This is a genomic window from Enterococcus sp. AZ141 (assembly GCF_051714385.1).
Classification (GTDB): domain Bacteria; phylum Bacillota; class Bacilli; order Lactobacillales; family Enterococcaceae; genus Enterococcus_D; species Enterococcus_D entomosocium.
The window spans coordinates 1-57,671 of sequence record NZ_JBIORT010000002.1; the positions used below are offsets into that span (position 1 = coordinate 1).

General features: G+C 36.6%; 53 protein-coding genes and 2 pseudogenes (1 of these 55 running past the window's edge). 47 read left to right on the forward strand and 8 right to left on the reverse strand.

All coding sequences use genetic code 11. From position 1 onward, the window contains the following. The 11 genes from IGI89_RS16215 to IGI89_RS16265 form a co-directional block, all read left to right on the forward strand. Positions 1-1,212 (forward strand): WxL domain-containing protein (locus IGI89_RS16215; protein WP_438735858.1); only part of this gene is annotated, 1,212 nt, incomplete at its 5' end. 60 nt (positions 1,213-1,272) lie between these two features. Continuing rightward, the gene (locus IGI89_RS16220; protein WP_429972582.1) at positions 1,273-2,538 is read left to right on the forward strand and encodes a helix-turn-helix domain-containing protein; all 1,266 of its coding nucleotides are present in this window, start codon (positions 1,273-1,275) and stop codon (positions 2,536-2,538) included. A gap of 51 nt (positions 2,539-2,589) precedes the next feature. Next, positions 2,590-4,068, forward strand: a complete 1,479-nt coding sequence (locus tag IGI89_RS16225; RefSeq protein ID WP_438735859.1) for a helix-turn-helix domain-containing protein — start codon at positions 2,590-2,592, stop codon at positions 4,066-4,068. 21 nt (positions 4,069-4,089) lie between these two features. Further along, positions 4,090-4,440 carry a DUF7006 family protein gene (locus tag IGI89_RS16230; RefSeq protein ID WP_271772431.1) on the forward strand — a complete coding sequence of 117 codons (351 nt, stop codon included), beginning with the start codon at positions 4,090-4,092 and terminating at the stop codon, positions 4,438-4,440. A 983-nt stretch (positions 4,441-5,423) separates the two neighbouring features. After that, entirely contained in the window at positions 5,424-5,738 is a 315-nt protein-coding gene (locus IGI89_RS16235; protein ID WP_438735860.1) for an LPXTG cell wall anchor domain-containing protein, read from the forward strand. Between the two features lie 19 nt (positions 5,739-5,757). After that, positions 5,758-6,573, forward strand: a complete 816-nt coding sequence (locus IGI89_RS16240; protein ID WP_438735861.1) for a WxL domain-containing protein — start codon at positions 5,758-5,760, stop codon at positions 6,571-6,573. 85 nt (positions 6,574-6,658) lie between these two features. Continuing rightward, the gene (locus tag IGI89_RS16245; RefSeq protein ID WP_438735862.1) at positions 6,659-7,699 is read left to right on the forward strand and encodes a DUF916 and DUF3324 domain-containing protein; all 1,041 of its coding nucleotides are present in this window, start codon (positions 6,659-6,661) and stop codon (positions 7,697-7,699) included. A gap of 15 nt (positions 7,700-7,714) precedes the next feature. After that, on the forward strand, positions 7,715-12,181 hold the full coding sequence (locus IGI89_RS16250) for a WxL domain-containing protein (protein WP_438735863.1): 4,467 nt from the start codon (positions 7,715-7,717) through the stop codon (positions 12,179-12,181). A 60-nt stretch (positions 12,182-12,241) separates the two neighbouring features. Beyond that, on the forward strand, positions 12,242-13,507 hold the full coding sequence (locus IGI89_RS16255) for a helix-turn-helix domain-containing protein (RefSeq protein WP_438735864.1): 1,266 nt from the start codon (positions 12,242-12,244) through the stop codon (positions 13,505-13,507). Positions 13,508-13,558: 51 nt separating this feature from the next. After that, complete coding sequence (locus IGI89_RS16260; RefSeq protein WP_438735865.1) at positions 13,559-15,037, forward strand: helix-turn-helix domain-containing protein; 1,479 nt, start codon at positions 13,559-13,561, stop codon at positions 15,035-15,037. Positions 15,038-15,058: 21 nt separating this feature from the next. Then, positions 15,059-15,409 carry a DUF7006 family protein gene (locus IGI89_RS16265; protein WP_271772431.1) on the forward strand — a complete coding sequence of 117 codons (351 nt, stop codon included), beginning with the start codon at positions 15,059-15,061 and terminating at the stop codon, positions 15,407-15,409. A gap of 163 nt (positions 15,410-15,572) precedes the next feature. On the opposite strand, the pseudogene tnpA reads toward IGI89_RS16265, so the two are convergent. After that, positions 15,573-16,013, reverse strand: a pseudogene (gene tnpA / locus IGI89_RS16270) (IS200/IS605 family transposase); the annotation flags it as partial. A 700-nt stretch (positions 16,014-16,713) separates the two neighbouring features. On the opposite strand from tnpA, the gene IGI89_RS16275 reads away from it, so the two are divergent. From IGI89_RS16275 to IGI89_RS16345, 15 genes and pseudogenes are all read left to right on the forward strand, one after another. Next, positions 16,714-16,998, forward strand: coding sequence for a hypothetical protein (locus IGI89_RS16275; protein ID WP_081119564.1), 285 nt, complete (start codon positions 16,714-16,716; stop codon positions 16,996-16,998). 69 nt (positions 16,999-17,067) lie between these two features. Then, positions 17,068-17,229 (forward strand): hypothetical protein, encoded by a 162-nt coding sequence (locus IGI89_RS16280; RefSeq protein WP_164888641.1) that lies wholly within the window; start codon positions 17,068-17,070, stop codon positions 17,227-17,229. A 75-nt stretch (positions 17,230-17,304) separates the two neighbouring features. Further along, positions 17,305-18,585, forward strand: a complete 1,281-nt coding sequence (locus tag IGI89_RS16285) for a hypothetical protein (protein WP_438735866.1) — start codon at positions 17,305-17,307, stop codon at positions 18,583-18,585. A gap of 80 nt (positions 18,586-18,665) precedes the next feature. Then, a complete protein-coding gene (locus IGI89_RS16290) occupies positions 18,666-20,819 on the forward strand; it encodes a peptide cleavage/export ABC transporter (protein WP_438735867.1) in 2,154 nt (717 codons plus the stop codon). 10 nt (positions 20,820-20,829) lie between these two features. Beyond that, a complete protein-coding gene (locus tag IGI89_RS16295) occupies positions 20,830-22,200 on the forward strand; it encodes a bacteriocin secretion accessory protein (RefSeq protein WP_438735868.1) in 1,371 nt (456 codons plus the stop codon). A gap of 332 nt (positions 22,201-22,532) precedes the next feature. Further along, a complete protein-coding gene (locus IGI89_RS16300) occupies positions 22,533-23,105 on the forward strand; it encodes a TetR/AcrR family transcriptional regulator (protein ID WP_438735869.1) in 573 nt (190 codons plus the stop codon). A 13-nt stretch (positions 23,106-23,118) separates the two neighbouring features. Continuing rightward, positions 23,119-23,865 carry an SDR family NAD(P)-dependent oxidoreductase gene (locus IGI89_RS16305; protein ID WP_438735870.1) on the forward strand — a complete coding sequence of 249 codons (747 nt, stop codon included), beginning with the start codon at positions 23,119-23,121 and terminating at the stop codon, positions 23,863-23,865. Positions 23,866-23,879: 14 nt separating this feature from the next. Next, positions 23,880-24,908, forward strand: a complete 1,029-nt coding sequence (locus IGI89_RS16310) for an alkene reductase (protein ID WP_438735872.1) — start codon at positions 23,880-23,882, stop codon at positions 24,906-24,908. Positions 24,909-25,006: 98 nt separating this feature from the next. Further along, positions 25,007-26,011: an NADP-dependent oxidoreductase gene (locus tag IGI89_RS16315; protein WP_438735873.1), complete on the forward strand. Its 1,005-nt coding sequence runs from the start codon at positions 25,007-25,009 to the stop codon at positions 26,009-26,011. A gap of 16 nt (positions 26,012-26,027) precedes the next feature. Then, positions 26,028-26,873 (forward strand): alpha/beta fold hydrolase, encoded by an 846-nt coding sequence (locus IGI89_RS16320; RefSeq protein WP_438735874.1) that lies wholly within the window; start codon positions 26,028-26,030, stop codon positions 26,871-26,873. Positions 26,874-27,510: 637 nt separating this feature from the next. Beyond that, the gene (locus tag IGI89_RS16325) at positions 27,511-28,110 is read left to right on the forward strand and encodes a tyrosine-type recombinase/integrase (RefSeq protein ID WP_008382128.1); all 600 of its coding nucleotides are present in this window, start codon (positions 27,511-27,513) and stop codon (positions 28,108-28,110) included. 48 nt (positions 28,111-28,158) lie between these two features. Next, positions 28,159-28,859: pseudogene (locus IGI89_RS16330) on the forward strand (hypothetical protein). Positions 28,860-29,157: 298 nt separating this feature from the next. Beyond that, the gene (locus tag IGI89_RS16335; protein ID WP_438735875.1) at positions 29,158-29,754 is read left to right on the forward strand and encodes a PBECR4 domain-containing protein; all 597 of its coding nucleotides are present in this window, start codon (positions 29,158-29,160) and stop codon (positions 29,752-29,754) included. 297 nt (positions 29,755-30,051) lie between these two features. After that, on the forward strand, positions 30,052-30,252 hold the full coding sequence (locus IGI89_RS16340) for a cold-shock protein (RefSeq protein WP_042890051.1): 201 nt from the start codon (positions 30,052-30,054) through the stop codon (positions 30,250-30,252). Between the two features lie 66 nt (positions 30,253-30,318). Then, entirely contained in the window at positions 30,319-30,534 is a 216-nt protein-coding gene (locus tag IGI89_RS16345) for a hypothetical protein (protein WP_301390011.1), read from the forward strand. Positions 30,535-31,038: 504 nt separating this feature from the next. On the opposite strand, the gene IGI89_RS16350 is transcribed toward IGI89_RS16345, so the two are convergent. Continuing rightward, positions 31,039-31,455, reverse strand: a complete 417-nt coding sequence (locus IGI89_RS16350; RefSeq protein WP_311956200.1) for a toll/interleukin-1 receptor domain-containing protein — start codon at positions 31,453-31,455, stop codon at positions 31,039-31,041. Between the two features lie 534 nt (positions 31,456-31,989). Further along, positions 31,990-32,604, reverse strand: coding sequence for a recombinase family protein (locus IGI89_RS16355; RefSeq protein WP_438735876.1), 615 nt, complete (start codon positions 32,602-32,604; stop codon positions 31,990-31,992). 364 nt (positions 32,605-32,968) lie between these two features. Here IGI89_RS16355 and IGI89_RS16360 point away from each other — a divergent pair, with 364 nt between their 5' ends. After that, a complete protein-coding gene (locus IGI89_RS16360) occupies positions 32,969-33,625 on the forward strand; it encodes a hypothetical protein (protein WP_160806150.1) in 657 nt (218 codons plus the stop codon). 1,212 nt (positions 33,626-34,837) lie between these two features. Here IGI89_RS16360 and IGI89_RS16365 read toward each other — a convergent pair. The 3 genes from IGI89_RS16365 to IGI89_RS16375 form a co-directional block, all read right to left on the reverse strand. After that, a complete protein-coding gene (locus IGI89_RS16365) occupies positions 34,838-35,425 on the reverse strand; it encodes an SOS response-associated peptidase (protein WP_438735913.1) in 588 nt (195 codons plus the stop codon). Positions 35,426-35,516: 91 nt separating this feature from the next. Then, positions 35,517-36,023 carry a hypothetical protein gene (locus tag IGI89_RS16370; protein ID WP_438735877.1) on the reverse strand — a complete coding sequence of 169 codons (507 nt, stop codon included), beginning with the start codon at positions 36,021-36,023 and terminating at the stop codon, positions 35,517-35,519. Beyond that, the gene (locus IGI89_RS16375; protein WP_438735878.1) at positions 36,007-37,386 is read right to left on the reverse strand and encodes a Y-family DNA polymerase; all 1,380 of its coding nucleotides are present in this window, start codon (positions 37,384-37,386) and stop codon (positions 36,007-36,009) included. The genes IGI89_RS16370 and IGI89_RS16375 overlap by 17 nt, the downstream gene beginning before the upstream one ends. Before the next feature lie 596 nt (positions 37,387-37,982). Between IGI89_RS16375 and IGI89_RS16380 the strand changes: the two genes are divergently transcribed. The 6 genes from IGI89_RS16380 (at position 37,983) to IGI89_RS16405 (ending at position 43,271) form a co-directional block, all read left to right on the forward strand. Continuing rightward, positions 37,983-38,795 carry a ParA family protein gene (locus tag IGI89_RS16380; protein ID WP_317721335.1) on the forward strand — a complete coding sequence of 271 codons (813 nt, stop codon included), beginning with the start codon at positions 37,983-37,985 and terminating at the stop codon, positions 38,793-38,795. Between the two features lie 16 nt (positions 38,796-38,811). Further along, positions 38,812-39,237 carry a hypothetical protein gene (locus IGI89_RS16385; RefSeq protein WP_002337540.1) on the forward strand — a complete coding sequence of 142 codons (426 nt, stop codon included), beginning with the start codon at positions 38,812-38,814 and terminating at the stop codon, positions 39,235-39,237. 592 nt (positions 39,238-39,829) lie between these two features. Then, positions 39,830-41,329, forward strand: a complete 1,500-nt coding sequence (locus IGI89_RS16390; protein ID WP_438735879.1) for a primase C-terminal domain-containing protein — start codon at positions 39,830-39,832, stop codon at positions 41,327-41,329. Between the two features lie 137 nt (positions 41,330-41,466). Continuing rightward, positions 41,467-41,754 carry a type III secretion system protein PrgN gene (locus IGI89_RS16395; RefSeq protein ID WP_086373500.1) on the forward strand — a complete coding sequence of 96 codons (288 nt, stop codon included), beginning with the start codon at positions 41,467-41,469 and terminating at the stop codon, positions 41,752-41,754. Between the two features lie 299 nt (positions 41,755-42,053). Next, complete coding sequence (locus IGI89_RS16400) at positions 42,054-42,506, forward strand: hypothetical protein (protein ID WP_438735880.1); 453 nt, start codon at positions 42,054-42,056, stop codon at positions 42,504-42,506. Positions 42,507-42,518: 12 nt separating this feature from the next. After that, positions 42,519-43,271, forward strand: coding sequence for a DUF6973 domain-containing protein (locus tag IGI89_RS16405; RefSeq protein ID WP_438735881.1), 753 nt, complete (start codon positions 42,519-42,521; stop codon positions 43,269-43,271). Between the two features lie 117 nt (positions 43,272-43,388). Here IGI89_RS16405 and IGI89_RS16410 read toward each other — a convergent pair whose 3' ends face one another. Both IGI89_RS16410 and IGI89_RS16415 read right to left on the reverse strand, forming a co-directional pair. Further along, positions 43,389-44,333 carry a helix-turn-helix domain-containing protein gene (locus tag IGI89_RS16410; protein ID WP_438735882.1) on the reverse strand — a complete coding sequence of 315 codons (945 nt, stop codon included), beginning with the start codon at positions 44,331-44,333 and terminating at the stop codon, positions 43,389-43,391. A 354-nt stretch (positions 44,334-44,687) separates the two neighbouring features. Continuing rightward, positions 44,688-44,957, reverse strand: a complete 270-nt coding sequence (locus tag IGI89_RS16415) for a helix-turn-helix domain-containing protein (protein WP_034872731.1) — start codon at positions 44,955-44,957, stop codon at positions 44,688-44,690. A gap of 669 nt (positions 44,958-45,626) precedes the next feature. Here IGI89_RS16415 and IGI89_RS16420 point away from each other — a divergent pair. From IGI89_RS16420 to IGI89_RS16485, 14 genes are all read left to right on the forward strand, one after another. Then, positions 45,627-46,028: a hypothetical protein gene (locus IGI89_RS16420; protein WP_054115557.1), complete on the forward strand. Its 402-nt coding sequence runs from the start codon at positions 45,627-45,629 to the stop codon at positions 46,026-46,028. Between the two features lie 1,041 nt (positions 46,029-47,069). Beyond that, entirely contained in the window at positions 47,070-47,456 is a 387-nt protein-coding gene (locus IGI89_RS16425) for a hypothetical protein (RefSeq protein ID WP_438735883.1), read from the forward strand. Between the two features lie 34 nt (positions 47,457-47,490). Then, complete coding sequence (locus IGI89_RS16430; RefSeq protein WP_010749170.1) at positions 47,491-47,781, forward strand: hypothetical protein; 291 nt, start codon at positions 47,491-47,493, stop codon at positions 47,779-47,781. Between the two features lie 235 nt (positions 47,782-48,016). Further along, positions 48,017-48,367: a hypothetical protein gene (locus tag IGI89_RS16435; RefSeq protein WP_438735884.1), complete on the forward strand. Its 351-nt coding sequence runs from the start codon at positions 48,017-48,019 to the stop codon at positions 48,365-48,367. Between the two features lie 107 nt (positions 48,368-48,474). Further along, positions 48,475-48,849, forward strand: coding sequence for a hypothetical protein (locus IGI89_RS16440; protein WP_438735885.1), 375 nt, complete (start codon positions 48,475-48,477; stop codon positions 48,847-48,849). Between the two features lie 259 nt (positions 48,850-49,108). Continuing rightward, a complete protein-coding gene (locus tag IGI89_RS16445) occupies positions 49,109-49,537 on the forward strand; it encodes a hypothetical protein (RefSeq protein ID WP_010749173.1) in 429 nt (142 codons plus the stop codon). 92 nt (positions 49,538-49,629) lie between these two features. Continuing rightward, entirely contained in the window at positions 49,630-53,256 is a 3,627-nt protein-coding gene (locus IGI89_RS16450) for an MSCRAMM family protein (RefSeq protein ID WP_438735886.1), read from the forward strand. A gap of 13 nt (positions 53,257-53,269) precedes the next feature. After that, positions 53,270-53,590, forward strand: coding sequence for a hypothetical protein (locus tag IGI89_RS16455; RefSeq protein ID WP_005230796.1), 321 nt, complete (start codon positions 53,270-53,272; stop codon positions 53,588-53,590). 51 nt (positions 53,591-53,641) lie between these two features. Continuing rightward, complete coding sequence (locus IGI89_RS16460) at positions 53,642-53,806, forward strand: hypothetical protein (RefSeq protein WP_228095318.1); 165 nt, start codon at positions 53,642-53,644, stop codon at positions 53,804-53,806. A gap of 62 nt (positions 53,807-53,868) precedes the next feature. Continuing rightward, complete coding sequence (locus IGI89_RS16465) at positions 53,869-54,255, forward strand: hypothetical protein (protein ID WP_005230799.1); 387 nt, start codon at positions 53,869-53,871, stop codon at positions 54,253-54,255. A 1-nt stretch (position 54,256) separates the two neighbouring features. Beyond that, positions 54,257-55,714 (forward strand): ATPase, T2SS/T4P/T4SS family, encoded by a 1,458-nt coding sequence (locus tag IGI89_RS16470; RefSeq protein ID WP_438735887.1) that lies wholly within the window; start codon positions 54,257-54,259, stop codon positions 55,712-55,714. A gap of 28 nt (positions 55,715-55,742) precedes the next feature. Beyond that, positions 55,743-56,561, forward strand: a complete 819-nt coding sequence (locus IGI89_RS16475; protein WP_438735888.1) for a hypothetical protein — start codon at positions 55,743-55,745, stop codon at positions 56,559-56,561. Continuing rightward, positions 56,558-57,322, forward strand: coding sequence for a hypothetical protein (locus IGI89_RS16480; protein WP_438735889.1), 765 nt, complete (start codon positions 56,558-56,560; stop codon positions 57,320-57,322). Before IGI89_RS16475 ends, IGI89_RS16480 begins: the two co-directional genes overlap by 4 nt. 12 nt (positions 57,323-57,334) lie before the next feature. Continuing rightward, positions 57,335-57,671 carry the 5' portion of a hypothetical protein gene (locus IGI89_RS16485; protein ID WP_005230805.1) on the forward strand. The gene runs 32 nt beyond the window's last position, so the window shows 337 of its 369 coding nt (coding positions 1-337); it begins with the start codon at positions 57,335-57,337; the stop codon falls past the right edge of the window.

Below are 57,671 nucleotides of genomic sequence, written 5' to 3' on the forward strand. Positions count from 1 at the left end.
ACTCTCACTGGGGTGAATGGCTCACAAGTACTAACTAGTGAATCGGATCCAAATGACTTTGAAGAACGTTACACCCAACTGTTCAGAGAATCATGGTATAGCACACTTATATTTAATGGATCTGGGATTTCTTGGGTCGCTCCCCCGCGCCCTTCCTATGTACTTTCCTTAGAAGCGAGTCCTACTGTTGGGGGAATGCCTATGGCAGAAACAACAACGATTATTCAAGGGGAGACAACCATGATTCATGCGAATCCAGCGGAGAGATTTGACTTTCTTCGTTGGGAAATAGTATCCGGAACCGGAAGCCGTATTTTAAACCCCACAAATGCAACGACTACTTTTACAATGGGGACTACTGATACAGTTGTACAAGCAGTCTATCAAAAGAAACAAGGGGGAGACATAACGGTTGAATATGTCGATAATGCTCTAAAGGAACTGGCAGAACCAGAAATTATCAGCGGGCTGATTGATGAAGAATATGAGACGAAGGCCAAGGAAATTGAAGGATATTCTTTAACGGAAATACCCAAAAATGCATCAGGACAATTTACCGAAAAGGCCCAGACGGTTACTTATGTATATACTAAAGATACTCTAGATCCTGTGTTACCAGTCGATCCATTGGCACCTGACCAAGAAGTGGATCCGGAAAATCCCCCAGAACTTCCTGAAGACCAAGGAGCACTCAGTATTGATTTTGCGTCACATTTTTCGTTTGGAACCCAAGGCATTTCTGCACAGACCAAGTGCTATTATGCCCAACCGCAACGCTTGTTGAATCTGGACGGCACCGTCAATGACGCCGAAGAACGACCAAATTATATCCAAGTCAGTGATCGTCGCCCAGAAGAAGAGCGCCACGGCTGGCAATTAGCAGTTACACAAAATAGTCAGTTTATGGATTCTCAAAACAATCAACTTAGAGGCGCACGTTTGTTGCTTAATAACCAACAATTTGCGTCTGTCCAAGAATCCAGCGAACCGATGCTACAAAATCAAGACGGCGTGGTCTTGATCCCAGAAGAAAAGACGCCCCTTGTGCGCGCACAAGACGGCCAAGGCTCAGGCACGTGGGTCTATCGTTTTGGTGATCGAGAAAGTGCAGGAGAAAGTGTTGCCCTTGAGGTGCCGCCAACGGCGGATCCAAGAACAACCACCTATCAAACGACCCTCACCTGGGAATTAAGTGCTGTCCCCGACAATTAGCCGAAAAAGAAAAGGGCCGCGGCTCTTTTCTTTTTCTTCACAGAAAGGAAAGAAAAAACGATGCAGACGTTATTTCATCAGTTGGTCTTTACGGCCAAAACCAAGCGTTGGTTGACTTTGTTGGAGGTATTGGAAGAAAAAGAACACGTCCTAGCCCAGACTCTGATCGATCAGACCGGCTTCGGGCGGCGAACGATCATGGAAGACATGCGCGCAGTCAAAACTTATTTTGGCAAGACGATCCAATTGGTCGGCAATGAAAAAGGCTATCACTTCGCTTTTTTTGACCCAAAGAGGTATTATGAAAAGAAACAAGAGCTGTTGGAGGAAGAGAAGCTGTTTTTGTTTGTCGATCAGCTAGCTGCAGGAAAATGTTTGGACAACCAACAATGGACGACGTTTCTCGGGGTTTCGAGTTCGGGCTTTCAACGGATGAAACGACAACTCCAAACCCTTTTAAAGCAACAGTATGGACTACAGCTAGTCGCTAAAACAAATCTGCTTCGTGGCCAAGAAGCCAGTATTCGGCAGTTTTTTTATGATTTTTATTTCACGCTGCCTTTATATCCAACCGAGCTTCAAGAACACATTCGACACCTCCATCAGGAAAAAGCGATGGTGCAAGTAGGCCAGTGGCAGCTGGATCCAACAGTCGTCAATCAATGGCTGAAACTAATCAACGTGCGTGTCGAGCAAGGCTATTGCTTGCCGGATCAAGGCAAACACAAAGACTTGCAAGCGACCCTCGTGCAGGCACTGGACCAACAAGTGAACGTGGCACTGCCGGCACCAGAAAAAGCAGCGTTGTTTTTGCTTGCTTTAGACGAACGTCAGTTTTTGAACCCGTTGACACAAAAAGCATTTATTCAAGCCTTCTCACCGACAAAAGAACCACACCTTCTCGTCCGTGAGACCGAAGGTCTGACCTATCGTCTGTTTGAGACGCTGCTTTTTTTGATGGAGACGTTTTTCCAATTGCCGCTGCTTGAAGAAGAAGTGCCCGAAAGTCGCAAGAAGGACGTACTGCTAGCGGCGCTCATGGCCCAGTTTTCGGCGCAGAAAAAGCGATACAGTGAGACCATCGTCCTTTCTTATGATTTGGTTGGTCCTTCCGCCTTGAAGCGTTGGATCAAAACAGAGGTGGAAACTGCGGGGAAAGAAAGAGGCTTTCACTTCGTCGATGCCTCTTTGGTGAATCGACCAGGTGTTCTTCGCCATATCAAGGTAACGAATCAAAACCAACAAATGAGAGCGACTGGGAACATTGAATTGCCACAATTTCCTACAAAAGAAGCGATTCGGTGTATTCTATCCGAGTACTTTTAACGAGTAGACGTGTAGAAGAACAGGAACCAAATGAAAAAGTGAGGGATAGGGATGCGCGAATTGCAAATTTCTTTTATTACGAGTGCCGAGATCCGACGCTGGATGCGGATCTTGACCATTATTGAACGAGAACACGACTTTACGATCGTCGCATTGAGTGAACGATTGACGATCTCCCAGCGAACGATGGTCAAAGATATCCAAGCGATCAAAAGCCATTTTGGTGAGACCATCGAATTGCGTTCACTTCATAGCGGCTTTCATTTTGATGAACGTGATCGAGTAAGGTACCAAGAAAAAAAAGAAGCGCTATTAGAAAACGAAGTTCTGTTTGAGATCATTGGTACGATTTTTTACGGTGAACCCGTGGCACTGGCCGAGTTAGCCCACCAACACAGCTATGCCGAAAGTACCCTGCGGCGGTTTTTGGTAAGAGTCGTACCGATCGTAGCCGAGTATGGGTTGACATTGACCTTAAACCCTGTCAATTTGGTAGGAGACGAAGCCAACATCCGAAAGTTCTTTTTTGACTTTTACTATAGCAGTGAACAGACCCCCTTTACGATTCGTCCGCCCGAAGGGCTGCATGCATTGATTCTAAACGAATTGTCCGGCAAATTAGGAACCTATGAATTGGGGACAGGGACGACCGTGTCTGCCTTTTATTACCATCTGTATATCACGATGGTTCGCGTCAATCAAAACCAGTTTGTTTCCTTGCCGGAGTGGTTGAAGACCATCGATTATCAAGAAAAGGATTTTCAGCTGCTGTATTCTCTACAAGCAAGGATCCATCAGGAATACGAAATCTATTTACCCAAAGAAGAGTTTTCATGGGTTCATTTATCGGTCATTGTCAAACGAACGATCCATCGGGTAGATCATGAACGTGTATTTAGCCAGCACTTCAACTGCTGGGAAGGGCTTGAGCAAGTCACGTCAGATTATTTAGCCGATCCGTTTTTTGCACAATGGGATACCGACACCTTAAGCTATTTTATGACATCGTTTTTTGTCTCACGTCTGATCAATGAAGCGTTGAGTCCGGTATTGAATAAAGAGTTAGAAGAAGTTCGTGTCATGGTCAAGCAAACCTATGGACAGATCCATGAGATCAATTCCTACTTCTTACAAAAGCATGCACAGACACTTCGCTTTTCAGCAGTGACCTTTGAAGATGTGGCCGTCAGTTTTACGTTATACATGGATATGTTGTTTCATTATTATCAACCAGTCAAACAAGTTTTGTTTTTACTGGAAGGAGATTATTTGGTGGTGCAATCGATTCGCCTGCAAGCCCAAGAACTTTTGAGTGACCACTACAATTTACTCTTTCTTCCACTGCAGGAATTGACGCAAGAACGCCTGAATGATGCACAGATTGATCTGATCGTCACCAATTACCGGCCATACCTTTTGGATTACGCAATGGAAACCGAGTATATTTTAATGAATAGTATTCCGACGGCGCAAGACTGGACACGGGTCAAACACCAGTTGAATCCATTGATCGACCGGATCGTTTTTTAAAAGAAAGAAGGAAAAAGAACTATGGCGGTATTTACTACCCAAGAAGCCTATCTTCAAGGGTTTCAAATGACCTTGGAAGAAGCAAAAGAACAAGAAAGCCCAGTCCTGAAGGACTATATCCAGTGCCAAACGAACCGATTAGAGTCGTTAGTCGCACAAATCTCCAAAGAAAATTTCTGGCAAGTCTTACCCGAAATCTTAGGGATCGATGCAAGGCTGGGGATTGTCTCAGAATTGATTGTTTTTGATGATTTTTCAAATGAGGATATTGTTCGAATGGTAGAAACAGATTATCCTACCTATTTCAAAGAATTATGTGGGTATGATCTCAGTATGGAACCAAAACATTCTATAATTTTCAATGTTTTATGATTTATCCGCTCACGGCTAATCCTAATCGCTAGTAAGAAAAATAAGCAGAGTGATCAGAAAAAATTATTATTTCTGATCACTCTTTTTAATAAATAATATTCAACACCCGAATTAATTCTCAGCGTTCACTACTCACACGAAACAACAATGTCGTTGAATATATAATTTGGAGTCTTCTAATGAGATCTTTTTTGGGTCAGAAACTTAAAAGTTTTTGATCCCTTTTTTATTCCTCATTTCATAGCTCTTTCGGTGGCTCAATTAATTAGGTCAGAAAGTTACTCTCTTTCGGGGACAACAGAGTATACATTGTTGGCCCATTTTTTTTAATCAAATTTATAAATAGTTGATAGCGGCCATTTAGATTGTGCAAAAAGATTTTTCGAATTATAAAACATTCATGATGAATTATTTTGAGAAAGAGTGTTCAGAAAATGACGATTTTCTGGACGCTCTTTTTAGATACCATACTTAATAAGTATTGCTCTGTTTTTGTGTTCATAAACTCGTAACTAAATCATTGTTCAATTAAAATTTAGATTTATGAGTATTAGGCCAAATATTGTATGTGGACAGAAACTTAAAAGTTTTTGATCCTTCTTTTTTTGCAATTTGCATGATTTATTGGATCGTTGTAGTAGTCTGGAAACATTCCTTTTTTCTAGTGGAGCTCGCTTTACTTCTTCTCTATTTTATGTCCGTTTTTCTAAATTTGCATGTCGAAGTGAAAATTTCGATTATTCATTTAATAAAGAATCTTGTAATCTAGGAGATGCAAGAAAGGTGTTCCATTGAACCTTAATTGTTTATTCTCGTTTACTAAAAACCTTCGTTTTTGGTTTTGCAGAAAAAAAGGCATTCGAACAGGTCGAATGCCAAAATAAATGTTGTTAAATTAGGGTTTCTTAGATTTGACAGACATACGCAATGATCAATCTAAAAAACGAAGATTTTTGAGACGACTATTTAAAGGAGGAGGGAAGATGCATAAAACGGTTGGACGTTTGATTGGGATGCTCGCAGTGCTTTTGGCACTTCAATTTCCATTGTCCGTCTATGGTACACAGGTCCAATCCGTCGAGTCAGAAGGATCTGTTGGATTTACCGGGGCGTACAAACCGATCGGCCCGCCCGATCCACCCCCAAGCACTAGTCCGCCAAAACCAGGCGGCTCGTTACCACAAACGAATATGACCGAAGGGTCATTTGCCGGTTGGGTCGGCAGCTTCTTAGTGACCGGTGTTTTAGTGGTCGTAGAGGGCAAAAGAAGAAAAGTAACACAAAAAACTATCAATTGAGAGAAAGCTGGAATAAAGAATGAAATTTATCCGTTTAGCAACTGTAGCTGCATTATCAACAACGATCTTTGCCGGAGGCCTACAAGCCTTCGCCGAAGAAGCTGATCAAGAGAAGGAAACACAAGAAGTTCGCAAAACAACCACTGAGGGTCAAATCACCTTCACGCCAGGAAATGATGACACAGTCGTTGATCCTGGACCGGATGGCCCTGAGGTAACTATTCCGCCAGTCACTGGTCCTGATGGGCAAAACAAAGGACCTTTAACAATCGCAACTGTGCCAACAATGAACTTCGGTTCACAAATTATCTCAACTACAGATGAACATTACAATATGGTCGCTGAAAGACAACAAAAAACAGGAACAACCGGTGAAGAAAATAAGGTTCCTTATGTAAGTTTGGCACAAGTCCAAGACACCCGCGGTACCAATGAAGGATGGGAATTAAGTGTAAGTTTAACAGAATTCCAAGCACCTACGGATACATTAAACAAGGTATTAAAAGGCGCAAAAATCACGTTATTCGATCCGGCCCTACGCTACAGTATCGATGATGCAGCTCAAGCACCGAGCATTCACGCAAGTGGATTGGAATTGATTCCCAATAATGATGCCGTACCGATTATGACGGCAGCTAACCAAAAAGGTGCTGGTACCTCGACGGCTGTTTGGGGAGATCATGATGCGATTGCAAAACAAGTAGAAGATGGCGCAGCTGTTGTAGAGAATGAAGCGATTCAATTATTCGTTCCTGGTTCGACTGCTAAAGATGCGGTAACGTATACATCTACCTTGACATGGGAATTAGAACTAACACCTGAAAATGCCCTTTAAGAAGTAACAATTTCCATGTTCCATTAGTCACTAGCAGCGTTACAGATCTCTGTGGCGCTGCTTTTTTTAGAAAGGATAAAAAAAAATGAGACACAAACAAATTACGCAAAGCGGGCTGTGGCTCCTAGCGATACTTTTCCTTTTCTTGCCCATTTCAGCCCAAGCTGAAGAGACGGCCTTAAATACACATGTCACCCCGCTTTTCCCCGAAAGTCAAGTCGATGAAAGCAACGGGTATTATGAGCTATTACTCGCTCCTGGTCAAAAAGAGACCTTGCAGCTGAAAGTCGGTAATTCCAGTTCAGAACCAATCAATGTCCAGGTTACACCGCATACGGCGTATACCAATACTTTGGGAAATGTCGAGTATGGCAAAGATGCCGAAGAAGCAGATCCAACCTTGGTTCACTCCTTGGATGAGCTGATGACTCCTTCGGAGGTCATTACACTCGCAGGAAAAGAAACAAAGGTCATAGACATTCCTTTACAGATGCCTAAAGACGCCTTTGAAGGGTATTTAGCTGGTGGTTTACGAATCACCGAAGTGAAAGAAGAGGAAGAAAGTGAAGCCCCAGAAGGAGAAGGGGTCGCGATCAAGAATGAATTTGCCCATGTGGTAGGTGTGGTCGTCAGTAATACCCTAGACTCGGTGCAACCGGAGTTGGAACTATTAGATGTGTTTGCGGATCAATTGAACTATCGCAATGTGATCAGTGCCACGCTACAAAACTTTACACCAGCTTTTGTGAATCGCTTGGAAGTGGAGGCGACGGTCAAACGTGCAGGAGAAAACGATGTTTTATATGAGGCCAGTAAAGAAATGATGCAGATGGCGCCCAATTCGAATTTCAACTTTCCGATTCCGTTAGAAGGAGATCGTTTTCGTAGCGGGAACTACGTGTTAGAACTAACAGCAAAGTCAGGAGACAATGAATGGTCTTGGACACGTGAATTTACGATTGAGGCAGACGATGCCCGCAAGTTGAACCGGGAAGATGTGATGATCGATAATCGTCCGAATTGGTGGGTTATTGGTTCAATCGTCTTGATTATTGTTTTACTTGGCACCATTTTATATCTACTGATTCAAAAAAAGAAAGCAAAAGAAAAAGAGCAAGAGCAGTAAGAAGGAGGAGATGAAATGGCCACGAGATTCAGACGACCGATTCTTGTATTAGGGACGACCATTTTGGTCATGCAAGCCGTATTCATGCCTGTCGGCATGGTCTACGCAGAGACAACGATGGACACTGAGGAACAAGAACTAATGGAACTACCACCAATGAAAAACTATCTGGAGGAAGAACAGGTTAGTGATCCGCGCTTTTTCTTTACTCGTTCTCGGATGCAAGGAACGGTAGAAGAACCCCTTCAAGTGACATTCTTTTCTGATCAAGAAGTATCCGAAGCACGAGTATTCTTACCAGAAGAAGCAACGCTTCTGAAAGATCAATTACCAAAAGGGATTTCAGTTGAGGAAGGAGAGCGGCCTCTTGAATGGATTGTTCAGTCAAAACGTGCGCAAAATACATTTGTCCTTCCTTTAGTAGTTGAAAAAGCGGGAAGCTATGAACTGTTGGTGGAAGAAACGACGGCTCAGCTAGAAATTAGTGAGCAAGAAGAGACTAGTGAGGAAGTCCCAGTCGAAGAGACGGAATCGCTCAAGGATGATACAGCTGGACAAGAGGAAATAGAAGAAGATCAAAAGAATGAACAATCGGTAGACGAAGCACGTGAACCTGTATCCAAAGATCCGCAGGAACAACAAATAGATAAGGAAGAGACCGATGAGAGGTCACAAGTGGTCGAACCGACCGTTTTTGATGGAGAGCCAGCAGAAGTCACTACGATGGCAGAATTCAGAAAAGCAGTTGCCAATCCTGATATTGGGATCATTTCTATTCAAGCCAATTTGACAGAGGCTACCGCAAACGTACTAACTGTGGATCGTCCGTTGCTTATCCAAGGAAACGGGTATACATTGACTTTTGGTATCAATGGATTTTACTTTCAACTAGAAGAAGTAACCCAAGCAAGTACCGTTCGAATTGAAAATGTGACACTGACAAAAATTGGTGTTACACCATTAATCAACGCAACGGTAGAAAGCAGTAAAAATTGGACTGTTGAATTAGAAGACATTACCGAAGTGAATGCGAATAGCATGCGATTAGCCTCTCTTCCTGAAGGAAGTATTCATTTTACAGGTGGTGTATCAAACTTTACACGTACAACTTCTGGACAAACTTTCATCGAAGCAAAAGAAGTTGTAGCAACAAACCAAGCAGAAGTCACTATTAGTCGAGGGAATGCGACCGTCTTCTTTTCTTCTACTACAGTGGCGAATCCAAAGCTCGCAGTAGAACAGGGGGCAAAAGTTACAATCGCAACTACCGCTGGAGTATCCAATACGATTGATCTAAGAGGAGATAATCCCGAAATAGCTCTTCAAAACGGAGACGTATTAGTAAATACAATAGGATCAGGATCAGCTTCTGCAACAACCCCAACAAACACAAGCAACAACGCGGTCGTCCTTTCTGGCAAATCCCCCAACATTACTGTTCATCAAGGCAGTTTATTTACAGTTAGAACCACGTTGACAAAAAGAGGAATTCATTTAGTTGGAGACAATGCGCAGCTAGAGGTTAATAACGCTACTCTATCTGTTGTCTCTGCGACACGAGCAGCGTTAAATATTGCTGGAGAATCACCGAAACTAATTCTTGAATCATCAAGGGTAAATATTACAAGTACTTCTGGTCAACGAATCAACTTGATTGGTTCAAAGCCAGTTTTAAAAATAGAAAATAGCCAACTAGATATGAAAGCGACAACCGGACGAGGGATTTATTTGCAAGGGGAGACGCCACAAGTGCTCATGGAAAATAGTCAGATACTTATGACTGATACTGATGCTTCGCAAGGGATGATCTTACAAGGAACAGATGCATTGCTTTCATTGAGTAATAAGAGTGAATTGGCAATTACAGGTGCAGGAACTGGAACGTTAGAAAATATCCAAATTGGGAATAACAATGCACGCCCGGAACTTTCAGTCACCGGAGAATCTAAGCTTTCTGTCACAACAACCAGTGGAACAGGTGCTGCGACAGATACGACAAATAACGCCATTCATTTACGAGGGACTACACCTAAGCTCAATATTCAGGATGCTACTTTAGATGTCAATATAGTTTCTGGAGCAAAAAGAGGTCTTTTTGTAAATGGTTTGTCTGCTGATATTTTATTTGTTGATAGTTCGATTATTTCAAGCAGTGCTATTAATGCATATGCAGTACAGAGTAGGGCGTCGAATACTGGTTCTGCATTAATTAAAAACACTAAAGTTACTATTCCCAGTGGGAATTTTGCTGTTATGACTGGTGAAACTTTAGAAATAAACAATTCTGAAATCAATTCAGCTAGATTTTTTCATCATGCTTTGAATGTAGTAATAAAGAATAATTCTTATGTAAAACTTCACCATGATGGCAGCAAATCTAATTTAACTACAACCGGTAGTCCTTTAGAGGGAGTCTTGGGAGCTGACAGAAATGGGCAAACATTTACTATCTCATCAGGGGCTATAGTAGATATAAAGCGAACGGATGGATCTGCTAGAAATGGATTTAGAATGGGATTAGGCAATTCAACAGTTTCTGTAGAACAGGGTGGAAAGCTCTATATAGATAATTTAGGAAACGGTACACCTAACAATAGTCAGGATGGTGCTCCAAATGCAGGAGTATCATTTAGAAATGGAGACAACAATAAATTTATTGTAAAGGACCCGGGATCTGAAGTATCAATTATTGCAAAAAATGGTGCTGCTATAACAAATTCTTGGTCTAGTACAAAATTTTCTATGGATTTAGAAGTACGCAATGGAGGTTATTTCTCAGCTATTAGCAACACTGCCACAACAGATTCGGGTACATTTAATGTTTCTACTCTGACTGTAAATTTCGATAATCCATTATTCTTAGACTTTAGGAATTTACAATCAAATGGTGGAGTTGTCTTTTCGACTAATAGTTCTTCCACATTAGCTGCTTCAAACAGTGATTTAGGTTTATGGCAAAGATTAAGTGATTTAGATTCCGACCCCACTTTTAATTTTCGGAATTTAGATTATTCATTTTCAGGTACAAATCTTTCTACATTGGTTAGCACAAGTAGCCCGGAAGAACTGAACACATCAGTTATTGGAACAAGCGGTCTTTCTCAGTTCAGTAGACTGTCTTCAAATAATGGTCGATGGGCAATCGCAGATGAATTGAGAGTCCCAACCAACGCGGATAAGAAAATTCACGGGCGAGTTAGTCTTCCAGTAGGTCTAGATGATAGTCGTCCTGCTTGGGGTGATGAAGCAATTGTTACCGTAGAAGTAGAATCACCATTGGGAGAAACGACACAAGAATATACGGCCAAAACGGTTGGTGATACAAATGAATCGCCAGGGATCAGTATTTATGGTGAAGAGCCGCGTGGAGGACTCTTTGAAATCGCATTAGATGAACCGCTAGAAGCCGGATCGAAAGTTCGAATCAGTAAAGTTGAACTAACCAGTGGCGAGCTTACGGATGGTTTCGAACACCAGATTTTAACAGAAACAGTTGAGGTTTTTCCAATCATCCCACCAACACCGCCACAATTTTCTTCGTCAATCATTGGTGAAAATGCCAAGATTATCCAAGGAACTTCAGAAAATAAAGAAGTTGAAGTGATCGCAACACATAATGGACAACTTTTTGATACATCGGAAGTTACAGTCAACGATGACGGGAAATTTTCACTTGATTTAAGTAAACTTTCACTAAAAGAAGAGGATGAAATTCAAATCTTTTTACGGGATAATGCAGGATCTGCCAAAGCCGCAGAGGTCGTTGCTCCACCTGAAACAAATAATGACCGCGGAAATATCAATCCGGCAACCGAATTGATATTCCATGATGTGACATTTGAATCGGCGACTATTTTAACAGTTGGGGATATTGGTTTTGTTTCTCCAGTCGATCCGATGAATCCTGAAATAGAAGTCACACCCGAGAATCCCCCAGAACTTCCAGAAGATCAAGGGACACTGAGTATTGATTTTGCGTCACGGTTTTCATTTGGAAACCAAGGCATTTCTGCGCAGACCAAGCGCTATTATGCACAACCGCAACGCTTGTTGAATCTGGACGGAACTGTCAATGACGCCGAAGAACGACCAAATTATATCCAAGTCAGTGATCGTCGACCGGAAGAAGAGCGCCACGGTTGGCAATTAGCAGTTACGCAAAACAGTCAATTTATGGATTCTCAAAACAATCAACTTAGAGGCGCACGTTTGTTGCTTAATAACCAACAATTTGCATCTGTCCAAGAATCTAACGAACCGATGCTACAAAACCAAGACGGCGTGGTGTTGATCCCAGAAGAAAAGACGACCCTTGTGCGCGCACGAGACGGCCAAGGTACAGGAACGTGGGTCTATCGTTTTGGTGATCGAGAAAGTGCAGGAGAAAGTGTTGCCCTTGAAGTGCCGCCAACGGCGGATCCAAGAACAACCACCTATCAAACGACCCTCATCTGGGAATTAAGTGCTGTCCCCGACAATTAGCCAAAAAAGAAAAGGGCCACGGCTCTTTTCTTTTTCTTCACAGAAAGGAAAGAAAAAACGATGCAGACGTTATTTCATCAGTTGGTCTTTACGGCCAAAACCAAGCGTTGGTTGACTTTGTTGGAGGTATTGGAAGAAAAAGAACACGTCATAGCCCAGACTCTGATCGATCAGACCGGCTTCGGGCGGCGAACGATCATGGAAGACATGCGCGCAGTCAAAGCTTATTTTGGCAAGACGATCCAATTGGTCGGCAATGAAAAAGGCTATCACTTCGCTTTTTTTGACCCGAAAGGGTATTATGAAAAGAAACAAGCGCTGTTGGAGGAAGAGAAGCTGTTTTTGTTTGTCGATCAGCTAGCTGCAGGGAAACGCTTGGACAACCAACAATGGACGGCGTTTCTCGGGGTTTCGAGTTCGGGCTTTCAACGGATGAAGCGACAACTCCAAACCCTTTTAAAGCAACAGTATGGACTACAGCTGGTCGCTAAAACCAATCTACTTCGTGGCCAAGAAGCCAGTATTCGGCAGTTTTTTTATGATTTTTATTTCACGCTGCCTTTATATCCAACCGTGCTTCAAGAAAACATTCGACACCTCCATCAGGGAAAAACGATGGTTCAAGAAGGCCCGTGGCAGCTGGATCCGACAGTAGTCAATCAATGGTTGAAACTGATCAACGTACGTGTCGAGCAAGGCTATTGCTTGCTGGATCAAGGCACACACAAGGACATACAAGGATCCCTTGTTCAGGCACTGGACCAACAAGTGAACGTGGCACTGCCGGCACCAGAAAAAGCAGCGTTGTTTTTGCTTGCTTTAGACGAACGTCAGTTTTTGAACCCGTTGACGCAAAAAGCATTTATTCAAGCCTTCTCACCGACAAAAGAACCGTACCTTCTCGTGCGTGAGACCGAAGGTCTGACCTATCGCTTGTTTGAGACGCTGCTTTTTTTGATGGAGACGTTTTTCCAATTGCCGCGGCTTGAAGAAGAAGTGCCAGAAAGCCGCAAGAAGGACGTCCTGCTAGCTTCGCTCATGACCCAGTTTTCGGCGCAGAAAAAGCGATACAGTGAGACCATCGTCCTTTCTTATGACTTGGTTGGTCCTTCCGCCTTGAAGCGTTGGATCAAAACAGAGGTGGAAGCTGCGGGGAAAGAAAGAGGCCTTCACTTCGTCGATGCTTCTTTGGTGAATCGATCAGGTGTTCTTCGCCATATCAAGGTAACGAATCAAAACCAACAAATGAGAGTGAATGGGGATATTGAATTGCCACAATTTCCTACTAAAGAAGCGATTCGGTGTATTCTATCCGAGTACTTTTAACGAGTAGACGTGTAGAAGAACAGGAACCAAATGAAAAAGTGAGGAATAGGGATGCGCGAATTGCAAATTTCTTTTATTACGAATGCCGAGATCCGACGCTGGATGCGGATCTTGACCATTATTGAACGAGAACACGACTTTACGATCGTCGCATTGAGTGAACGATTGACGATCTCCCAGCGAACGATGGTCAAAGATATCCAAGCGATCAAAAGCCATTTTGGTGAGACCATCGAATTGCGTTCACTTCATAGCGGCTTTCATTTTGATGAACGTGATCGAGTGAGGTACCAAGAAAAAAAAGAAGCGTTATTAGAAAACGAAGTTCTGTTTGAGATCATTGGTACGATTTTTTACGGTGAACCCGTGGCACTGGCCGAGTTAGCCCACCAATACAGCTATGCCGAAAGTACCCTGCGGCGGTTTTTAGTAAGAGTCGAGCCGATCGTAGCCGAGTATGGGTTGACATTGACTTTAAACCCCGTCAATTTGGTAGGAGACGAAGCCAACATCCGAAAGTTCTTTTTTGACTTTTACTATAGCAGTGAACAGACCCCCTTTACGATTCGTCCGCCCGAAGGGCTGCATGCATTGATTCTAAACGAATTGTCCGGCAAATTAGGAACCTATGAATTGGGGACAGGGACGACCGTGTCTGCCTTTTATTACCATCTGTATATCACGATGGTTCGCGTCAATCAAAACCAGTTTGTTTCCTTGCCGGAGTGGTTGAAGACCATCGATTATCAAGAAAAGGATTTTCAGCTGCTGTATTCTCTACAAGCAAGGATCCATCAGGAATACGAAATCTATTTACCCAAAGAAGAGTTTTCATGGGTTCATTTATCGGTCATTGTCAAACGAACGATCCATCGGGTAGATCATGAACGTGTATTTAGCCAGCACTTCAACTGCTGGGAAGGGCTTGAGCAAGTCACGTCAGATTATTTAGCCGATCCGTTTTTTGCACAATGGGATACCGACACCTTAAGCTATTTTATGACATCGTTTTTTGTCTCACGTCTGATCAATGAAGCGTTGAGTCCGGTATTGAATAAAGAGTTAGAAGAAGTTCGTGTCATGGTCAAGCAAACCTATGGACAGATCCATGAGATCAATTCCTACTTCTTACAAAAGCATGCACAGACACTTCGCTTTTCAGCAGTGACCTTTGAAGATGTGGCCGTCAGTTTTACGTTATACATGGATATGTTGTTTCATTATTATCAACCAGTCAAACAAGTTTTGTTTTTACTGGAAGGAGATTATTTGGTGGTGCAATCGATTCGCCTGCAAGCCCAAGAACTTTTGAGTGACCACTACAATTTACTCTTTCTTCCACTGCAGGAATTGACGCAAGAACGCCTGAATGATGCACAGATTGATCTGATCGTCACCAATTACCGGCCATACCTTTTGGATTACGCAATGGAAACCGAGTATATTTTAATGAATAGTATTCCGACGGCGCAAGACTGGACACGGGTCAAACACCAGTTGAATCCATTGATCGACCGGATCGTTTTTTAAAAGAAAGAAGGAAAAAGAACTATGGCGGTATTTACTACCCAAGAAGCCTATCTTCAAGGGTTTCAAATGACCTTGGAAGAAGCAAAAGAACAAGAAAGCCCAGTCCTGAAGGACTATATCCAGTGCCAAACGAACCGATTAGAGTCGTTAGTCGCACAAATCTCCAAAGAAAATTTCTGGCAAGTCTTACCCGAAATCTTAGGGATCGATGCAAGGCTGGGGATTGTCTCAGAATTGATTGTTTTTGATGATTTTTCAAATGAGGATATTGTTCGAATGGTAGAAACAGATTATCCTACCTATTTCAAAGAATTATGTGGGTATGATCTCAGTATGGAACCAAAACATTCTATAATTTTCAATGTTTTATGATTTATCCGCTCACGGCTAATCCTAATCGCTAGTAAGAAAAGTAAATATCCACCCGTGAAACGGGTGGCTTTTTAACAGCCCTAGAAGGGCTCACCACTCGCTAGCCCCTTAAAAGGGGCTTTTTAAATGACCACCAACCGCTCACAGCCCTATCTCTCTTTAACTATTTAAATGGATCTACATACTCTTGTTTACTTATACTATCTCTTATTCGATCATCTGCTTCTTGTTCTCGAATATATTTTTCGATTGTTTTTTGATTTAACCCAACCGTACTCACGTAGTATCCTTTGGACCAAAAGCTTTTATTCCCATACTTATATTTCAAATTCGCATGTTTTTCATGGATTAAGGTTGCACTTCGTCCTTTTAAGTAGCCCATAAAACTAGAAATACTAATCTTTGGTGGTATTCTTATTAACATATGAATACGGTCAGGCATGGCATGAGCTTCAATGATTTCAACATCCTTCATCTCACACAATTTTCTTAATATCTGACCAATACTTACTCTTAACTTTCCATAAATCACTTTTCGTCGATACTTCGGGGTGAAGACTATGTGATACTTACAATTCCATCTGGTATGTGCTAAACTTTTATCGCTAAAGCTATTTCGTCCACGCGTAGAAACGCGCGGTTTTTTTGTTTCGTACGCTACGCGAACGAAACTGACTAAAGTCATTAATAAGCAGAGTGATCAGAAAAAATTATTATTTCTGATCACTCTTTTTAATAAATAATATTCAACACCCGAATTAATTCTCAGCGTTCACTACTCACACGAAACAACAATGTCGTTGAATATATAATTTGGAGTCTTCTAATGAGATCTTTTTTGGGTCAGAAACTTAAAAGTTTCTGACCTTTTTTCTATAAATGTGATTCGCTACTCAATACCTAATTAAAGAAAAGTATAATACGATGGAGAATAGAATACCGCACGTTTTGCTTTTTAAGAGTCAAGATTACTTGAACATTTCTGTATTTATCCATAAAAATTACGGTCGATGAAATAGAATGCAATAAAAGATGATGTGAAGAAAATTTCTCCACATAGACAAATTTCATGACAAGTTTTTTAACGTAATTTTAAAACTTTTAATATGATAATAAACTGAATTCGAGCGGTGGGTCTATTTAATAAGGCATATAATTAAAGTAGGATAACGCGTTCGAATGGAAAAAAACAATTAATTAATTTTTTACTGGATATTGTTTTAACATTGGTGTAAAATAGATTTTATAAAAATTGTTTCACTATATTTTTACTTTAAAAAAACATTAGTAAAAGGAGGTATTTGATGAAGTTGAATGATGTTTTGTATAGACGACAGTATAAAATAGTATTATCTTCTGATATTTCAAGCTTAGATTTGTCTTCTTTAAACAGTCTAGGAATCTGGAGTAATCCGAAAGATAAACATTATGTTTTGACATTGAAAAATAATGATGACCCTTACAAAGATCCTGCAGTATTTGAAGAGAAGTTTAAAGAAATTACAGGATTAGGTTCGAAAGATTTTAACTTAGAAACAAAAAATGGACCACTTACTTTACAAGGTGCTGTCGATTCTAGTTGGTTTTGAAAGCGTATAATTTTTAAGTGAATAGAATATAGGGTTTCAATTAAATTTATAATATCGGAGGGATTTTTTATGAAAGATATGAAAAAAATGGAAGAAATATTTCAATCAATGGACAAGAAAGACTTAATGAGTACTACGGGTGGAGCTAAAAGAAAAATTCCTGGATGGGTAAAACTTGCAGATGCTATTGGCGGCGCATTTAACGATGTTACCCGCAATATGGGATACTAAAAGATCTATAAAGAATATGACTATATCATCTGATATAGTCTTTTTTAATTTTTAAAATTCTATTGGAGGAAAAAGATGGAAAAAGTAGATATGTTTAGTAATGAGAATATAGAGTGCTTACTTGATAATATCAAGTTATCAGAAATAGGAATCGACCGTAAAAAAATAAAATCTGAACTTTTGAACCCGCAAGTTCAAAGTGAGATTCTAAAAGAGACTACGAATATTAAAATTAACGGTGCCATTCTAGTTAAAAATCAAGAGTCTAGGATTAATAAGGCAATTGAAAGTATTATCGATTTTTGCGATGAAGTTTATGTTTTTGATACAGGTTCGACTGATAAGACGATTGATACTGTTCGTAATGCTAATTATGATTCTGTAATTTTAAATGAAGTAGCATGGGAGGAAAATTATGCTTATATGAGAAATTATGTAGACGAAAATACACCGGAGGGATGGTTATTCATTATTGATTCTGATGAAGAACTCTTATCTTCCAGTATAAAGTCTCCTGAATTTTTAATTTTTGAATTGGCGGTATTGTCTACTCTTATAAAAACAGATGATATAGCCATAAGGTTTAGACAAGTATTTAATGAAGATAATGAGGTTAACTGGCCCACAAGATTGTACAAAAAAAGTGATACTGCTAGTTTTTTTGGATTTGTCCACGAAGAATTACGTTCCAAGAAGGACATAACGTATATCCCAACAACTATAACTGTCATAAATCACGGAACACTTCCTGACGAGTTAGTAAAATTTGATAAGGAAAAACGTTATTATAATCTTCTCAGGAAGAATATTCTTATTGAGGAAAATAATATGCAATGGTATGCTTTGTTGCCTTTTGATCGTGTAATCAAAGAGGAAAAAAATTGGTACGCTCAAAAATTAGAGTACTATGCACATGAGATTTTAAATCGAAAAATAGAATCGGCCTTCAATGAGCGCTTATTAATAAGTTACATAAAATATTTGATGAGTGAATACCGATTAAATGAAGCTATTGAATTAGCTGATAAAGCTATTACTATGTATCCCGAAAATCCTGACTTTATCTATTTAAAGTACGTAAATAGGCTTAACATCATAGAAAAAGATCTCTTATATATGATTGAAGATTTTAGAGATGAAACAGATAAACTAAAGGATGTTAGGAATGGCAAAGAAGAATGGCTTGCATACAATGCATTAGAGCTATTGCCAGACGTAATGATAAAAATACTTACTAAAGCAGAATATTATGACTATGCTATGGAACTACTAAAGGATGTAAACGTTAAAGTAGGAAAACATAATTTGATTCAACCAGAAATTGACTTTTATAATAAGTACTTAAAAGAGAAATAAAAGCATTAATATTTATTGTTTGTGCTGTGTAATTCTTAAATATTCTAAGTTGATATAGTCAAAATGTTAGGAAGAGGAACGTGAAATTTAAATTAATAAAACAACAAGATGAAAAAGACTGTGGAGTGGCTTGCATTTCCATGGTTTTAAACTATTATAAGACAGAAGTGCCTACAGATGTATTAAGAACTTACTCAGGGACAGATAACGAAGGAACGTCAGTTTATGGTTTGAAAAAATGTATTGAAAAATTTAATTTTGATTGTCAAGCTATCAGAACAAATTCTAGAGTATGGGACGAAAAAGAACTAGTGCTGCCCTTGATTGCTCACGTTTTAATTAATAATGAGTATTTTCATTATGTAGTCGTTTATAAAGTCCAGGGAGAAATATTGTACATTGCCGATCCTGATAAAGGGATGGTAAAAAAAACAGTTGAAGAGTTTGGGGAACAGTGGACTGGAGCATTATTATTGATGGCTCCAAATAAAAAGTACCGTCCCTCCGTCGAGAAAGTTAACGGTATTAGTACTTATTTACCAATCCTTTTGAATGAAAAAGGATTAATATTTAATGTTGTGATAGCTTCATTCTTTATTACTTTATTTGGTCTTTTTAGTTCATATTATTTTCAAGGAATAATTGACTACTTCATTCCAAATAATATAGCGTCCACATTTAACATTATTTCTTTGGGGCTTATTTTTATTTATGTGTTCCAAGTTATTTTGGAGTATATTCGTGGATATTTGCTAACTATATTAGGGCAAAGAATGAGTATCTCAATCATGTTAAGCTATTTTAAACATGTACTTAATTTACCTCTATCTTTTTTCTCCACTAGAAAATCAGGAGAAATTATCTCTCGATTTCTTGATGCTAATAAAATAATTGATGCTTTAGCCAGCGCTACACTATCTATCTTTTTAGATGTTGGAATAGTCATAACAATTGGGATAACTTTGTTTATTCAAAATAAAGGTTTATTTTTTATTGCACTAGGAAGTATACCTTTTTATGGAGTAGCAATTCTGTCATTTGTTAAAATATTTGATCAATTGAATGAAGATGAAATGTCTGCAGGCGCGACAGTCAATGCAAGTATAATTGAAAGTTTAAAAGGTATCGAAACAATTAAAGCATATAATGGAGAACAAAAGGTATATGACAAAGTGGATCAGCAATTTACTAAGTGGATGAAGACATCTTTTAAATTTACCAATTTGGATAATTTACAGCAAAGTTTTAAGCATTTAATCCAATTAATAAGTACAATCCTCGTACTTTGGCTTGGTTCGTATTATGTTATGAATGGATCGATAACTTTAGGACAATTAATTACCTTTAATTCTTTGCTTATATTTTTTACTGAGCCATTACAAAGTATCATTAACTTACAAACAAAAATGCAAGCTGCTCAAGTTGCTAATCGTAGAATCAATGACATATTTGCTATTAAGACAGAAAAACAAGAGAATAGTAACATTAAAAATATTGATAGTTCAATATTCAAAAGTGGGATCACTATAAAAAATGTATCTTTTTCCTACGGGTTAAAAGAACCAGTTTTAAAAAATATATCAACAGTTATAAACGCAGGAGAAAAAGTATCAATTGTCGGTGTTAGTGGATCTGGAAAGTCGACATTAGCTAAGTTAATGGTTAATTTCTATGCACCAATGGATGGAGAATTACTATATAAAAAAATAAATGTATTGGATATTGATCATGAGATTCTAAGAAATCATGTGACTTATGTTCCGCAAGAATCTTTCTTTTTTCATGGAACCATACTAGAAAATTTATTGTTCAGCTCTAATAAAGAAGTTACTTTCGAAAGAATAGTAGAAGTCTGTGAAGATGTACAAATATTAGATTTTGTGAATCTACAAGATCTACGCTTTGATATGATAGTGGAAGAAGGAGCAACTAATTTATCAGGAGGGCAAAAACAACGTTTGGCGATAGCAAGAGCTTTATTAAAAGATGCTGACATCTTGATTTTGGACGAAGCCACCAGTAGCCTAGATCCCATATCAGAGTATAACGTGTTGAGAAATTTAATGCAGCTATCCAATAAAACTATACTTTTTATTGCACATCATTTATCTATAGCTAAGGCAAGTGATAAAGTGTTAGTGCTAGATCAAGGTGAACTGGTGGAACAAGGATCGCACGCTGAACTATTGGAACAAAATGGGATGTATAGAAAATTGTGGGAAATAGATAACTAGAGGTGGAGAAATGAATAATGAGTGGAAAAACACTTCAACAATTTACTTGCAACAGTATTCTCATTACTATCGATGGATACTATACCCACTGTCTATTTTTTTCTTGGGAGTACTTTTATTTCTTTTTTTTGGTTCTTCCGAACAAGTAGTTCATGGTAATGGAATGCTAAGCGCTGAAACTATAATTCCAATTCAAATTCCTGTTGAAGCATCTATCAAAGAAAATAATTTAAAAGAGAATTTAAAGGTAAATAAAGGTGATATTTTGATAGTGTTTGAAATGGATGATCTAGTAGAACAAAAGAATCAACTGGATAGTGAAATAAAAATACTTGATGAAAAAATAGAAAAAACAGATCTTCTTATAAAAAGTTTGCAAAAAGAAGAGAATCTATTTACAGAGGAAGATTCTTATGGATATTCGAATCAGGTTGAATCTTTTCTCAATGAAAAAGAACAAGTATTACAAACTGTACAACAACTTGAAAGTAATTATCAAAATACTAGTCAGATTGCAGAAAAAAATATCTATGAACTAAATAATCAGATACAAAAAAACCAAAATAGAATTAATGAAATGAAGGAAATAAGGATTTCTTGGAGTAAACAACAGATGATTTCAGGTTACAGTGATGAGTACATGTCAAAATACACATCATGGAAGAAACAAATAGATCAGGTGCAAGAAACTGAGAAAGACCGCATAAAATCAGATGTCTTGTCAGAAATAGATCAAACTATTATGCAACTAGATCAAATTATTGATCAATTATCATTACAAAAAGAAGCAATTGAGATACCTGTAGATCCTACATCAGAAGTAAATAGTCAGATAGCTGTTATTAATCAATTAAGGGAGCAAAAAATAGCCGATGCAAAAAATCACTCCAATGAAATGTCGATTGAAAAAAAGGAGAAAGCAATTACCTTAAAAAGTATTGAAAGAGAGCTAACAAGTCAACGTATCTTAGCTCCTGATCAAGGAACTATTCACTTAAAAGAATCTTATGAGAATACAAAAGATATTGCTAAAGGAAGCGTGGTAGCGGAGATTTATAAGAATGATAATCAGAATACGATGGTAGTAGAAGCTCAGGTAACTTCAGAAAAAATGACCGCAATAAACGTTGGTATGCCAATATCAATGAGATTAGATAGTAATGATGGAAGTAAGTATGTTTTAAAAGGAAAAGTAACAGATATCTCAACAACAAGTTCAGTTACTGAAGTAGGTAATTTTTTTGCTGTTAAAGGTCAAGTGAAAATTCCTGTCAACAAACAAGAATTCTTACGCTATGGATTAACTGGTGATGTCTCATTTATAGTTGGGAAAAAAAGTTATTGGGATCAGATAATCGATTTTTTATTTTCTAACAATTAGTTTGTAGAAAATTTAGTGATAAGACAGCATGAAAATTTTTGGATAATAATCAAAAGGGTCAGAAACTTAAAAGTTTTTGACCCCTTATTTAGTCTACATTCAATCGATTATGTAATGGCTCAATTAATTATGTTCAGTTAAATAATAGTTTATGAAGTGTAATTTGAGCTATTTACTTTACAATCAATACTCAATCGATTATTCTAGAATGGTCATTCTAAATAATTGTTTGAAGTGTTTAGTAAGCATGGTTAGTAATTAAAATTAAAAAAATTTAGCGTTTATTAGAATGATTGTTCTATTAAATAGAATATGACGAAAGGAGATACTTTGTGGCTAGACAAAAAGAATTTGATACACATATTGTGTTAGAAAAAGCAATGAATGTCTTTTGGGAAAACGGATACGAGCACACATCAATGCAAAATCTTGTTGACGCTATGGGAATTCACAGAAGAAGCATATATGACACATTCGGCGATAAGCATCACTTATTTATACTTTCACTCAAACTGTATGAGGAGTTAATAATTCAAAAAATTCAAATGAGTATTCTTGAAAGTATGAGTGTGCATGAGAAATTAAAAGCAATGTTTTCGGTAATCATTAGCGATAAAGAGAATCGTTCAGGTTGTTTAATTGTGAATACGGCTGCAGAACTTTCTAACATAGACACAGTTGTTGAAAAAGAAATACAAGATTTTTTTAATCGTGAAGAGGAATTGATTTTTAATATATTGCTTATGGCACAGAAACAAAACGAGATAGCTATATCAACTGATATAGAAGCTTTGTCCTATTTTCTGCACAACGCTTTAATCGGTATACGAGTATTATCAAAAACAACCAACGACAGTGAAAAATTGAATATGATCATTGACCAAACTTTAAAAAATATAAATTAAAGGAGATATCATTATGAAATTTACAGTTATTACAGGAGCAAGTTCTGGAATTGGGTATGAAACAGCATTAGCGTTTGCAACAAAAGGAAAAAACTTGATATTAGTGGCTCGAAGATTGGATAAGTTAGAGGAATTAAAAAAACAAATCCATTCAATCAATCAATCACTTGAAGTTATTTTGAAAGGTTATGATCTATCAAATCGCGATCAAGTCTATAGTTTATACGCAGATTTAAAATCTTATGATATTGAAACTTGGATAAACAATGCAGGATTGGGTGATTCAGATTTAATTATCAACGAGGATCTTCAGAAAATTGAAAATATGCTTCGAGTAAACATTGATGCAGTAACTATCTTATCTACGCTTTATGCACAAGACTATGCTGACGCAGAACAAGCACAATTGATTAACGTTTCTTCTGCTATGGGCTACATGCTTGCCGTTGGGAATATAGTTTATTCTGCGACAAAGTATTATGTTAGTGCCTACACAGAAGGACTAGCAAAGGAATTATCTGGTCATGCTCTAAAAGCCAAAGTATTGGCTCCAGCTATTACTGAAACCGAGTTTATTGATAAAGCCAACAATGTTGAGAATTTTGATTACAGTACTGGAGTTAAAAAATATCACACGGCAAAAGAAATGGCCCAGTTTTTGATTGAGCTTTACGAGAGTAATAACACTGTAGGAATTGTAAATGAAAACTATGATTTCGTTCTAAATGATGGGATTTATCCTGTTTTACAAGGATTATAAAAAGGAGAAGCGAAATGGATAAATTATTTGAAGAAATTACATTAGGTGATATCACCTTAAAAAATCGATTGGTAATGGCACCTATGACGCGAAGTAGAGCAACTGCCGATGGTCTTCCAGGAAAGTTTGCGGCAAAATATTACGGACAGCGCGCTTCCATGGGTTTGATTATCACTGAAGGAGTTCAACCATCTGAACTAGGTCAAGGATATTTGAACACTCCTGGCATTTATACGAGTGAGCAGGCAATGGCTTGGAAGAAGATTATTGATCATGTACACGAAAAAGATGGGAAAATTTTTGTTCAACTAATGCATGTAGGTAGAATGTCTCATCCAGATAATCTAAGTACTCATAAACAAGCGATTGCACCATCCGCAATTGCTCCTGGGGAAAAAATGTTCACTTTAGGTGGTATGAAAGAAATTCCAGTGCCTACTGAAATAAAAACAGAAGATATTCCTACCATTGTCGATCAATATCGAAGCGCTGCAGCACTAGCAATTAAATCTGGTGCAGACGGTGTTGAGATCCATGGCGCAAATGGGTATTTGATTCATCAGTTTTTAGGGGAAAATTCAAATATTCGTAAGGATAATTTTGGCGGATCTATTGAGAATCGTGCTAGATTTGCTTTGGAGGTAACACGAGCAGTAGTGGAAGAAATTGGCGCTTCAAAAGTAGGTATTCGGTTATCTCCAATGAATCACTTAGGGAACGTTGATGAAGGAGAATATGGCGAGGATCTGTATCGATACTTAGTGGCTGAATTAACTGAATATGACCTTGCATACCTACACTTGATGCATGTAGGTAATGAATCTCTATTGGAAGATGTTAGAAATTTGTGGCATACACGATTGATGGTCAATCGTTCCGGAAGACCAATAGAAAATCTTACAGTTGATTTAGACAATAATTTAACAGATCTTGTTTCTGTAGGTGTTTGGTCGCTGGCTAATCCAGACCTAGTAGATAGATTAAGAAATGGTGCACCTCTTAATCCACCTGTTCCTGACACGTTTTACGTAAATCAAGAATAAATTGGTTATACTGATTATCCCACAGTTAATCCATAAATGGATTTTGGGTCATCAATACAGAGTTGTTGATGGCTTATTTATTAAGGAGTGATATTGCTATGAAAGCAGCACAGATAAATAAATACTCTAAAGATATAAATGTTTTAGTCAACGAAGTACCAAAGCCTATAATACAAGAAGATGAAGTACTTATTAAAGTTAAAGTAGTGGCGGTAAATCCATTAGAGATATTAAATATAACAGGCAGTGTAAAACTGATCCAAGATTACCAAAAGCCATTCACTTTAGGTAATGAGTTATCCGGTGTAATCACAGAAGTAGGTAGTAACGTAAAGAATTTTAAAAAGGGCGATTCTGTTTATACTAGATTACCAATTGAAAAAATTGGCGCTTTTGCAGAATTTGTAGCAGTAAATCAAGATGCGGTATGGTTTTTGCCTAAAAACTTAGATTATACCTCTGCGGCGGCCATTCCTTTGACAGGTTTGACAGCTTATCAAGCATTTACAGATATTCTAAAAGTAGAATCCGGGCAATCAGTATTCATTCCAGGAGGTTCTGGGAGTTTTGGACAAATGGCAGTGCCAATTGCCAAGTACCTTGGTTTAAATGTGATAGTGTCAGGAAATTCTGCTTCTAAAAATCGTATATTGAAAGCTGGAGCAGATCAATACTTAGATTACAAGAAAGAAAATTACTGGGAAGTATTGGATAAGGTTGATTATGTAGTAGATACATTAGGCGGAGCTGAAATCGAAAAAGAATTGACCATTATAAAGCCAGGAGGGAAGCTACTTAGCCTTATAGCTGGACCTAATAAGCAATTTGCGATTGAACAACATTTACCTAAATGGAAACAGTGGCTGTTTGGATTAGCTGGTAGAAAACTGGATAGTCAAGCAAAAAAACATAATGTAGATTATCGATTTATTTTTGTAAAATCAAATGGAGAACAATTACACAAGATAACAGAAATTGTAGAAAAAGAAAATATTATACCAGCCATCGATCCTAATACTTTCACATTAGAACAGGTGAATGAGGCAATTTCACTGGTAAAAAACGGGCGGTTACAAGGAAAAGTGGTTATTAAATTCGATTAAGGGAAGGGGAGAGAAGATGACAATACAAACAGACTATTTAACTGCACCTAATTTATTTTTAAAAGGAAAGAAAAATAAATTTGCTTATCGAGAAATGGGGGAAAAGGAAGGAATTCCTCTAGTTTTATTAACCCATCTGTCTGCAACTTTAGATAACTGGGATCCACTAGTAATAAATACTTTGGCAGAAAATCATTGGGTAATTGTGTTTGACAACATAGGTGTAGGTCTTTCTGATGGAAAAGTGCCTAAAACAATTAAAGAAATGGCTGATGGTGCATTAGAGTTTATACATGGTCTAAATATTGAACAAGTTGATCTACTTGGTCTATCCATGGGGGGGATGATAGCTCAAGAGTTAGTTGCAAAAGAACCCCTTCTTGTAAGAAAGTTAATCTTGGTCGGAACCGGTCCTCGAGGAGGGGAAGGGATTTCTGAGGTTACTAAAGTAACCAACAAGGAATTTTTGCGATCTATTTTAACTAGAAAAGACATAAAAACGTACTTGTTCTTTACTGAAACAGAGAATGGAAGAATAAAAGCTGCAGAGTTTTTAGAACGAATCAATACTCGTTCGCAAGCTAAAGATAAAAACATTCGTTTTTCGAGCTATCAGAATCAGCTAACCGCAATCAATCGCTGGGGAAAAGAAAAATCAGCAGATTTGTCCACAATCAGTCAACAGACATTGATTGTGAATGGTGATCATGATCGTATGGTGCCTACAGTAAATTCATACGATCTAGCTAAAAGAATTCCAAAATCGACATTAAAAATCTATCCTGATGCAGGCCATGGATCTCTATTCCAATTTCCAATAGATTTTTCCCAAATAGTTTCAGAATTTATTTATGCAAAATAAAAAAATCCAATGCAATATGTTTGAAAAAAATTTTTTTAAGTCATAAATCTTGTTCTTTTTTTTAATACTTTGAGCTAGAGGGTCAACAGGGTATACTCTGTTGTCCCTTCTGATTTATCAAATTTATAAATCTTTAATAGTGACCAGATAGATTGTGCAAAAATATTTCTCGAATCATAAAAATTCATGATGGATTATTTTGAAAAAAGTGCTCAATGGCCATTGGAAAATCAGAAGCATTCTTTTTTTTAGAACGTATCTTTTGAGGGGGATATTATATTCGAAGATGATTATATTGCTGACAAATTTTTGTTTGTTGAATATTTGCGAGTATCCATTAGCAAGCACAATATGGCTCATCAAAAATACGCATTCATCCCATTCTAAAAATAATTTAAAATTAATTTCAAATCCTTATGTTTAATAGTTATCATCTATTGTTTAAAAATAAACACTTGGTTCATTATAAATTGAAAGTGACACAATCGGATTCTGTCACATTCGTTAAAATCGCTCCATCCTTAGAGGCTCTAAGAGAAAATCACTTTTCTTTTAGCGTCTCTTTTCTATAGCTTGTTTAAATGTGACTTATTATCTGTTATAATCATATTAAGTAACATTTGAGAGGTGACTAAAAATGAAGAGCGTGGAACCGATTCGCGACAAAAAAAAGATCGATGCCATGAAGGCTATTTTGGCTTCCGGAAAATATGGGCAACGAAATTTGGTACTTTTTTCGATCGGGATCAATACGGCCTATCGAATCTCCGATTTGAGACAGTTGAAATTAAGTGACGTGTTAGAAATTTCCCGTGGACGGGTGATTGTCAAAGAACGTCTGGCCATGAAGGAACAAAAAACGGCCAAACACAATTCGGTCTTCATTTCGAACAAATTACGAAAAGTGATTCTCGATTATGTTCAATCCGAATTTCCTGAGCAACTGCAAGTACAGGACTTCAGCAATTATTTGTTTCCAAGTCGAAAAGGAGCAGACACGCCGTTGACCCGACAAAGCCTTTGGCGAATCATTCATGAAGCAGGAACGGCGGTTGGGTTGAAAGAAATTGGTCCCCATTCGATGCGCAAGACTTTCGGCTATTTTTTATATAAGCAAGGGACCAAAACAGAGATTATTCAGTCGCTGCTCAACCATTCTTCGCAACGGGAGACTTTACGCTATATTGGGATCACCCAGGAAGACAAGGACACCGCTGTAAAGAGTTTGGATCTATGACAGAATAACGCACTATATAATAGAAGGAAAAATTCAAGAGGTGAGAATATGAGCGAAGAAAAGCGTCCTAAATTTCCTGATAAATACCACTTATCTCGCAAAGAATCGGTGTATTTATTGAAGAAAAACATTGTGGAACTGGTGTATAATGCTATAATGCGGGGAAATTTGAAGGGTTAAACACAACGTTGTTACAAACAGAAGAGATTATTAAGTATAATCGGGCCAATAACGTGGCGGTAGATGATGTCCTGACCGTCGTTAACTTAAAAAGAGGCTTTGAAATGCTTTTAAACGACGTACAGGAGCCCTTAATAGAGACAAGTAAGCGGATTAATCGGGTAGTTGCAGCAGAAGACGCTCTTTTTTCTGGTGAAATACGAACAGGTGGGATCGCAGCATCGACTATTCAAGGAAGATCTATTCCACCAATGTTAACTGAAGCTGAGGTAGGGGATCGATACCAGGGATTAATGGATCAAAGTATATCGGAAACTGAAAAAGCGTTGTATCTGTTTTTATTTATTACAAAATATCAAATATTTTGTAATGGGAATAAGAGAACAGCGTTGTTAACTGCTAATAAGATCATGTTAAGAAAGGGTATTGGATTACTGTCGATACCTGAATCTGTTTTCGAAAAGTTTAATAAGCTCTTATCCAGATACTATAATAGTAGTCAAGTTATTGATGAGTTGGAAATGTTATCGTTTATGTATGAACACTGTATCTTTGGTATTAATTATTAGTAAATAATTTGAGAAGTAGCTGTTTTTCTCAAATTAAATGGCTATTCCTTTTTAAAGCTAATAATTAGTGAAGATTCATGAGAAATATTTGACAAAATAGTACAAAGATGAGAATATAATAGTGTAGATAACTTGAGTATCTACTATAGCTGTGATAATCTTCGGTGCGCTGGAATGCACTGATGGTTTGAGCTTTAATAGGGTTGTGTGTGTACACCTCAAACCAGCAATTAAAACACTCATAATTTAACTTTTAGAGATTTCGTAAAGAAATCTCTTTTTTTGTAAGGAAATAACAATGGAAAATAATGACATATTATATCAAGCAGCCAAAATTTTTGAAGAAATTAAATCCTATAAAATTGAGATTATAATAGGAAGAAAAGGTCATGCGGAAGTATTCACAATTGTTTTTGAAGATAGTGATTTTCATCATCTGGCTGGGCTACACAAATTAACTGACATAGTACAAGTCTATAAGCAAAATGCGAGCATAGTTTTCTCGAAAATACTTAAAAGAGAAATATGCTTAAGTGATTTAGAAGCATCCTCTTTTTATCCTGTAATAGAAGACAGAATATTAATACTCTTATCCCTAAAAGAACTATTTTTCAATATAAATAGTGTTTTTAAATTTAGAAAAGTAATGATTCCAAATAGTAAAATCCGATGGACATATCTTCTTGAGTTTACCTATAATACAACTGATTTAGGATATCTATTTTTGGAAGAATATAGAACAATGCCTACTAATTATGTGTGTGTTTCAAATTTCAAGAAAAATATAGACTATGGATTAGGGCAGATCAAGTATATATTGCTTCAAGCAAAAGCAATACACAAACTTTCAGGAGAAGAAGATGTCTGGTACAAAAATCCTGCATACAAAGAGTGACGGTACTCAATTCCTTACATAATATATAATTATGTTGCTATAGGGAAGGCCTTTTAACGTCTATATATAAATATTACTAGATAACTTAGTAAAAAAACTCGTATCATTAAGTTTTACTTTAGAAAAATAACTTATTTCTCCAAAATTACATTCTCGGGTAATGATGTGTTATACTAATTGTAGTGATATATTTTGAATCGTATTAAGAGTGCTATACTTAAATTTATACTCTCCTTTTGCTAATCAAATATTTATTGCAACAAAACGCATACTAGAGATGCACAAGGAGGAAACAATATGAATAAAGGTACAGTAAAATGGTTTAATTCAGATAAAGGTTTTGGGTTCATTACAGGAGAAGATGGTCAAGATGTATTTGCTCATTTTTCAGCAATTCAAGCGGATGGATTTAAATCTTTAGATGAAGGTCAAGCAGTTACTTTCGATACTGAAGAAGGTCAACGTGGTATGCAAGCCGTTAATATTTACAAAGCATAAAAGTGTCTTTTAACCCGTCTCAACAAGTTTGAGACGGGTTTTTCATACTTTAAAGGAGGAAAAATTATGAGCTTTTCACAATGGAAACCACAAGAACCTTCAGTAGAAGGACAAGCATTTCATAAAGACCAACACGTCTTGTTTAGATATAGGAAAAAACAAGTAGTTGGAATAATCATAAAGCTGTTAGGTAATTCGGCTGTTGTTACCTTATCGACTGCAGCAGTAACCGACACCTCAGAAAAAACAGTTATAAATTATAAAGAAATGCTAAGTATCTAAATCAGACCTATGGATCTGTCATGTCTTGGGCACGCTATAATAGTGATGTTTTATAAAGTATATCACTTGCTTAAATCCATTTTATAGCATAAGGTGTTAATTAACATGTAATACTATCTGAAGAGATTTTAAGATGAATGCTTGGGGAAGTATTTCAGACTCTGTCATAAAGAGTCATTAGCAATATTGAGTTGGATTTTTTATTAAATTCACGACTCAAAAAGAGGGCAGCTATGATCATTTTGGGTATACATATTTAATGTGAACCAGTGATTTTAGTTCTCTTTTTTAGTTTACATAAGATATATTATGCAAAGTTGATGATTTTAAACAGCTACTTATCAGGGCTTTTAATGTTTTAAATAAATTTATGTTAACCAAATGGCTTTTTATCATACGTATTATTTAACCTAATAACGCGTAAATTACCAAAGGAGCAGAAACATAAATGTCGCTGCTCCTTTCTCTATTCATTTTTCGGGGACTTAATCAGAATCTATTTCTTTATTCCAGATTTACTAGCTCTGATAATTTTTCTGCGATTTTTTCCATAGATTCTTCAGTAGTATTAAGGCCACTTCTGGAACCGAGCAAGGGACTCACTTCGCGTAAATCTTCATAAGTTGTTTCGTGTACTATTGGTACTAACAAGTCTCTAGCTAATAATGCTGATAATTCCTTATCTGCAACGCCTTCTCCAGTAATACGTTTAAGAAATGAAGGAGTGACTAGGACTATTCCGACCCTAGATTTTACCAGACCTTTATCAATTTCGCGAAGTAAAGATGAACCTAAGAGAACATCTTTTTCACTAAACCAAACAGACACGCCTTTTTTTTCTAAGAGATCATGTAATTCTTTAGCAGCGTTTTTACGATCATCCCACGCGTGACAAAGAAATACGTCTCTTAGATCAGGCAATATGGAACGTTCCTCTACTCTTTTTCGCACCGGAGTAAGTGTACGAACTTCTTCAGCTGTATATAAAATAGTAGAATTGGATGGAGCCCAACTGACCCGTTTACTTCTACTTCGGTTAGAACTGGTATGATTAGTAGTTGAGGGAGTCGATGAGTAATATGAAGGATATGAGTTATAAGAGCTATAACTTCGATAACCTCCCCCACATGCTGGGCATGCTTGTCTTCCGCTCTCAGTTCGGTGGCCCCTACTTGGTGCAGTGCATCGTGCCATATATTAATTTCCTCCTATTTACTTTTAGTGTAGCGCTTTCAATTTATTTTACCATTAGTAAGCTGACCTTACAATTGTGGTCAGAAAATTACTTGTTTCTGGACATTTCATAGCTCTTTAGTACCTCAATTAATTAGGTTAGAAAGTTACTTTTTTAGGAATCATCAGAGTATATTACTTTGTCAAAGTTCTTAGGCTTGAGTTGGTTTGACTTTATTCAAGACATTGAAATTGAGCACATAAAAAAGACAGCATGATCATCTAATCGATAATGATCATACTGTCTTCTTTTATTCGATATACAGTTTGTCTCGTAATATTATAGTCTTTTGCAATCTTTGAGATAGCAACTCCATTCTCAAGATCATTAACGATGCTTTTATAAACTAGGCGACGTTGAGGATCTTTTGCGTCTGCGCTATATAGCTTGGGCCTTCCTTTGTAAACACCATTCGCTTTTGCAATCCTAATTCCCTGTGCCTGTCGGCGTTTTGATTCAGTACGTTCTTGTTCAGCAATCATGGCTAAGATTTGAATGATCAAATCTTTGATGAATTTATCCAAGAGAGGATTTCCGATTGCTTCAGCCATGATCGGTAAACTGGTGATAATAAGTCGCACGTTTTTCTTCTTTAGATAATTAACTGAATCGATAATCTCGTCATAATTGCGTCCAAGTCGATCGATGGCTTCTACAATAAAAATATCTTGCTCTCTGACAAAATCTAAAGCTTCCTGGAAAATTGGACGATGACTAATAGTAGCTCCAGATTGTTTCTCTATGAAAATTTTTTCAGCACCAAACTTTTTCATTTCTTCAATTTGACGTTGTTCATTTTGATCGATCGATGAAACTCGGATATATGCAATTTTCAATATTTTTTACCTGCTTTCTCGAACAATATAAAACACACCCTAATCATACATTGGAAAACCATATTTTTCAATGTTATATTCATGTCTATTTAGGGTACGCTTTAAATATACAATTTGATTTAGAATGATAAAAGCCAAACACCTTATAAAAAGCATGCCCCTCCTTTTCGGTGGGATTAAGTATTTTTGATGTTCCACAAAATCGGCGAGAATTATAAAAGTTTTAAATAGTTATTTTAAAAAAATGACCATTGCAATTAAATGATGATAGGTTGTATAATTAATAATATAAGGATTTCGTTGATTGATGTCCCAGATTTTATGTTTGAACTTAATTGATCTTAATTTCAAAGGAGAGTAAAAGATGAACAATTTTTCGAAAGCTTTACGTGAAAAGAACTTTAAATATTTAGTTACATTATTCTGCAGTATGATGATGCTCACTATCGTATTCCCTCCCGTCCAAGTGAGTGCAACAGAAGCATCCAATGTTCAAAATGAAGAAATAACAAATGACCAAATTAACAAGTTAGACAAATATGTTTTGTTTAGCGAAGATGGTTTTTATAGCATATCCGAAACAGCGTCTACCGAACTTTCTTCTAATGAATATGCATTACTAGTTGAAAAAATCAATGATGCAAACAGTATGGTTGAAAGCTTACAGGTTGATTCAAAAACTGAAAAATTGTATATTGATGTTAATGAAAAAACTGTAACGATCGAAAAGACTGGTAATAACGCCTATCTTAGAGCATATAAACAAGGAAAAACAGCAATTAAAGGTTACTGGTGGGGCACGAGAATCTGGATTTCAAAAAGCGCAGCAAATAATCTTTCTACTGGAATTTCAATTGGAGGAGTTTTCATTAAATCAAATCTAATTGGTTTAGCAGTTGCTTTAGGAGGTGTCGCTTTATCAAATGTGCCTGGAGGTTTTGTATTTAACGTATCTACCATATTCGTACCTGGCATGACATTTAGTGGGACTTCAATACCGTGGGGATTTGAATGGCAATAAAAAAGAAGGTGAGCTAACATGAAAATTTCTAAATTTAAAATTTATCATATAATTTTAGTCGTTGTTTTTATTTTAGCTTTAGTATTTCTAAAATATGATCAAAGTTTGTATCGAAATATTTTTTATATAATCTTAATTATTTCTTTAATTGTAAAAATTATATATGATTATGTAAAAAAAAGTAAAACAACTAAAAAATTTAACTGATTAAAAAATAGCAATGACAAAAGAGCGAATCTATAAAAGATCCGCTTTTTTTGTTTACTACCATGTCCGGTTGTATTTTACTTACGAATATGGTCTATTTGAGCGATAAAGAAGGTAATCGAATTGAGGATTAAAAAGGAGTAAACGATTGAGATTACTTACTTTAAACGGAGAAGCGGTTGTAAAAAAATTGGTGAATCACGCAATCAGGTCTTTAAAGACTAAGCAACAAACGGAATATTTTTCTAATCTTATAAAGGATAATGAAAATATCACCTGACAATTTCTAACAATTTTTAAATTATAGTTATGAAAACCTTAATATACCTTGTTTTTTTTAAGTGCAAGTGTTGACTTTCAGTTTGGATGCTGATATTATATGTATGTGAACATTTAAAAAAAACGAGAACCTGTACCGCTTCACTTCCTTTTATAATGTATTTTAGGCAGTCAAGTATCTTATAAATCACGGCAATGATTTATAAGATTAGTTGTATCAGTTTTTCCAAGATGATTGGTACGACAGCGTTTATGAAATCCGTCAAGTCTAACAACCCGTTGGCATGACACCAGTATAGTACAATAGTTAAAAGCACCAAGAATAGCAAAAACAATGCTATAAGTATAAGTTTAAGATTGTTGTCGTTTTTCTGAGGTGGTTCAGATGACACGTTTTGGATAACCGTTATGTGGTTAACGGGTCCATAGTAATTGTTTGTATTTAACATAATAATTGCGGCACATTGTTCTCGTATTTATATGACTACCTTTCTTGATTATAACACACTTTCGTGTTAAAAGTCAAGCTATTTGTTTTTTTCACATTGTAAGTTAATTTATGTGTAATGATATTCTTAAAAAGCAGAGATTTTTCTATATCAATATTGTATATACATCAAAGATAACTGTAAACTTAAATCGCTAAAGACTTAATTAATAAAAGCCATTCACTTTGTAAAGTGAATGGCTTTTTCTTTGATGTTATTCGTTTTTCTCATAAGAATATCATCCAGCTATACACCACTTTAAATCGGTCACAGTTGATATTAAGTAATTCCTTGCAAATTCTAAATCAACAATCCAATCCTTGATCTGTTTCTTCTTTAAAATTAAGGGCATGCGGTCATGTATAGGTTGTACAGTTTTATTTGGCTTTGTTGTCATGATAATTGATTCTGTTTCGAATCCAGCACCAGTTTTATGAATTCGATAGAAGCCAGCAACATACATTACTTCAGTTTCTTCATCTGAGAAAAGGATCTTATTTTTTTCTTGATCCCACTCATAAAATCCGGTCATTGGAAACACGCAGCGACTCTCTTTAAAAGGCTTGGAAAATGTCTTTTTTTCTTCTACTGTTTCCGCCCGTGCATTGATCATGAGCTGGCCTTTTTTGAATCCTTGGAATCCCCACTTGGTAACGCCAGGAACAATTTGTGAATCTTTATTAAGGCCAAGTGTAACCACATGATTTGAAGGAAAAATTTCATTATATCCAACTCGGACTTGCTTACTGGCAGCATTTAAAACAACGTGATCATAGTAGCTTTTTAGTTCTTCTGAAGATAAATCAAAAAAATATCTTCCACACATATTCTCCCTCTCCTTTTCTAATCTGTTTAAAAAACGTGTGTCAGAGAGCCATTCTAAGGCAATTTCAAAGTCAAATGATGGACAATGATCTTCAATCGTCGTCTGCAAAGTCCTGATAATACTCATTTTTGATTAACTCAATCTCTTTTTCTATTTTACTCGCTTTTTTCTTTTGTTTGTTGCGAGAAGATTCTCCGTCCTGGAAATAATCAACTTTGAACCATTTTTCTTCTTTTTTTATGGATACGTGTCGGACATCTGTCCAATAGATCGCTTGTTCATTGAGTACAAAATAATCTTCATATGCTTCACCTAGAAATTGTCCTTCGACAGGATCCAAAAATCGCCCAAATTCGTCTTTAGTGTTTAACTGCAGCGTTATAGGTTTATGATAAAGGAAAGACTCTGAAAGTGTTGTGTCGATCTCCTCACGATTCATTAACTCCAAGCCAACAACTTCTTTCGTTGCCCAGGCTTCATTTTCTAAAACGCCTTTCATCAAATCATCCATGGCATAAGCCGTTGCCCACTTCAATCCAAATGGCCGGTCTCTGTATTGATTATAGTCCGTAAATGTTTTCTTAGTACGTTTTACCATGACTTTCAGCACCTTCAAGTCCAGACATACCGCCTGCATGCCCTCCGACAAGGCTGCTGCGAGCGATCGCACGTCCACCTTCCATTATGCTATTTGCATGAACGATCGATTTAAACCCGAATTTTTTGCGTATAGTATCTACTACATAATCGATTTTTAAGTCTTTCACTTGTTCGTCCGGATCTTCAAAGAGATCAAGCTGTAGCGCATTAGAATAAACGAGCTTTGAACAGTTTACTCCCACGTTTCGAATGTCTTGGTACTTGTAATGATGATTAAATATTTGCAGTAAGTAGTTTGCTATTTGCTTGCTGCTATTAGTTGCTGGCACCTTCATTTGCTGGTGAAATCCTCGACTTACTGATTGATCGACGTAGCCCATTGAAAAGCCAATCCACAAAGAAACGACTTCAGCTTTCGCTCCTGTACGGCGTAACCTAGTTGCTACTTGATCGGCCATTTCTTTGATTACAATTTCTATTTCTTTTCGACGTGTATAGTCCCGATTTAAGACCTGACTGTTCCCTATCGACTTAGATTTCACTTTGTATTTCTGACCTAAGAATGATCGATCGATGCCCCAGCTGTGTGCATACAGTTGAGTACCTAAGACGCCAAAATTTTGCTTCAGCTGATAATAATTTGCGTGTGCCAGATCATGCATAGTAAATATGCCCATTCTGTTCAGTCTGATTGCTGTCCGACGTCCTATCCCCCAAACGTCTGTAATGTTTTCTACAGACCAAAGCTTTTGCTGTACGTCTTCATAACGCCATTCTGCTTTCATATCTGAATTTTTTTTGCTTTCGAGGTCTAGTGCGAACTTGGCCAAGAGCGGATTGTCACCTATACCGATCGTTGTGAAAATTCCAGTTTGTCGATAAACGTCTGTTTGAATCATTCTCGCCAGCTCTCTTGCGTCCTTTGCACCGAACAGCCTTAATGAGTCTGTGACATCCACAAAGCTCTCATCAATGCTATATACGGAATGATTTTGCTCGTCAGCATACTTCTTGTAAATATTGTTGATCTCCATGTTCTTTCTCATATACAGTGCCATCCTCGGTGGTGCAATCACGAGGTCTTCCGGATACGGAAAAGGAAGATCTCGTGATCGACTGACATTAGAAATTCCATAGGCTTTTTTTGCGGCCGGACTCGATGCCAGGATTAAACCACTTCCCCGCTGAGAAGGATCGTACGAAGGATAGGACATGACAACTAACTTTGTCTTTAAAGGACTTAGACCTCTTTCTACACATTCTACGGATGCATAAAATGATTTACAGTCGATACAAAGAATATCCCTTGAAGGTTCTTTCGTGTAATCAAACTTTGGATTTACGCCAAACTGCATAACCATGCTAAATCCCCTTTTCAAAAAAGATACGTTTTATATACATATTAGAACACACGTTCGTTTTCTTAGTCAAGGAAATTAAATGATTAAAAACAGGATCATAAATTATTTGCTGATAAATTATAGTATATCTTATACATTAAATAATAAAGTATAAGATATACGTTTTTTTAGTATAACTTATACCATAAACGTTATTCTGAAATTTTATCAGAAAGATTTTTACGTCAGTCAGAACACTAATTTAAGGGATTTGTAGTACATATCTTCTATTAAATGAAATATAGCAAATATATTTAGTATATTTAGTATATCTTATACATTAAATAATAAAGTATAAGATATACGTTTATTTTAGTATAACTTATACTATAAATGTTATTCTGAAATTTTATCAGACTGATTTTTTATGTCAGCCAGAACAGTAATTCAAGGGATTTGTAGTATGGATCTGCTATTAAATGAAATATAGAAGATATATTAAATATTTTTAGTATAACTTATACTTTTTATCGACATATAAAGTATAAAGTAAATATTGATTAAAATAAATATATAAGTTATACTTTAAATAAAGATAAAAGAAAGTAGGTAAAAATATGACAGCAACTACTTATACAGTCGGGAACTTTAAAGGTGGAGTAGGAAAAACCAAGATAGTTACAATGCTAGCTTTTGATAATGCTGTAGTAAATAAGAAAAAAACACTGGTAATAGATATCGATCCGCAAGCCAACGCTTCACAAATATTAGCAAGAACTGTTGACTTAGATCATATTGATAAAACAATAGTAGATGGGATCAACGAAGAAGACCTTTCAATTTGTATAACGCCGATTATGGAAAATCTAGATTTAATTGCATGTGATACAAGTTTTAGATCGTTTTCTAACTATGTTATTGCTAACTTCGAAGATGAGAAAGAACAAATCATGGTTTTAGAAAAATTATTGGGACCTATTAAAGAGAATTATGAGACTATTTTTATTGATGTGCCTCCAACTATTAGTGCATATTCAGATAATGCTATGGCGGCATCTGATTACAGTATAATAGCTTTTCAAACACAAGAGGAATCGTTAGATGGAATTGGAAAATATGTTGGGTATCAAAAATTTATGATTAACAACTACGATATTGACCTTGAAGTGATTTCTATAATTGCATGCATGCTTGAACCAGACGATGATTTAGATAAAAGTGTATTGAGCGAGGCTATAGATTTATACGGATCCGCTGTATCGAAGAATATTGTTAATTTCCAAAAACGACTAAAACGTTATTCAAGAGAAGGAATATCTTTGAAAAAGTATCGAAACGGAAATTATGATCAATGGGATTATAGGGCACATGAACCGTTTATAAAAATACTTGCCGAACTTGAATCACGCAGAAAGATATTTGAAGAATAGCTAGGAGGGAAAGAATATGAGTGAAAGGAAAGAATTTAATGTTGATACCAAAGTTGATACAGAATATGCTGGTCTCTTACAACCAGGAATAAAAAAGAAAAAATCTGTATCAATTAGAGGAGAAAACGAATTTGGACACTCTTCTTTGATGAATAAGAAACCAAAAGCGACTACTTCAGCAGCAAGTAAAAAACGAGGACGTCCTATAGAAATTACAGATGAACGATTTAAAGTTACAAAACCAAAAAAAATATCTCCTGCTTTGGAGTCAAAACTCAACGTACTACAAGACTACGTTGAGGAACTTCAATCAGTGCAGGGGAGGATTACCTTTGAAAAACTTATTGACACTTTATCGGAAGCGTATATTACGCAAAAATTAGGTGTGGCGAAAGAGGAACACTTGAGAGAAGAAATAAAAGATGCATTTGATAAGCTTTAATTTTTTCAAGTCATTCAACAATAAAAGTATAAGTTATTATTGATTACCAAAACATAAAGTATAACTTATACTTTATGTTTTGGTATTAAAAAATATTTGTTACCAGAGAAAGCTTATTTTAAGGGTATTGTTTTATTGCCTGTTCTAGTAATTTAAAGTATAAGATATACAATAATGTCTAATTAGGTATAACTTATATGAGGTTTATTTAAGTATAACTTATACTTTATAAAAAATTCTTCTTGTACAAATTTAACTGTTTTGTTATATTCAAATAAATAATACATATAAAAAAGAGACGGATAAAAAAGTGAATTTGGCCTCACTTCTTCATCTGAATCACATACAACAACTATGTGTTCTCGCTCGTCTCATGGAAATTATGTAAGTGGCTGGAAACCACTTATGTGATTTGAATAAATCTATTCGGACTACCAATCCGAACCTATAGGTTTATTTTACCATTTTTTGACGAGCAACTCAATATATATACGCTTATTTTGTCATTCCTTTGAGACTTCTAAGCCATTGAGAGAACACAAATCTTTAAGATTATTTGTGTTCTCTTTTTGTTTAGGAAGGAATAACAGTCATGGCAGTTTCTTTGGATGTCGTATATTCGACGGTATTACAAAATGGTATCCGTAAGTTTAAATATAAAAACAGCCACTTAAAACCGGTCTCTTTTAGTGATCAGTCGGGGAAGGGGGCTATTTTTGCGTACCGTTCAAAGGAACACATGATCGAGGGGATTGGACTAGTGATCACTTCAGAAGAAGGGGTGATCGAAAACAATAATCGATTCACTCATTGGACACCAAATGTATTTCGCTATGGAACGTATGCTGATGAAGCCAGAATGTTTACGAAAGGTCATTCGGAGGACAATTTACGTCAAATCAATACATTCTTTGTTGATTTTGACACATTGGATCCAAACTTTGACTATGGAGAAATTATCTTGGCCAGTCACGAGATCGGCTTTATGCCTACAATGATTCTACGTACACCGCATGGATTTCAAGCTTTCTATGTACTAGACAAGCCTGCATACGTGACGAAGAAATCAAATTTTAAAGTGATCAATGTGGCCAAAATGATCTCAAAAAATCTAAGGAATAAATTTTCAAATGATTATCGGTTTCCTGTCGATGTAAATGCCAATCATTTTGGGATCACAAGAATGCCTTCTGAAGAGAATGTTTTATTCTTTGAACCACAGTATCGTTATAGTTTCGAAGAATGGATCGACTGGTCAATGAGAGAAGATGCGGACAAAAAAGCGGAGATCAAGAACGTTTTTGTATTACCATCTACTCAAGAATTTCGTCAAGTAGATGAACCCTGGTTCCAGCTGTTGCTAAAAAGTCAAAAAATCCAAGGTGAAAAGGGCGTATATGGTCGAAATAATGTCATATTCACCTTGTCTTTGGCATACTTTTCGTCAGGATACGAAGTAGAAGCTTGTGAATTGACGATGTTAGAATTCAATGACCGCTTGGCTAACCCTTTATCTGATCGAGAATTAACCAGAATCATTCGTTCCGCTTACTCCGGAAAATATCAAGCAGCGCACAGAGAAAAAATTGTCCTATTATGCCAAGAGTGGGTCGATGTCAATCTTTCTGAAGAGCAGCTATTCAACAAAAAACGGGGTTGGTGGAAATTCAAGAAAGAAAGAGCTGTTCGCAAGTATTCACATAGTCATGAATGGGCAGAAGATCTACTGTCCTATTTGAATGAGCAATCCTATGAAGAACAACCATACATTATTTCTACAAAAAAAGATTTAACTGAACGTTTAAAGATCCCAAAACGCTCCCTGGACAAAGTACTGAAGCAGTTAAGAGAAGAGAACAAAATTCATTTTCGTGTTCGTGCTGGTCGTAATGGAGGTATTATGCTAGCTTCGATACATGGATTGATGCGCTCCGTTATCCGGCTAAAAAAAGAAAGTCAGGGGGCTTATTTCGCTGCGATCTCAGAAGCTTTTGGAAGAGAATACACGTTTATCCAGACAGCACTGAAACGCTTGATAGAACCCAATAAGATCGGCGTACAAACAGATCTGTTCATGATCGATACAGGTTGAAACTAAAAGGTGCAAATTGCCTATTACATTATATCTATAATACGTTCCTTCTTTTTTCTCCGCCTTGCTTGCTGGTCTTAAGAAAGAGTAGTACTATTATCGCAAACGTAATAATATGGTGGGAGGTCTTTCTGACTATGAGTATCAATACCTTTGTATATCCCTACCCGATCAATGTATTTATTATTTCGCGGTTAGGTATGACAGTAGAGCAATTTTGTGAGTTGCATGGATATAAGCAGAGTACAGTAGCAAGCTGGGTAACAAGAAACCGTGCAGTAAAAACATTACCTTGTGATTTTTTATATTGTCTTAGTCTTTCTTCAGGCTGGTCGATGGATGATGTTTATCGTCATTTATTGGTATTGGAGGAGAAGTTCTTAAAGAGTATCAATCCAAAAAAAGAAAAAGAACAAATTAATTAGTTATGTCGATCATTCTTCGTTGTATTTTAGTTTTTTACGTGTTCGTTAAGTGATATAGGCAATGTAACTTAATAAATGATTTTGTCAGTTTACTTTTTTGGGAAGGTTCAAGTATCTGTATTTATTTGTGAAAGGTAATATTATTACATTTTTGTAAGGGTTATTTAAAACAGCAATCTTGTATAATTTAAATAATATTATATCTTGTCTATGTTTAAAATATCGATAAAATAAATATTCACAATATCCTATTACTAAAATATACTTGAGTTAGAAAGGGGGAACAGTAGATTCATTTTTTGAATTTACTGAAAGACATGAAAAAATCAAAAAGGAAAGTATTGACGATTGTTTTATCTTGCACAGTTTTGGTAGTACTCGGTACACTATTTTTCCTGAAAAATAATGGTAAAACAGGCATTTTTATTGAAAATAATAAAGGTGCCATAGAAGTTCCTATTACAATAGCAAGAAATTATTTGAATGATTCAGAAGTTCTTTATGAAAGTAATTCGATAAAGTCTACGAATAAACCAATAGAGGAAGCTAGTATAAGTGGTGAGAGTTCTATTTCAGTTACCATTTATGGAGAAGAGCAAACAGTTACTGGATATGTTGATAGCAATACTAAAAACTTTTCTTTATTGGTAAAAGTAGCTAGTTTTGACGAATCAACGGGTAAAATAGTATTAGATTGCAACTATGATGATGGTATGAACAAAATAGAAAAACAATTGATTTTCCAAAAATAAGGAGAACTAAAAATGAAAAAAATATTTTTAACGTTAGTTTTATTCTTTGGTATTTCAGTATCAAGTAGTATCAATGCATATGCAGATGAGATTACAACAGATGAATCAGTATCAGAAACAATATCGAATGAGAGTCTAAGCGATGAAGTAATAGATAGTTTAACAATTGATGACTTTGTTAAAGCTTATGAAATTTCGAGCTCAGATGAAGCATTTAAAGATTTATCTGAAGATGATCAAAACTTATATATGATTAAGTTATACAATGAGATGTATGAGTCAAAAAGCTATAGGGTAACAGCAAGATACCTGCCATCTGCCTACGAGAATTTGAATAGTGCGGAGAAAAAACTTGTCAAATCATATCCTGCGCAAGCAGCACAAGTGTATACTGCTTCTAGTTTGGCTACAAAAAGGACAAATGCACTATATAAAAACGGGTTGCATAATGGAAACGGAGATGCTTTTAGACATACTTATTGGAATGCTGAGATGGCAACGATGTTAGCTGGATATGGATCAAGTTTCAATCCTTCTAACGGTAAAACAAATGCGAAAAGATGGGCAGATGCTCACGAGGAGAATAAAAATCAGCCAGCTAATGAAAAGCAGATGGATCTTTTCAATAATAATGTTGGTAGATCGATTGTAAATAAGAAATATTCATCAAAGGATTTGGAGAAGAAGGCTTTAGCAAAAGTTGATGCAGGAAGTTGTAGAAGAATTGTAAATAACAAAGTAGTTGCTACAACTAAAGCAAGATAGTTTTTCGAGAAGAGATGAATAGTATCTCTTCTTTTTTTGTATTGATGATTTGGGAAAATAGGAAACTTCAGTTTTAAATACATAAAAAAAGCCCAGCAAAGAATACTAGGCTTTTTCTTATGGTTTTAAAATGTATACAGGTGGAATATGAATATTGTTTGGACGATCACCGTTTCTGTCAGATAGACGTTGGAAACCGCCATGTAGCCCTTCTACCAAACGACTTGAGGGTAATAAGTTGTGCCAATTAGTAACAATCTGATTCAATTTGCTTAGCTTTTTTTGTTTTTCATTATTCTGATTTTCCGTGTAGATGGCTAGAACATTCTCTAAGTATTGCGCCCACATTTTCAGTTCAATGGAGTCAACATGATCTGCTGTAGCTATTAATTTATCTAAAGGTTGCTTGGATTCTTCGAAATAACCCAAATCCATTAAGCAATCGGATAGGTTTCCTAAGCAGATTGGATAATACTTTTTGTAGAAGTGATTAAAAGAGTCCATAACATTGAAGTCTACTGCTATTAATTTTTTACTTACAATCTGAAGCTGATCCATTGATAGCAAGGTCATAAAATCTGCAAAGAATTGAAGATCGTAAGAAGTCAGATGATTTGTGACTAATATTTGATTCATTAATGCCTGGACTTCAAGAGTATCTATTTCAGGTATTTGTCTGGTATCATTCGCAAAATACTTCTCTAACAGCAATCGCATTCTGGTTAGCATCAAACTGTTTTTTTGATATTTTACCAGGTCTTCATAGAGAATAATTGCTTCAGCTATATCATGTGTATCAGTGACAATATTGTATCGCTTGAAAAGGTTTTTGTATTCATGATTTTCACTTCGATAATAGAGATCTAAGATATCTTCAATCCTGGCATTCAATTTTTTTGCTAGTGGCACAAGTATATATATCGGAAATTCACTTTTACCTTTTTTTATTCTTACATACGAACTTTCACTAAGAATCGTATCAACTAATTCCTTCTGAGATAATCCACGACTTTTTCTCAAATCCTCGATTATTTGCACTAAAATGATAGAATCCTCATTCACAGCTCATTAAACCTCCATAAGAAATTGCGGAATCCGCAATTTCTTAATTTTTTGTTGTAAAAATTTTACCAAGTGGTACTATTTGACTTGTAAATTTACACTATTAAAGTATCGGAGGAAAACACCTATGAGTTTAGATTGGATCTTATTTTTATTTGCTGGTTCAGGTAGTGTTCAAACACGTGATGTGCAAATTGGTACACGCTAAAATTATTTGTGAAATAAAGTTTTAAAGTCTATTTTAGAGTGATTTTGTAAACATGATCATTAAAAAAACACGCCGGCGGTAACAATACATTTTCAATGCTTACAATTTCACTCTTTTCAATCCAAACAAAAAAAGCTAGTTAGAAACTAGCTTTCAGGTGGGTAGCGATTAAATGGCGGCATATTTTCAATTTCACTGAATAGCTCCGTAATTGGAATCTCAAGTATTTCAAACAATGTCAGATAGACATACATCGAAGGTTTTTCAATGCGATTGTTTTCGATTGTTGAAAGATACGAGTAATTAATATCCGCAATTTCAGCTAAATCCCTTATTGTATATTGATGTTTGAGTCTAGCTTCTTTGATCGCTTTAGCTAGATGATATTTAATATTTGTGTACTCTTCATTAGTCATTAATTTAGCCTTTTTATTTTTGAAAATACCATATAAAGCAAAAAAATGTTTGTCTATATACAAACAAAATGGTATAATATTAATGTGAAAGTGAAATATAGTATTGTTGATGTAATAACTTAAATACTTAGTTAAAATGACCGATAGTAGAAGAAGAGACAAGGATGTTATTTTAGATTGAAAAAATAAATTGTTGTCAAAATAAATTTCTTATGCTATGTTTTACACATAAAAATAAAACAATATTTTTGTTTGACATACTTGTACGAAGCCAAACAAAAAGGAGCCCCCGAAGTAAATCTCGTCACTGCAAGAGCGCCAACTCATGCAGGAGTCATTGATAAACCTCGGTTTCCAATCAAGTGATGCAACACCTGAACGGATTGAGCTCCTTTGCGTCGTAGCTTCTCTACAACGATGTAATTATAACAGATAATGATTGTAGAAAGAAACTTCTGATTCAATGTATTATTGAAAAATGTATGTTTGATCTTTAGTTTCTTCTACAGTTGATCTAGGTGTATGATAGGCCAAATCATCATTTTTGACGCCATCTGTTATTTTCGTTGAAGAGACTGCGATTCTTAGGAGGTAAATTCATGTTCTCGTGAATTTACCTCCTTTTTGTTTGCTTTTATGTAAGTATGATCTAGGAAATGAGGAATGACAATGACAAAAGGGTTAGCAGTATACGTTAAAGATCTAGCAAGAATCAAAACAACGGTACAACTATTTAACACGCAGCATTGGATGATCGAAGGGGAAAATGCCTATCGCTATACGACTCTTTTTGAAAAAGGAAAGCCAAAAAAAATATTTTTCGGGGCTGCCAAAACGGAAACGATCTTTCCACAAATCAAACTTCTTTTTGATCAAAAGGAAAGAGTCATTGCTCAACGGTTAAATTCAAATGGTCGTCTGATAACGACACGGGAAAACAAATATTTCAAAGTCCGGAATCATCGAGCGGAACGAGCGTTAGAAGTGTATGCCTTGATCACTGCGATAGAAGAAAAGGAATACGAAGAAATGATTCAAAATTATTGGTACCAGGAGCGCAAAAGAGCATAAAAGAATTGGAACAAAAAGTAATTAAACATCTTTTGTTTGCTAGTTTCTAGCAAAATCTCTTGATATGAGTTGATAACGAACGAGTATCGAGAACTAATTGAATAAATGAATTGGGTATTAGAACGCCCCTCTAAACTAAACAGCATGGCTACTAAGGGGTTTAGAGTAACCAGGAATACAATGAACTGGTGAGCCAAAAACATTGAAGGATTTGCCAAGACCGCACGTGTGCGAGCGAATATCCGGCCTTCATAGGAGTTAGATTTCTCCGGTTGTAAAAATCTGCGACTTTTATTTTGTTCTATTTTCGAATCTGGTAAACAAAAGATGTTTAATTGGTTAATAATAAATTTTAAAAAGGGAGTGGAAGTTATGACGAAGACAAATAAGTTATTGGCAGTTGGAAAGTTTTTCTTGAAGATGATGTTTAAAGTTAGTATGGGATTGCTGAAGGTTGCTGTATTTATCTTCATTTTCACTTTCACGTTCGCTGCGATCAACGCTACTTCAACATCATTTTCTAAAAGGTGATAAAAAGTGAAAGTCTCTGAATTAATCAAGATCACGAATAAAATTAGAAAAATGGATAAGTTGAAAAGCCGATTATTGTCGACGCTGATTGTAATAACAACTTTATTTGGTATTGGAATCTTGGGTACATTATTTTTATTCGGCACACAAGGGTTGGTTATATCGTTTGTTTTAATCAAGTGGCTTATTGCAATAACTGCAATAATTTGGCTTTTAATTAGCGTTTTGCAGATCAAGATTCTCCTAGAAAAGCGGAAAATTTGAAATTACTTCTTGTCTATATCAAATATAAAACTGAAGCAGGAGGGAAATATTCTGAAGACGAATCAACTGAAAAGAATGAGAAAAACTAATCCAAGTGTATTTAAAGAGACATGGCGTGACAAGCAGATTAGATTAAAACAAGAAGAGCAGCAAAAGCTAGACAACGCTACTGTTCGAAGAGGATCCTTTTCTTGGAAGGAAGGGGAAGTCATTAATTGACAGACTTTAAATAAGATGAGTGGCAGAATGATGAACAAAGAAACCTTCTTTTTGGGAAAGACAAATGTAACAATAGAAAACCCAGTTAGTTATTATCCGGAAACAGTGAACGAAGAAGAAATTCAACATTTTTTAGAAAAAAGTTCTGAAAGTTACGATAATTCATTCAGGGAATTAGCGGAAGCAAGTTCTGCGTTTTATGAACTTGAGAAGAAATTTAACTCTCTTGAAGTACAGAAAGAAAAAGTGAATCACTATCTGGAAGTAACGGCTATCAAGGAGATAGTTAAGGACACAGGAATATCTAGGACTACGATTGCTGATTTGAAGTCAGGAAAAAGAGCCATAGAATCTACTCGTTTAGGTGTTTTTGAAATACTAGTTAAATATTCTAATGGTTTAGAAAAAGCTTGAGTTTGTAGTTGACAGAAATAATGGAATGGGGGATATGGTTATTAAAATTCTACTCTCAATAATATCATTACTAGTTTTAATAGGTTTTCCACCTGTCGTATATTTTGCAAGTGGAAAAGTCGTAGAATTCTTAATTAATAAAAAAGGTCTATCGGTTGAGAACAAGAGAACATTACCGTACGGAAAAAGAGCTGCGATTGTAAAAGATGAAATTGAGATTTTTTATTATAAAAATATGTGGTGGAGAATATCTATAACTTTATTATCTATTCCTGTTGCAATTATAGTAGCGAAATTGCTTTTAAATTTCGCCATTAATAGATGACATAAATATTGGAATAGGAGGCAGAGTGATGATCCGATATTACTGGATACGTCTTAAAATGAAATATCATTACTACGTTACCAAAGATATGTCGAAATATGATGTTCTTTGGGAAAAGAAAAGTAAGGTAAAATATTATTCCAATAGAAAGAAGGGGACAAAAAGTGACTTTACCAATTAACGATTGTCCACATTGCGGTTGCTCTACATTCTGTCGTAATCAAGGAGGATTTTTATGGGATTTGATTTACTTGTATATAGTGGAAACAAAGAAAAGTGGTGTGAAAAATCATTCGACTGCTTCGCTCAATTTCACTCTCATTACGGGAGTAAAAAAAACGACATTCTACTTTCCCTTTTAAAAATTACTTTAGAATCAACTGCTGATGTGAAAGAAGAAGATTGGGAAGGATTAGATTACGATGGAACAACAACCCTTTCAAATGTGAAAAATGCAAAAAACAAACTGCAAGTTCAATCACAAAGCTTAGGATTAAGCCTAGAATCTAAAGAAAAAATTGAAAACTTTTTAGACACGATTATGGATTTAGCAGATTCTGAAAAACTTTACCTATTTTGGGGTTGAACAAAAGATGGAGAAATGCGAATGACCAAGAAAAGATATAGCTTCCATTTTCTGATAGAAACGTCCACTATCTACCAATATTGTTAAATCAATTAAAGGAGGTCAATATGAATAGTATTGTCTATATGATAGTAGCATTTACTATATGTTTATGTGGGCTATATCTATATGAGAAAATGTCCAATTTGGAAGATATTGACCAATACCTATCAAAAGAAAATCAAGAGTCCTTACTAAAAAATTGTTACTATGATCATTCTTTCAAGAAACACACTCTACAGGAAATTGAGATAATGACTCATCGAATCAACGCACAGTTGATGGATCTGAACGAGGATAGGCTAATAATAAGGGCAGAACTATCAAGCAAAATCGATAGTTTGAAGGCTTTGAAACACAAAATTCTTGTTGATAGTTACAATGAAAAATTAGCCGGATTATCGCCAGATCAACGTGCATTAGATGATTGGGATCGGTTTTGACCTTGTTTGAAAGAATTAAAAAAGTCTCCCTAGTTTCCGCTAGAAAGACCAAACAAACTATTATGTCCTTATTTATTATAAGTAAACAAGACAGTAAATCAACTAATTTGGTTTAGCTGTTTAACAGAATAAGAAGAGTAAGCTTGAGAATCCAATCTCAAGCTTTTTTTAATGCTCAAGAAGGAGGAAGCGTATGAAAAACGTCTGTCGCAGTCCATAAATGATAGATAAAAAATGAGTGAAGGGAGGGCAGAAATAGATGGATGCTGAAAAGAAAACCTTGTATTTAACCGTAGGAAAGGAGGTTTCCCTAAGTTTTACAGGAAACGGTGAAGCATTACAGTATATTCGCTTGAGCGTGAATAAGCTGGCAGAAATTATTAATAATGGCTTGGTCGATCGCCAAAGTATTTTTGAAATTGACGAAGTTTCACTGATCACGAAAAGTAATTATAAGACCGTTGTGCAAGTGGTCGCTGGGAAACAAGTATTACACGGTAATACGGATCATGTAGACGTGGTTATCGATAAAGATAAAACGAAACAAAAAGCCGCTGGAAAAGATATTTTCACGAATGGCGACTTTTTATTTATCGTTGATCAAGAACAACACATATCGAAACAAGAGCTGCATACGCTAAATATAAAGAACTCAAAAAGTTATTTAAACGAAGGAGACCGCCTATGATCTTATATGGCCAAGGAACAAAGAATGCGTAATCGAGCGCCACCGTCCTTTTCGAAAATCCATTTTGAAGGAGAGGATGTGAACAGGTACCAATGAAAAAGAAGCACAAACTCGTCGTTTCGTTTTCAATGATGATCATTTCTCTTCTAGCTATGGCCAACTTTCCTTATGTTTTGGCACAAGAACAAACAGATACCGCTAAAACGGATCAGGAAGTGGCTGCAGTATCGGAAGAGACCTTAAACAAAGAACAGGCATCAACCGTTGTTCAAGGTGCTGATGGCTTACTGTATGTGGTAGCAGACAAATCAGACAAAGAACAGCTGATTTCTTCAGATACGCCACAAATCGCTGAAAAAACAGAAGGAGATTTTACAGCTGTTGAAGTAGGGATTGATGAAAAACGGCAAGAAAAAGCGGATCAGGCAGATCAAGAAATCAAAGACTTTGATGAAATCGATCTAAATGATGTTGAATCGCTGCAATCGGCAGTCAATAGTGAAGATCTTCCATTTATTGAAGAAGATCAAGTTGCTGAAGAATTGTCAAAAGCAAAAGATTTAGAGGAATCCGAACAGATTTTGATGCAAACACGTTTCTTTTATGCTGAAGAGATCCTCAATCAAACGAACAACTTGAATGATGTTCCTTCTATGCTGAAAGAAAGCAAAGTTGCCTTATTAGCTTCGGTATCAAAAACAGTATCTGAAACAACTATCAATCCGCCTTCTGGTTATCCTTGGCTAATGTATATTGTTCGTAGCAATGGATATTCTTATACAGAAGACCGTGGGATTCGGCGGACGATCGATGGAAAAGATGCGTTTTGTTTACAAGCAGGGGTTACGGCAGCTAAGACGTACACGGATGCCGGTAGCAGCTATTTGAGTACTTCTCAAAAAGAAACGATCACGTCCATTATTAGTTCTTACCGTGAATTAGGCGGTTGGGCAAATAACGACGCTGGAAAGCAACGTTGGATGGCCGCACAGATTCTTGTTTGGGAAAATTCAAATGAAAAACCAAAAAGTATCACCATTACCCCGAACCACAAAGATGGTGTGACGGACTGGAAAAGCAAAATGACTACACGAGCTGGTCAGATCCGCACACGTCCGCAATGGGACGCAACGTCTAAGACGGTCTATGAAGGAGAAAAAGCAACCTTTACTGTGAAAAACAATTGGGGCGATCATAACCTCTATGTAGAATCCGTCAGCGGCGGGGCAAAAGCGACGATCAGTGGCAATAAATTAACCGTTGATACGAATGGATCCACTGCGACAAAAATCACTGTAAATATGGTGAAAGGGTCGAAAACAAACGAAAAATATCCCACTACTGTCTGGGCGAACGGTTCGTATCAAAAACTGGTCACTGGTTCTTTTTATGTTTCAACTTCCGTAACCGTGAATGTGAAGCGAAAAGGGACAGTGGATGTTTTGAAAGTAGATGCAGATACGAATAAGCCGTTAGCAAATGCGACCTTCCGCTTTACGTATGATGGAAAGACAACAGACGTAAAATCAGGAACGGATGGGAAGGCAAAGCTAGGAGAACGATTAAAGGCTGGGTCAGTAGTCAAAGTAAAAGAAATAACCGCTCCTTCAGGTTACAAGTTAAACGGAACGGAGTTTTCAATCACGGTAGGGGAAAATACGAATGTATCGAAGACCTGGACAAACGAGCGACTCGCAGGCGCTGTAGAGCTTACCAAAATCGCAGACGTCGATCAAAAGTCGTTAGATGGTGTGGTATTTACACTATACAAATCGGATGGATCCATTTTACAAGATAACCTAAAAACCGATACAAATGGCCAACTGAAAGTAAAGGATCTAACGCTTGGATCCTATTATTTCAAGGAAAAAGCGCCATTGGTTGGTTTTGAAACAGATAGTAAAAACTACTCGTTTACCATTACTGCAGATGTGACTGAAGCAAAGCCGGTGAAATTAACAATCACCAATCAGTACAAATTAAGTGCTTCAAAGACGGTATCAGACAAGAATGAGACAGGCAAAACCAGCAGTACCTGGTCAGCTGCTTCCGATGATTTTCTGCAATATGATTTAACGACAAGTACGGCAGAAAAACTAGGATCTCGTTTCTTACCAAACTTTTCGATTGAAGACCAGGTAGATTTTTCAAAAGTTTCTATTTCTACGGTTCAAGTACTTGCTCAAGGTATTGATGTGACAAGCCAATTCACAATTACGCAAAATACTGCAGAAAATAAAGTTACAGCTGTTGCGAAAGATTCTGCGCTCTCGACACCTTCTTTTTATGGGAAATCTTATACGCTGCGAACGAAGATGAAACTACTTTCCAGCGTGATCGATGCGAAAGAAAAACAAACAATCACCATAACCAAAAATGGTCTTGTCAAAGCCGGTACGCTAACTGCAACGTCAAACGCTGTTACAACTACTTTACCAGCATTCAAGCTGACAGTGAATCATGTGACAGAAACAGAAAAAGCGCTGCTTAAACAAGTCGTTGAGACCAAATACGATGGGGAGTCGTACGAGTATAAGCCGCTTGATGATCTATTCGACGTGAAAGGCAATCGTTACCGCTCGAAAGTGACTAGAAGTGGGGTCGTTGCTGGCAAAGATCTTGTCCTTGAGATCCCGTATTATCTACCGTCTTTAGAGATCAATGCCGAGAAAGTTTCAATATTGACTGGCAAAGCGTCATTGACGGACAGCTTGAAGGCGACGATCACTTTTTCTAAGTCAGCGAGTTACGAAGAAGAATTGAAAAATGTCCTTTATCGATTGACTGTAACTGATCAAAAGCAGAAGAAAACTGTCTTTACAAAAGATATTTCACTTGGTTCTTATGCTTCAAGCCTAGTTGTTGATTTGCCTACTGCAGGCTTTACTAAGGGTGAGAAGGTTCCGTATTCTCTTTCCCTTCAGGTACTGAAAAATCCTGACAAAGTAAAGGCTGAAACAGATACGATCGATTTTTCAACATTCGGCTATACAGCTTCAGAAAAAGTCCTCACCAATGCGGATCTGAAAAGCGGTAAGCTTTCCTATGGCGCAGTGAGCCAAACAGAAGCAACGAGAAAAACCAAAGCGTATGTAGAAAAGAAAGAGAACCTTCAGTTTGATTTTGAAGAACAGCGTTCGTCCAAAACGGGCTATGGACTACCAATCACATTAGAACCGATCTACAGCAGTGAGAGCCAAGATACGCCATTACTCTCGTTTACGCTTTCTTCTCCAACGAAGCTAGTCGATACCTATTTAGATCTTCAGTATGTCGAATCAAAAGGGAACATTCAAATCCCGTTAGATCGTACAGTCAATCAAGTAGCGAAACAAACGACTGCCGCTATTACTTCTACAAAATTTGAGTTTCCTCAAATAAGCGTAGAGGAGAAGACGGGTGCATTGTATACGCAAGAACAAGTAAAAAATCCAACCAAAAAAATTGCGAATAAGTTACTTGATGGGGGAAGAAAGTTTTATTTGCCGATTTGGGCAGAAAAAGGGGACTACAATCTGACGTTGCAATCGAATGTGATTGGCCGTAACTTTATTCAAGTATCGATGAACCAAACGCTTTCGGTCTACGCAAACATGTATGCGACGATTGATAGTAAAACAAAGAAAGAAGATGAATTGTTACTCACGCCGGTTTATCCTGATACGACTGTGCCAAAAGGATGGTCAAAAGCAGAGATCACTTGGCTAAGAGGAAAGTAAGGAGTTGGGCAAAATGTATGGAAGCACTGTTTATAACGTTCGTGCAGAGTTTCAAAGATCCAACAGTAGTATTCGGAAACTCGTCTTTCGATTTTTAGGATTGTTTCTATTTCTGTTTCTATTCAAACAGTTTTTAGGGGTTCCTTTAGATCTGTTAAACCAGGCGAGTTCTTCATTCTTAAATTTCGGTTCAGGAGCTGGGGGCGTTACAGTGTCTTTAACTTCTGCGATTCAACATAATCAACTGATTCAGTCTGTAATGGTATTTTTAACAGGACTGGCTGCAGTTTGTACCAAATTTTTTGATGAAATAAAAGCAATGATCACAAATTAAGAATGGTGAGTGCATATCGCTCGACGTTCTGTTTTGAAGGGAGGTGTACGTATGAAAAATATTGAAGATCACATGAATACAATCGTAGGTGTAGGTATCATGCTTGTAATCGTTGTTAGTTTAGGCGGACTTTTAATGAAATATGTACCTGAACAAGCCAATGCAATGTTAGCAAAAGTGACGAGCTACTTGAATACATTGACAATCGGTAAATAAGGATCAAAAGGCAAGAATGCAAAGGTTCTTGCCTTTTGTCTTTTCTCAAAGGAGAAGAAACTATGACGCAGTATTTTAAACACTTGACGATCATTATTCTAGGATTTGTCCTTCTATTTATGATTGTTTGGTTTTTCGCTGGTTCTCTGAAACGAGATACTGAAAGCTTCAATTTAGTAGAAGCTTTGAGATCTTCAGCCATTGCGAATAAAGACAACGCCGCAAGAATCGAGCCTGGATCATTCTACTTAGATACGAAGAACTTTGAAAAAGATTTCACTGAAATAGTCAAGAAACAGCCCGTTTATTCGAAAGAAACCGTCAAAGTAACATTCAATTATTTGAATGAACCTGAAGGGAAAGGGATCAAAGGCATTCGTGCTTATGTAGAAACAGCCGGAGGAATTGAAGAAGCTACCTGTATCTTAAGTACACCGGAAGGGGGATAAGATGGTTATTCAAGTAAAAGAAAAAAAGCAAGCAGTCGATCGAGCAAACAACCACTTGGGCGCAAAAATTACCGAGACGATTTTGAATCGTCAAATGCTCAAGCAGGTAGAGTCTACACCATTAGCTATTGAAGGAGTGCTAGAAAAATTGGCGTCCGATGAAGAAGTCAGTGGTGTTAGGGAAGATATGGTTAAAAATTATCCGGATTTAATCATGAGTGCTTTTCAAAGTTCGCAAGCTCGAAATCAGTTAGTAAAACTTGTTCAAGATGAACAACGTTATGGAAAAGAAGAAAAAGGCTTAAAAAAAGCTGAATATGTCGTAGACGCCATTGTAGGTCTTGGTTTTATCGATCAACTAATGAAAATGGATCCGACCATTACCGATATAGGCTGGAATGGAACATTTTTAACCGTTGAAAGTGCAACACAAAGAAGATTTTATTCTGCGGAACAGCTTCAGATCAAAGATCCTGAAAAAGCAGTTTTTCGGATCGTTAAGAAATTTGCGGATGCGGCCGGTAAGCCGTTTAGTCGGACAGATCCTATTTTGGATAGCGTATTAGGAAAAATTCGGTTGAACGCCATTCACAAAGTACTTAGTCCAGCTGGCACAACATTCTCCTTGCGAATGTCTAGTGATCGTTTGGCTTTAACAACAGAAAACTTCTCCGATTTTGCACCTTCTTATGTATTGGATTTTCTGAAAGTAATCACTAAAACGGGCTGTATGGCAATCGTTGGCGGCGAAACAGGATCAGGAAAAACAGAATTTATGAAATTGATGCTCTCATTCATACCTAAGACAGATCGAATTTTCATGATTGAAGACGTGCCTGAAACGCACATAAAGCACATACTTCCGGAAAATGACATTTACTCTTTGGTTACAGGTGGCATTGTGTCGATATCAGATCTGGTAGGTGCTTCTTTACGTAATTATCCCAAATGGATCGTACCTTCTGAAACAAGGGGACCTGAAGCGTATGAAATGATCCAAGCCGCAAGAACCGGTCACAGAGGAGTTACATCATTACACGGGCCAAATTGTCGCTCCTTTCCACGTCGATTGGTCACCATGTCGGGAATGGGTTATGCAATCAATGAAACTGCGGTGGAAGAAGATGTATTAACCTTTGTTGATTTCGGCTTTCATATTAAAACTGCCTATCTTGAAATTGATCGTGAGAAGCTTATCTTTCAAAAAATTCGCTATTTATCAGAGATCGTAGAATACGCTACCGATCATACGACGACGTTGTTTAAGCAGACGTTGAAAAACGGACAGTTTTTCGTGACAACTGGAAAGTTATCTGAGGATTATTGTGACAGAATGGGAGAATATTTTATCGATTTTGCTTTTCCTGAATTAAATAAAGAAGTGATTGAAAAATCGCCTGAATTGACCGCTCTTTTAGAATCAGCTGTCCATGAATCGGGAACTGCTTATGAGAATTAGTCAACTTCAAACAAAGCAGTCAAATCGTGTGAATTTAGATGAACTCCATGCCTTAAATAGTGCGTATGGTGAGCGTCTCTCTGGGAAGGATTTGATTCTTCTTATCGGTTATCCTGCTTTTATCATTGGTGGCTTAGTTTTTCTAATGACCTATCTGTGGTGGGCTGTGGTGATTGCGGCACTTGCTGGCGGCTACCTGGGCTATCGAATCATATTACCTATGACGGTAGAAAGACGCTATGAGACACAATCATTTTTGGCTAGAAATAAATTTTTGACGCTAATGACGCAAGTCATGGAAGATCAAACTCGTACGGTTGATCAATCCCTTCAGTTAGTGGTTAAACGGCTTGATGGTGAGCTGGCTAGAGAATTGACACAATTAATCGCTGCGCTAAACGTTGGGTCAGATCCACAAAGAGTTTCCGCTCTTTTGAAGGAATTAGGAGAGCGTTATTCTGCCGATTTATTTTTTGGTCAGTACTTGGATCAGTTGGAAACAATCCTTCAAGAAGGAAAAGAAAATGTCGAAGTGCTACAAGAAATTTTGACTTATCACAATAAAGTATTAGAAAAAATGAATGAGTTTCGGAAAATAAAGGATGGTTTCTTGTCAGGCGTAAAAATCATGACGATTGCCTTCTTATTACTGATCCTACTCATGCATGGGGCATCCTATATGATGAATGGAAATTTGGATCAATATATTCAAGGATTTTCTCATCATATCATTGGGTATGCTGTTGCTACGATATGTTCCGTGTCATTTTTCATAATCTTTAAAAAATTTTTTAAAGATTACTTTGATGATTCAGTCACAGAATTGGAGGTGCGAATAAGAAAATGAAACTAACTGTTCGTATTAAACAATCTGAAGCAGCACCAAAGCGTGCATTTTTTTCTCAAATATTGCCTAAAAAGCAATTTGATTACCTAATATTAATGAATAATAGCACAGGGGATATAGAAAAGTGGTCGAAACGATTGGTATTGTTACTACTTTTCTTTTTTTCATCCTTTTTACTCCTAAGTGTGTTGCTTGGCTGGCAAATGATGCTTGTAGGTTGTTTATTTATTTCTTTGGTTTACTGGTTAAAGTTAAACCGAATTACTACGACCTACTACCAATTTCGATTTGAACGTCAAGTCCAATTTTCAGATTTTGAAAAATTACTAGTCCCATTGCTAAAGCAAAGTAAAGGGGGAATCAATGTACGTTCCATTTTAGAACGGTTATTGCCCCGTATCCCCAATGAAATTGATAAGAAGATCTTGCAGAATTTGATGCTGGATATTACGCAATATCCAGAAAGTTATATGCCTTATGAAAACTTTGCTAAGCAGATGTCTGAAACAGATAGCAGTATATTATTTATGATCACACTTGCTGATCTGGATCAAGGAGTCAAAGATCTTCGTGTGATTGATCGATTGGCTAAAATCGCTATGAATGAAACGATGGAAGGCATCGATCAAATTATTGAGTATAAATTGCGGCGTTTTTCTGGTTTGTTCATTAAAATCATGTTAGTCATTGTGATTTTCTTGCTAGGAAACGGCATATCAATCGTTTTATTCCAGCTGGGTAAACTATTTATCTATTTTTAAAGGAGGGTGCTTATGGGAGCAGAGGACGAATTCGGCGAGATTATCAGTGCGTTTTTCTTATGTTTTTCAATCATTATTTTGTGTGGCGTTTTTGTTTTTGGTTATCAGATTCAAACAATCACGACGTATCGTCAACAAGTCAATTACCAAATCGAACGCAAGGGTGGCTTAACATCTGAAGCCGTTTCGGAATTAAAAGATTACTCAAACAAGCAATATCATGGCTGGTACACTGTTGAAAGTCCAGATCTTGGGAAAAAGGTTGAGTTTGGCGAAGTTGTTGACTACACCATAAAAGCTACTTATCCAGTAACTTTTTTACCAAATTCGGTAGCGATCAAGCTTGGAA

Excerpts from the sequence above, each read along its gene's own strand:
- IGI89_RS16225 (WP_438735859.1), top strand. The coding sequence starts at position 2,590 with ATGCGCGAATTGCAAATTTCTTTTATTACGAGTGCCGAGATCCGACGC.
- IGI89_RS16335 (WP_438735875.1), top strand. The coding sequence starts at position 29,158 with ATGGAAAATAATGACATATTATATCAAGCAGCCAAAATTTTTGAAGAA.
- IGI89_RS16275 (WP_081119564.1), top strand. The coding sequence starts at position 16,714 with ATGAAGTTGAATGATGTTTTGTATAGACGACAGTATAAAATAGTATTA.
- IGI89_RS16370 (WP_438735877.1), bottom strand. The coding sequence starts at position 36,023 with ATGGTAAAACGTACTAAGAAAACATTTACGGACTATAATCAATACAGA.
- IGI89_RS16480 (WP_438735889.1), top strand. The coding sequence starts at position 56,558 with ATGAAACTAACTGTTCGTATTAAACAATCTGAAGCAGCACCAAAGCGT.
- IGI89_RS16240 (WP_438735861.1), top strand. The coding sequence starts at position 5,758 with ATGAAATTTATCCGTTTAGCAACTGTAGCTGCATTATCAACAACGATC.
- IGI89_RS16245 (WP_438735862.1), top strand. The coding sequence starts at position 6,659 with ATGAGACACAAACAAATTACGCAAAGCGGGCTGTGGCTCCTAGCGATA.
- IGI89_RS16235 (WP_438735860.1), top strand. The coding sequence starts at position 5,424 with ATGCATAAAACGGTTGGACGTTTGATTGGGATGCTCGCAGTGCTTTTG.
- IGI89_RS16265 (WP_271772431.1), top strand. The coding sequence starts at position 15,059 with ATGGCGGTATTTACTACCCAAGAAGCCTATCTTCAAGGGTTTCAAATG.
- IGI89_RS16390 (WP_438735879.1), top strand. The coding sequence starts at position 39,830 with ATGGCAGTTTCTTTGGATGTCGTATATTCGACGGTATTACAAAATGGT.
- IGI89_RS16230 (WP_271772431.1), top strand. The coding sequence starts at position 4,090 with ATGGCGGTATTTACTACCCAAGAAGCCTATCTTCAAGGGTTTCAAATG.
- IGI89_RS16425 (WP_438735883.1), top strand. The coding sequence starts at position 47,070 with ATGATGAACAAAGAAACCTTCTTTTTGGGAAAGACAAATGTAACAATA.
- IGI89_RS16310 (WP_438735872.1), top strand. The coding sequence starts at position 23,880 with ATGGATAAATTATTTGAAGAAATTACATTAGGTGATATCACCTTAAAA.
- IGI89_RS16445 (WP_010749173.1), top strand. The coding sequence starts at position 49,109 with ATGGATGCTGAAAAGAAAACCTTGTATTTAACCGTAGGAAAGGAGGTT.
- IGI89_RS16395 (WP_086373500.1), top strand. The coding sequence starts at position 41,467 with ATGAGTATCAATACCTTTGTATATCCCTACCCGATCAATGTATTTATT.
- IGI89_RS16260 (WP_438735865.1), top strand. The coding sequence starts at position 13,559 with ATGCGCGAATTGCAAATTTCTTTTATTACGAATGCCGAGATCCGACGC.
- IGI89_RS16305 (WP_438735870.1), top strand. The coding sequence starts at position 23,119 with ATGAAATTTACAGTTATTACAGGAGCAAGTTCTGGAATTGGGTATGAA.
- IGI89_RS16455 (WP_005230796.1), top strand. The coding sequence starts at position 53,270 with ATGTATGGAAGCACTGTTTATAACGTTCGTGCAGAGTTTCAAAGATCC.
- IGI89_RS16375 (WP_438735878.1), bottom strand. The coding sequence starts at position 37,386 with ATGGTTATGCAGTTTGGCGTAAATCCAAAGTTTGATTACACGAAAGAA.
- IGI89_RS16295 (WP_438735868.1), top strand. The coding sequence starts at position 20,830 with ATGAATAATGAGTGGAAAAACACTTCAACAATTTACTTGCAACAGTAT.
- IGI89_RS16385 (WP_002337540.1), top strand. The coding sequence starts at position 38,812 with ATGAGTGAAAGGAAAGAATTTAATGTTGATACCAAAGTTGATACAGAA.
- IGI89_RS16380 (WP_317721335.1), top strand. The coding sequence starts at position 37,983 with ATGACAGCAACTACTTATACAGTCGGGAACTTTAAAGGTGGAGTAGGA.
- IGI89_RS16435 (WP_438735884.1), top strand. The coding sequence starts at position 48,017 with ATGGGATTTGATTTACTTGTATATAGTGGAAACAAAGAAAAGTGGTGT.
- IGI89_RS16460 (WP_228095318.1), top strand. The coding sequence starts at position 53,642 with ATGAAAAATATTGAAGATCACATGAATACAATCGTAGGTGTAGGTATC.
- IGI89_RS16340 (WP_042890051.1), top strand. The coding sequence starts at position 30,052 with ATGAATAAAGGTACAGTAAAATGGTTTAATTCAGATAAAGGTTTTGGG.
- IGI89_RS16360 (WP_160806150.1), top strand. The coding sequence starts at position 32,969 with ATGAACAATTTTTCGAAAGCTTTACGTGAAAAGAACTTTAAATATTTA.
- IGI89_RS16250 (WP_438735863.1), top strand. The coding sequence starts at position 7,715 with ATGGCCACGAGATTCAGACGACCGATTCTTGTATTAGGGACGACCATT.
- IGI89_RS16440 (WP_438735885.1), top strand. The coding sequence starts at position 48,475 with ATGAATAGTATTGTCTATATGATAGTAGCATTTACTATATGTTTATGT.
- IGI89_RS16345 (WP_301390011.1), top strand. The coding sequence starts at position 30,319 with ATGAGCTTTTCACAATGGAAACCACAAGAACCTTCAGTAGAAGGACAA.
- IGI89_RS16450 (WP_438735886.1), top strand. The coding sequence starts at position 49,630 with ATGAAAAAGAAGCACAAACTCGTCGTTTCGTTTTCAATGATGATCATT.
- IGI89_RS16280 (WP_164888641.1), top strand. The coding sequence starts at position 17,068 with ATGAAAGATATGAAAAAAATGGAAGAAATATTTCAATCAATGGACAAG.
- IGI89_RS16320 (WP_438735874.1), top strand. The coding sequence starts at position 26,028 with ATGACAATACAAACAGACTATTTAACTGCACCTAATTTATTTTTAAAA.
- IGI89_RS16220 (WP_429972582.1), top strand. The coding sequence starts at position 1,273 with ATGCAGACGTTATTTCATCAGTTGGTCTTTACGGCCAAAACCAAGCGT.
- IGI89_RS16420 (WP_054115557.1), top strand. The coding sequence starts at position 45,627 with ATGACAAAAGGGTTAGCAGTATACGTTAAAGATCTAGCAAGAATCAAA.
- IGI89_RS16415 (WP_034872731.1), bottom strand. The coding sequence starts at position 44,957 with ATGACTAATGAAGAGTACACAAATATTAAATATCATCTAGCTAAAGCG.
- IGI89_RS16365 (WP_438735913.1), bottom strand. The coding sequence starts at position 35,425 with ATGTGTGGAAGATATTTTTTTGATTTATCTTCAGAAGAACTAAAAAGC.
- IGI89_RS16465 (WP_005230799.1), top strand. The coding sequence starts at position 53,869 with ATGACGCAGTATTTTAAACACTTGACGATCATTATTCTAGGATTTGTC.
- IGI89_RS16285 (WP_438735866.1), top strand. The coding sequence starts at position 17,305 with ATGGAAAAAGTAGATATGTTTAGTAATGAGAATATAGAGTGCTTACTT.
- IGI89_RS16255 (WP_438735864.1), top strand. The coding sequence starts at position 12,242 with ATGCAGACGTTATTTCATCAGTTGGTCTTTACGGCCAAAACCAAGCGT.
- IGI89_RS16430 (WP_010749170.1), top strand. The coding sequence starts at position 47,491 with ATGGTTATTAAAATTCTACTCTCAATAATATCATTACTAGTTTTAATA.
- IGI89_RS16325 (WP_008382128.1), top strand. The coding sequence starts at position 27,511 with ATGAAGAGCGTGGAACCGATTCGCGACAAAAAAAAGATCGATGCCATG.
- IGI89_RS16405 (WP_438735881.1), top strand. The coding sequence starts at position 42,519 with ATGAAAAAAATATTTTTAACGTTAGTTTTATTCTTTGGTATTTCAGTA.
- IGI89_RS16470 (WP_438735887.1), top strand. The coding sequence starts at position 54,257 with ATGGTTATTCAAGTAAAAGAAAAAAAGCAAGCAGTCGATCGAGCAAAC.
- IGI89_RS16315 (WP_438735873.1), top strand. The coding sequence starts at position 25,007 with ATGAAAGCAGCACAGATAAATAAATACTCTAAAGATATAAATGTTTTA.